At 70.0% G+C, this 55,695-nt stretch carries 52 protein-coding genes, 3 pseudogenes and 1 riboswitch (1 of these 56 only partly in view); of the genes and pseudogenes, 33 read left to right on the top strand and 22 right to left on the bottom strand.

Annotated features, from left to right (window positions below):
• From IE97_RS0105855 to IE97_RS0105835, 5 genes are all read left to right on the top strand, one after another.
• On the top strand, positions 1–558 hold the final stretch of the coding sequence (locus tag IE97_RS0105855; protein ID WP_030232300.1) for an HD-GYP domain-containing protein. It extends 690 nt beyond the left edge of the window; only the last 558 of its 1,248 coding nucleotides appear in the window; its start codon lies off the left edge, out of view; it ends in the stop codon at positions 556–558.
• Between the two features lie 116 nt (positions 559–674).
• Positions 675–1,655, top strand: coding sequence for a tetratricopeptide repeat protein (locus tag IE97_RS0105850; protein ID WP_030232297.1), 981 nt, complete (start codon positions 675–677; stop codon positions 1,653–1,655).
• 163 nt (positions 1,656–1,818) lie between these two features.
• Entirely contained in the window at positions 1,819–2,469 is a 651-nt protein-coding gene (def, locus tag IE97_RS0105845; RefSeq protein ID WP_030232294.1) for a peptide deformylase, read from the top strand.
• 293 nt (positions 2,470–2,762) lie between these two features.
• Positions 2,763–3,848: an epi-isozizaene synthase gene (cyc1, locus tag IE97_RS0105840; protein WP_030232293.1), complete on the top strand. Its 1,086-nt coding sequence runs from the start codon at positions 2,763–2,765 to the stop codon at positions 3,846–3,848.
• On the top strand, positions 3,845–5,212 hold the full coding sequence (locus IE97_RS0105835) for a cytochrome P450 (RefSeq protein ID WP_030232291.1): 1,368 nt from the start codon (positions 3,845–3,847) through the stop codon (positions 5,210–5,212). The genes cyc1 and IE97_RS0105835 overlap by 4 nt, the downstream gene beginning before the upstream one ends.
• A 12-nt stretch (positions 5,213–5,224) precedes the next feature.
• On the opposite strand, the gene IE97_RS0105830 is transcribed toward IE97_RS0105835, so the two are convergent.
• The 4 genes from IE97_RS0105830 to IE97_RS0105815 all read right to left on the bottom strand — a co-directional run bounded on the left by IE97_RS0105830 (position 5,225) and on the right by IE97_RS0105815 (position 10,616).
• Positions 5,225–6,187 (bottom strand): GlxA family transcriptional regulator, encoded by a 963-nt coding sequence (locus IE97_RS0105830; RefSeq protein WP_030232289.1) that lies wholly within the window; start codon positions 6,185–6,187, stop codon positions 5,225–5,227.
• A 248-nt stretch (positions 6,188–6,435) separates the two neighbouring features.
• A complete protein-coding gene (locus tag IE97_RS0105825; RefSeq protein ID WP_030232287.1) occupies positions 6,436–7,443 on the bottom strand; it encodes a ribonucleotide-diphosphate reductase subunit beta in 1,008 nt (335 codons plus the stop codon).
• Positions 7,443–9,794: a ribonucleoside-diphosphate reductase subunit alpha gene (locus IE97_RS0105820; protein WP_030232286.1), complete on the bottom strand. Its 2,352-nt coding sequence runs from the start codon at positions 9,792–9,794 to the stop codon at positions 7,443–7,445. The genes IE97_RS0105825 and IE97_RS0105820 overlap by 1 nt, the downstream gene beginning before the upstream one ends.
• Before the next feature lie 122 nt (positions 9,795–9,916).
• A riboswitch (cobalamin riboswitch) is annotated at positions 9,917–10,087 on the bottom strand.
• Positions 10,088–10,109: 22 nt separating this feature from the next.
• Complete coding sequence (locus IE97_RS0105815) at positions 10,110–10,616, bottom strand: GNAT family N-acetyltransferase (protein WP_030232282.1); 507 nt, start codon at positions 10,614–10,616, stop codon at positions 10,110–10,112.
• A 152-nt stretch (positions 10,617–10,768) separates the two neighbouring features.
• On the opposite strand from IE97_RS0105815, the gene IE97_RS0105810 reads away from it, so the two are divergent.
• Positions 10,769–14,371 carry an ATP-binding protein gene (locus IE97_RS0105810; RefSeq protein WP_030232272.1) on the top strand — a complete coding sequence of 1,201 codons (3,603 nt, stop codon included), beginning with the start codon at positions 10,769–10,771 and terminating at the stop codon, positions 14,369–14,371.
• 80 nt (positions 14,372–14,451) lie between these two features.
• On the opposite strand, the gene mctP is transcribed toward IE97_RS0105810, so the two are convergent.
• The 3 genes from mctP to IE97_RS0105795 form a co-directional block, all read right to left on the bottom strand.
• The gene (gene mctP, locus IE97_RS0105805) at positions 14,452–16,080 is read right to left on the bottom strand and encodes a monocarboxylate uptake permease MctP (RefSeq protein ID WP_030232269.1); all 1,629 of its coding nucleotides are present in this window, start codon (positions 16,078–16,080) and stop codon (positions 14,452–14,454) included.
• Complete coding sequence (locus IE97_RS0105800; protein WP_030232266.1) at positions 16,077–16,340, bottom strand: DUF3311 domain-containing protein; 264 nt, start codon at positions 16,338–16,340, stop codon at positions 16,077–16,079. The genes mctP and IE97_RS0105800 overlap by 4 nt, the downstream gene beginning before the upstream one ends.
• Positions 16,341–16,450: 110 nt before the next feature.
• The gene (locus tag IE97_RS0105795) at positions 16,451–17,215 is read right to left on the bottom strand and encodes a GntR family transcriptional regulator (RefSeq protein ID WP_030232263.1); all 765 of its coding nucleotides are present in this window, start codon (positions 17,213–17,215) and stop codon (positions 16,451–16,453) included.
• A 308-nt stretch (positions 17,216–17,523) separates the two neighbouring features.
• Between IE97_RS0105795 and IE97_RS0105790 the strand changes: the two genes are divergently transcribed.
• The 6 genes from IE97_RS0105790 to IE97_RS0105765 all read left to right on the top strand — a co-directional run bounded on the left by IE97_RS0105790 (position 17,524) and on the right by IE97_RS0105765 (position 23,092).
• A complete protein-coding gene (locus IE97_RS0105790) occupies positions 17,524–18,807 on the top strand; it encodes an extracellular solute-binding protein (protein WP_030232261.1) in 1,284 nt (427 codons plus the stop codon).
• A 72-nt stretch (positions 18,808–18,879) separates the two neighbouring features.
• On the top strand, positions 18,880–19,866 hold the full coding sequence (locus tag IE97_RS0105785) for a carbohydrate ABC transporter permease (RefSeq protein ID WP_030232258.1): 987 nt from the start codon (positions 18,880–18,882) through the stop codon (positions 19,864–19,866).
• Positions 19,863–20,702, top strand: a complete 840-nt coding sequence (locus tag IE97_RS0105780) for a carbohydrate ABC transporter permease (RefSeq protein WP_030232256.1) — start codon at positions 19,863–19,865, stop codon at positions 20,700–20,702. The genes IE97_RS0105785 and IE97_RS0105780 overlap by 4 nt, the downstream gene beginning before the upstream one ends.
• Before the next feature lie 9 nt (positions 20,703–20,711).
• Positions 20,712–22,250, top strand: coding sequence for a glycoside hydrolase family 3 protein (locus IE97_RS0105775; RefSeq protein WP_030232253.1), 1,539 nt, complete (start codon positions 20,712–20,714; stop codon positions 22,248–22,250).
• A 51-nt stretch (positions 22,251–22,301) separates the two neighbouring features.
• The gene (locus tag IE97_RS0105770) at positions 22,302–22,550 is read left to right on the top strand and encodes a helix-turn-helix transcriptional regulator (protein WP_003992865.1); all 249 of its coding nucleotides are present in this window, start codon (positions 22,302–22,304) and stop codon (positions 22,548–22,550) included.
• The gene (locus IE97_RS0105765) at positions 22,547–23,092 is read left to right on the top strand and encodes a hypothetical protein (protein WP_030232249.1); all 546 of its coding nucleotides are present in this window, start codon (positions 22,547–22,549) and stop codon (positions 23,090–23,092) included. Before IE97_RS0105770 ends, IE97_RS0105765 begins: the two co-directional genes overlap by 4 nt.
• Before the next feature lie 18 nt (positions 23,093–23,110).
• Here IE97_RS0105765 and nagB read toward each other — a convergent pair whose 3' ends face one another.
• Positions 23,111–23,896 (bottom strand): glucosamine-6-phosphate deaminase, encoded by a 786-nt coding sequence (nagB, locus tag IE97_RS0105760; protein WP_030232246.1) that lies wholly within the window; start codon positions 23,894–23,896, stop codon positions 23,111–23,113.
• Between the two features lie 289 nt (positions 23,897–24,185).
• Here nagB and IE97_RS0105755 point away from each other — a divergent pair, with 289 nt between their 5' ends.
• A complete protein-coding gene (locus tag IE97_RS0105755; protein WP_030232243.1) occupies positions 24,186–25,259 on the top strand; it encodes an SIS domain-containing protein in 1,074 nt (357 codons plus the stop codon).
• A 47-nt stretch (positions 25,260–25,306) separates the two neighbouring features.
• Here the strand turns inward: IE97_RS0105755 and IE97_RS0105750 are convergent, their stop codons facing one another.
• A complete protein-coding gene (locus IE97_RS0105750) occupies positions 25,307–26,059 on the bottom strand; it encodes an SDR family oxidoreductase (protein ID WP_030232242.1) in 753 nt (250 codons plus the stop codon).
• Positions 26,060–26,156: 97 nt separating this feature from the next.
• Between IE97_RS0105750 and IE97_RS0105745 the strand changes: the two genes are divergently transcribed.
• Positions 26,157–26,858: a TetR/AcrR family transcriptional regulator gene (locus IE97_RS0105745; protein WP_030232239.1), complete on the top strand. Its 702-nt coding sequence runs from the start codon at positions 26,157–26,159 to the stop codon at positions 26,856–26,858.
• Between the two features lie 373 nt (positions 26,859–27,231).
• Positions 27,232–28,707 (top strand): sensor histidine kinase, encoded by a 1,476-nt coding sequence (locus IE97_RS0105740; protein WP_030952418.1) that lies wholly within the window; start codon positions 27,232–27,234, stop codon positions 28,705–28,707.
• 202 nt (positions 28,708–28,909) lie between these two features.
• Here the strand turns inward: IE97_RS0105740 and IE97_RS0105735 are convergent, their stop codons facing one another.
• The gene (locus tag IE97_RS0105735) at positions 28,910–29,167 is read right to left on the bottom strand and encodes a WhiB family transcriptional regulator (protein WP_003992873.1); all 258 of its coding nucleotides are present in this window, start codon (positions 29,165–29,167) and stop codon (positions 28,910–28,912) included.
• Between the two features lie 317 nt (positions 29,168–29,484).
• The gene (locus IE97_RS0105730; protein ID WP_030232227.1) at positions 29,485–30,453 is read right to left on the bottom strand and encodes a diacylglycerol/lipid kinase family protein; all 969 of its coding nucleotides are present in this window, start codon (positions 30,451–30,453) and stop codon (positions 29,485–29,487) included.
• Between the two features lie 115 nt (positions 30,454–30,568).
• Here IE97_RS0105730 and IE97_RS0105725 point away from each other — a divergent pair, with 115 nt between their 5' ends.
• Positions 30,569–31,018, top strand: coding sequence for a hypothetical protein (locus tag IE97_RS0105725; protein WP_030232224.1), 450 nt, complete (start codon positions 30,569–30,571; stop codon positions 31,016–31,018).
• 3 nt (positions 31,019–31,021) lie between these two features.
• Here the strand turns inward: IE97_RS0105725 and IE97_RS38230 are convergent, their stop codons facing one another.
• The 3 genes from IE97_RS38230 to IE97_RS0105710 all read right to left on the bottom strand — a co-directional run bounded on the left by IE97_RS38230 (position 31,022) and on the right by IE97_RS0105710 (position 33,134).
• Positions 31,022–32,155 carry an RNA polymerase sigma factor SigF gene (locus IE97_RS38230; protein WP_078603144.1) on the bottom strand — a complete coding sequence of 378 codons (1,134 nt, stop codon included), beginning with the start codon at positions 32,153–32,155 and terminating at the stop codon, positions 31,022–31,024.
• A gap of 17 nt (positions 32,156–32,172) precedes the next feature.
• Positions 32,173–32,586, bottom strand: a complete 414-nt coding sequence (locus IE97_RS0105715; RefSeq protein WP_003992877.1) for a hypothetical protein — start codon at positions 32,584–32,586, stop codon at positions 32,173–32,175.
• A gap of 287 nt (positions 32,587–32,873) precedes the next feature.
• Complete coding sequence (locus IE97_RS0105710) at positions 32,874–33,134, bottom strand: UBP-type zinc finger domain-containing protein (RefSeq protein WP_030232218.1); 261 nt, start codon at positions 33,132–33,134, stop codon at positions 32,874–32,876.
• 61 nt (positions 33,135–33,195) lie between these two features.
• On the opposite strand from IE97_RS0105710, the gene IE97_RS0105705 reads away from it, so the two are divergent.
• Entirely contained in the window at positions 33,196–34,794 is a 1,599-nt protein-coding gene (locus IE97_RS0105705; protein ID WP_030232215.1) for a Na+/H+ antiporter, read from the top strand.
• 91 nt (positions 34,795–34,885) lie between these two features.
• Here the strand turns inward: IE97_RS0105705 and IE97_RS0105700 are convergent, their stop codons facing one another.
• Entirely contained in the window at positions 34,886–35,803 is a 918-nt protein-coding gene (locus IE97_RS0105700) for a 1-aminocyclopropane-1-carboxylate deaminase/D-cysteine desulfhydrase (RefSeq protein ID WP_030232212.1), read from the bottom strand.
• A gap of 344 nt (positions 35,804–36,147) precedes the next feature.
• Between IE97_RS0105700 and IE97_RS0105695 the strand changes: the two genes are divergently transcribed.
• The 8 genes and pseudogenes from IE97_RS0105695 (at position 36,148) to IE97_RS0105660 (ending at position 42,374) form a co-directional block, all read left to right on the top strand.
• On the top strand, positions 36,148–37,554 hold the full coding sequence (locus tag IE97_RS0105695) for a family 2B encapsulin nanocompartment shell protein (RefSeq protein ID WP_030232208.1): 1,407 nt from the start codon (positions 36,148–36,150) through the stop codon (positions 37,552–37,554).
• A gap of 111 nt (positions 37,555–37,665) precedes the next feature.
• Positions 37,666–38,835 carry a family 2 encapsulin nanocompartment cargo protein polyprenyl transferase gene (locus tag IE97_RS0105690; RefSeq protein WP_030232205.1) on the top strand — a complete coding sequence of 390 codons (1,170 nt, stop codon included), beginning with the start codon at positions 37,666–37,668 and terminating at the stop codon, positions 38,833–38,835.
• Positions 38,836–39,129: 294 nt separating this feature from the next.
• Positions 39,130–39,744 carry a GNAT family N-acetyltransferase gene (locus IE97_RS0105685; protein ID WP_030232202.1) on the top strand — a complete coding sequence of 205 codons (615 nt, stop codon included), beginning with the start codon at positions 39,130–39,132 and terminating at the stop codon, positions 39,742–39,744.
• 199 nt (positions 39,745–39,943) lie between these two features.
• A pseudogene (locus IE97_RS39890) lies at positions 39,944–40,084 on the top strand (dihydrofolate reductase); the annotation flags it as partial.
• 26 nt (positions 40,085–40,110) lie between these two features.
• Complete coding sequence (locus IE97_RS38225; protein WP_037834896.1) at positions 40,111–40,386, top strand: hypothetical protein; 276 nt, start codon at positions 40,111–40,113, stop codon at positions 40,384–40,386.
• 85 nt (positions 40,387–40,471) lie between these two features.
• Entirely contained in the window at positions 40,472–40,885 is a 414-nt protein-coding gene (locus tag IE97_RS0105670; protein ID WP_030232197.1) for a YciI family protein, read from the top strand.
• A 27-nt stretch (positions 40,886–40,912) separates the two neighbouring features.
• On the top strand, positions 40,913–42,133 hold the full coding sequence (locus IE97_RS0105665) for an RNA polymerase sigma factor (protein WP_030232183.1): 1,221 nt from the start codon (positions 40,913–40,915) through the stop codon (positions 42,131–42,133).
• A 10-nt stretch (positions 42,134–42,143) separates the two neighbouring features.
• On the top strand, positions 42,144–42,374 hold the full coding sequence (locus tag IE97_RS0105660) for a hypothetical protein (protein WP_037844023.1): 231 nt from the start codon (positions 42,144–42,146) through the stop codon (positions 42,372–42,374).
• On the opposite strand, the gene IE97_RS0105655 is transcribed toward IE97_RS0105660, so the two are convergent.
• Positions 42,371–43,105 (bottom strand): VOC family protein, encoded by a 735-nt coding sequence (locus IE97_RS0105655; protein ID WP_030232174.1) that lies wholly within the window; start codon positions 43,103–43,105, stop codon positions 42,371–42,373. The genes IE97_RS0105660 and IE97_RS0105655 overlap by 4 nt on opposite strands.
• Positions 43,106–43,209: 104 nt before the next feature.
• On the opposite strand from IE97_RS0105655, the gene IE97_RS0105650 reads away from it, so the two are divergent.
• From IE97_RS0105650 to IE97_RS0105630, 4 genes are all read left to right on the top strand, one after another.
• Positions 43,210–44,364: an inorganic phosphate transporter gene (locus IE97_RS0105650; RefSeq protein ID WP_030232168.1), complete on the top strand. Its 1,155-nt coding sequence runs from the start codon at positions 43,210–43,212 to the stop codon at positions 44,362–44,364.
• A gap of 438 nt (positions 44,365–44,802) precedes the next feature.
• Positions 44,803–46,167, top strand: coding sequence for an MBL fold metallo-hydrolase (locus IE97_RS0105640; protein WP_030232165.1), 1,365 nt, complete (start codon positions 44,803–44,805; stop codon positions 46,165–46,167).
• Between the two features lie 34 nt (positions 46,168–46,201).
• Positions 46,202–46,567, top strand: a complete 366-nt coding sequence (locus IE97_RS0105635; RefSeq protein WP_030232162.1) for a rhodanese-like domain-containing protein — start codon at positions 46,202–46,204, stop codon at positions 46,565–46,567.
• Positions 46,564–47,307, top strand: coding sequence for a sulfite exporter TauE/SafE family protein (locus IE97_RS0105630; protein WP_030232158.1), 744 nt, complete (start codon positions 46,564–46,566; stop codon positions 47,305–47,307). The genes IE97_RS0105635 and IE97_RS0105630 overlap by 4 nt, the downstream gene beginning before the upstream one ends.
• Positions 47,308–47,381: 74 nt before the next feature.
• Here IE97_RS0105630 and IE97_RS0105625 read toward each other — a convergent pair whose 3' ends face one another.
• Positions 47,382–47,663 (bottom strand): metal-sensitive transcriptional regulator, encoded by a 282-nt coding sequence (locus tag IE97_RS0105625; RefSeq protein ID WP_010358257.1) that lies wholly within the window; start codon positions 47,661–47,663, stop codon positions 47,382–47,384.
• A gap of 76 nt (positions 47,664–47,739) precedes the next feature.
• On the opposite strand from IE97_RS0105625, the gene IE97_RS0105620 reads away from it, so the two are divergent.
• Positions 47,740–48,303 (top strand): rhodanese-like domain-containing protein, encoded by a 564-nt coding sequence (locus tag IE97_RS0105620; protein ID WP_030232144.1) that lies wholly within the window; start codon positions 47,740–47,742, stop codon positions 48,301–48,303.
• 240 nt (positions 48,304–48,543) lie between these two features.
• On the opposite strand, the gene sodN is transcribed toward IE97_RS0105620, so the two are convergent.
• Positions 48,544–48,939: a superoxide dismutase, Ni gene (gene sodN / locus IE97_RS0105615; RefSeq protein WP_003992892.1), complete on the bottom strand. Its 396-nt coding sequence runs from the start codon at positions 48,937–48,939 to the stop codon at positions 48,544–48,546.
• Between sodN and sodX the strand changes: the two are divergent.
• A pseudogene (gene sodX, locus IE97_RS39875) lies at positions 48,938–49,333 on the top strand (nickel-type superoxide dismutase maturation protease); the annotation flags it as partial. The gene sodN and the pseudogene sodX overlap by 2 nt on opposite strands.
• A gap of 65 nt (positions 49,334–49,398) precedes the next feature.
• Here the strand turns inward: sodX and IE97_RS0105610 are convergent.
• A complete protein-coding gene (locus IE97_RS0105610) occupies positions 49,399–50,058 on the bottom strand; it encodes a CGNR zinc finger domain-containing protein (protein WP_030232140.1) in 660 nt (219 codons plus the stop codon).
• Between the two features lie 89 nt (positions 50,059–50,147).
• Here IE97_RS0105610 and IE97_RS38220 point away from each other — a divergent pair.
• Positions 50,148–50,950, top strand: a pseudogene (locus IE97_RS38220) (class I SAM-dependent methyltransferase).
• A 56-nt stretch (positions 50,951–51,006) separates the two neighbouring features.
• Here the strand turns inward: IE97_RS38220 and IE97_RS0105600 are convergent.
• The 3 genes from IE97_RS0105600 to IE97_RS0105590 are packed head-to-tail and all read right to left on the bottom strand — an operon-like array spanning position 51,007 to position 53,692.
• Positions 51,007–51,768 (bottom strand): amino acid ABC transporter ATP-binding protein, encoded by a 762-nt coding sequence (locus IE97_RS0105600; protein WP_030232137.1) that lies wholly within the window; start codon positions 51,766–51,768, stop codon positions 51,007–51,009.
• Complete coding sequence (locus IE97_RS0105595) at positions 51,765–52,706, bottom strand: amino acid ABC transporter permease (protein ID WP_030232133.1); 942 nt, start codon at positions 52,704–52,706, stop codon at positions 51,765–51,767. Before IE97_RS0105595 ends, IE97_RS0105600 begins: the two co-directional genes overlap by 4 nt.
• Before the next feature lie 32 nt (positions 52,707–52,738).
• Positions 52,739–53,692, bottom strand: a complete 954-nt coding sequence (locus tag IE97_RS0105590) for an ABC transporter substrate-binding protein (protein ID WP_030232129.1) — start codon at positions 53,690–53,692, stop codon at positions 52,739–52,741.
• Between the two features lie 595 nt (positions 53,693–54,287).
• On the opposite strand from IE97_RS0105590, the gene IE97_RS0105585 reads away from it, so the two are divergent.
• Positions 54,288–55,520 (top strand): NAD(P)-dependent malic enzyme, encoded by a 1,233-nt coding sequence (locus IE97_RS0105585; protein WP_030232125.1) that lies wholly within the window; start codon positions 54,288–54,290, stop codon positions 55,518–55,520.
• The last annotated feature ends 175 nt before the right edge of the window (positions 55,521–55,695 follow it).

Below are 55,695 nucleotides of genomic sequence, written 5' to 3'. Positions count from 1 at the left end.
TTCCGGCGGTACGCCGCCGTCCGGGCGACCTACCGGCAGACCATCGCCTCCCTCGCCCGGGCCACCGAGGTCGCCGGCTACACCCCCGCCGGGCACGCCCACCGCGTCGCCGCACTCAGCCAGGCCGTGGGGCGTGACATGGGCCTCACCGAGCCCGAGCTGACCGTGCTGGAGTACGCCGCGCTCATGCACGACATCGGCCAGCTGAGCCTCGTCGACCCGGTCCCGGCCGGCGCCACCGCCGGCCTGCCCGACGCGGAACAGCGGCGGATCGCGCTGCTCGGCGGGGCCGTCGTGCGGCACACGGGCGTCGACGAGGCGGTCGCCGTGGTCGTGGAGCGGCAGGCCGATCCCTCCGCGGAGCAGCCGCTCGCCGCCCGTATCGTCCGGGCCGTGAACGCGTACGAGGAGAAGTCCCGGGAAGGAGGTCCCGGCGGGCCGCTGACGGCGCTGGAGGAACTCCGGCTCGCCACCGCAGGGGAGTACGCCCCGGAGGTGGTGGAATCACTGGCCCGGGTACTGGCAAGGAGCAGTCTGACCCTGCCCATGACTGGGTAACCCATGGGTAATGAGCGCCCTCGAGGCCGCACGTGGTTGGATGCGAGGAGAAGGTGTCAGGGGGCTCGAAACACAGCTACGGCCAGCCCACCGCACGGAACTGGCAGGCGGGAATCGTGAGGATCTTCGGCAAGGGACGGAACCGGCCCTCCGCCTCCTGGCGGCAGGCCACGGACCGGGCGTTCACCCTCATCGGCGATGGCCGGTACGAGGACGCCGGCGCGCTGCTGACACGTGCCGCCGATCTGGAGCCCTGGCTCTCCGAGTCCTGGTTCAACCTGGCGCTGCTGCACAAGTTCCGGCACGACTGGGAGCAGGCGCGGGCGGCGGGTCTCAGGGCCGTGGCGCTGCTCGACCGGGACACCGGTGCGCCCGACTGGTGGAACGTCGGCATCGCGGCGACCGCGCTCCAGGACTGGCCGCTGGCCCGGCGGGCCTGGCAGGCCTACGGGCTGCGGGTGCCGGGGGCGGCGAACGACTCCGGCGAGCCGGTCGGCATGGACCTCGGCAGCGCCGCGGTACGGCTCTCCCCGGAGGGGGAGGCGGAGGTCGTGTGGGGACGACGGCTCGACCCCGCGCGGATCGAGGTGCTGTCCATCCCGCTGCCGTCGTCGGGGCGGCGCTGGGGTGAGGTCGTCCTGCACGACGGCGTGCCGCACGGGGAGCGGACCACGGCCGCCGGCCACACGTACCCGGTGTTCGACGAGATCGAACTGTGGGCGCCCTCGCCGGTGCCGACCTGGGTCGTCCTGCTGGAGGCGGCGACCGAGTCGGACCGGGACGCCCTGGAGCAGCTCGCGGCGGACGCCGGGTTCGCCGCGGAGGACTGGTCCTCCTCCGTGCGGTTGCTGTGCAGGATGTGTTCCGAGTCCCGGATGCCGTCGGACGAGGGTGACGGAGACCACCTCGACCCGCATGACCACAGTGAGCCGGGGCATCCCGGGCCGCTGGGGCATCGGACGGACGGGCAGCTGTGGGTGCCGGAGCGGGAGTGCGGGCTGGCTGCGCCGGCTTCGCTGGTTCGGGGGTTGTTGGACGGGTGGGTTGCGGATAGTCCGGATTCTCGGGATTGGCGGGATTTGGAAGAGGTCTGTTAGCGCCGTCGTCGGCTGCGGGTGTGTCGTGGCTGGTCGCGCCCACGCGGCGGAGCCGCGCATCGGGACAGCCCCGCGCCCCCAAGCAAAAGAATGGCGTGCTACACCGGCGTACCCTGTATCAGCATCTCAGCCCGGTCAGTTTCAGGAAGGCGTACGTAACGTCATGGCTCAGCAGGACACCGATCAGCAGGGCGCGGGCGTGCTCCCCGTCGATGACGAGGGGTACGTGATCGACACGGAGGACTGCGAGGAGCGCGAGGCGGCCTGGCGGGAGCGGGGGACCTCGCGGCCGATCACGGTGGTCGGGAACCCGGTGCTGCACAAGGAGTGCAAGGACGTCACCGACTTCGGCGACGACTTCCAGCAGCTCGTCGCGGACATGTTCGCCAGCCAGCGCACCGCCGAGGGCGTGGGACTGGCCGCCAACCAGATCGGTGTCGACGCGAAGGTCTTCGTCTACGACTGCCCGGACGACGAGGGCGTCCGGCACACCGGCGTGGTCTGCAACCCCAAGCTCGTCGAACTGCCCGCCGAGAAGCGCCGGCTGGACGACAGCAACGAGGGCTGTCTGTCGGTGCCCACCGCGTACGCGCCGCTCGCCCGGCCCGACTACGCCGAGGTGACCGGGCAGGACGAGAAGGGCAACCCGATCAAGGTGCGCGGCACCGGATACTTCGCTCGGTGTTTGCAGCACGAGACCGACCACCTCTACGGCTACCTGTACATCGACCGGCTGTCCAAGCGGGAACGCAAGGACGCGCTGCGTCAGATGGCCGAGAACGAGCCCCGCTATCCCGTGGTGGCCAACGACTGAGACCTCAGCCTCACCAGGCGTACGGCGCTTGCCCGGGTTTCCCAGCCCGGACAGGCGCCGTTCGTCTGTTCCGTTCGCCTGTCCGTCGCACGTTCGATCGCTTCTGCTCTCCTGGCGATCCGGTGCCCGCCGCACAACGCGACGATCCGGCGCTGTGGGGTAGTGAATGGAGCAAATACGTTCCCAGAGCGGTCAGTTGTGGTGCTGAATGGGATGAGCGGGGTATGCAACGGCGCACGCCCGGCACGAAGGGAGGGCGCTCGCGCCAACTGGCGGCTGAGAGGGGTTAGTTCGTGCATGCTTTGTCACACGGCACCACATCGACACCGACCACGATCGCAGTTCCACCGTCGCTCTCCCTACCCGTGATCGAGGCGGGGTTTCCACGGCAACTCCACGCGTATTGGCCGAAGTGCCAGGAGAAGACCCGGGCCTGGCTGCTCGAAAAGCGGCTCATGCCCGCGGACAAGGTGGAGGAATATGCCGATGGTCTTTGCTACACCGACCTCATGGCCGGGTACTACACAAGTGCCTCCGACGAGGTCCTCCAGGCGATCGCGGACTACAGCGCCTGGTTCTTCGTCTGGGACGACCGGCACGACCGCGACATCGTGCACGGGCGTCCGGCCGCCTGGCGGCGGCTCCGGGACCGGCTGCACGCGGCGCTCGACTCTCCGGGAGCGCATCTGCACCACGAGGACCCAGTGGTCGCCGGGTTCGCGGACAGCGTGCTGCGGCTGTACGCGTTCCTGCCCCAGACATGGAACCTCCGGTTCGCCCGGCACTTCCACGCGGTGATCGACGCGTACGACCGGGAGTTCCACAACCGCACCCATGGCATCGTGCCCACGGTCGAGGAATATCTCCGGTTACGCCGGCTCACCTTCGCCCACTGGATCTGGACGGACCTGCTGGAACCGGCCGCGGGCCGCGAACTCCCGGACCCTGTGCGGAAACACCCGGCATATCGGCGGGCGGCGCTGCTGAGCCAGGAGTTCGCCGCCTGGTACAACGACCTCTGCTCACTGCCGAAGGAAATAGCGGGCGACGAGGTGCACAATCTCGGAATCAGTCTCATCCTCCATGAGGGGCTCACTCTGGAACAGGCGGTCGTGGACGTCAGGAGCCGCGTCGAGAAATGCATATCGGATTTCCTCGACGTGGAACAGGAAGCGTTACGGTTCGCCGACGACCTCGCCGACGGCACTGTGCGGGGAAAGGAACTGAGCGCCGCCGTGCGGGCCTGCCTGGGCAATATGCGGAACTGGTTCAGTTCCGTCTACTGGTTCCATCACGAGTCCGGCCGGTACCGGGTCGACAGCTGGGACGACCGCTCCACACCCCCGTACGTCAACAACGAAGCGGCAGGTGAGAAATGACCGTCGAGTCCGTCACACCCGAAGCCCTGACCCCGGAGCTGCGCGAACCGCCCAGGGCGGGCGGCGGGGTCCCCTTCCTCGGGCACGGCTGGACGCTGGTGCGCGACCCGCTGTCCTTCATGTCCCGGCTGCGCGACCACGGCGACGTCGTCCGCCTGAAGCTCGGGCCGAAGACGGTGTACGCGGTCACCACCCCGGCGCTCACCGGCGCGCTCGCGCTGAGCAACGACTACATCATCGCCGGGCCGCTGTGGGAGTCCCTGGAGGGCCTGCTCGGCAAGGAGGGCGTGGCCACGGCCAACGGGCCGCTCCACCGGCGCCAGCGGCGCACCGTCCAGCCCGCCTTCCGGCTCGACGCCATCCCCGCCTACGGGCCGATCATGGAGGAGGAGGCGCATGCGCTGACCGAGCGCTGGAAGCCGGGGGAGACCATCGACTGCACCTCCGAGTCGTTCCGGGTGGCCGTGCGCATCGCGGCCCGCTGCCTGCTGCGCGGCAACTACATGGACGAGCGGGCGGAGCGGCTGTGCGTCGCGCTCGCCACCGTCTTCCGCGGGATGTACCGGCGAATGGTGGTGCCGCTCGGACCCCTCTACAGGCTGCCGCTGCCTGCCAACCGCGCATTCAACCGGGCATTGGCCGATTTGCATCTCCTGGTCGACGAGATCGTCGCCGAGCGCCGCGCATCCGGTCAAAAGCCGGACGATTTGCTGACGGCATTGCTGGAGGCGAAGGACGACAATGGCGACCCCATCGGGGAACAGGAGATCCACGATCAGGTCGTCGCGATCCTCACCCCCGGCAGCGAAACCGTCGCATCCACGATCATGTGGCTCCTGCACATGCTCGCGGAACATCCGGAACACGCGGACAAGGTGCGCGACGAAGTGCAAGCCGTCACCGGTGGGAGGCCGGTGGCATTCCAGGACGTCCGGAACCTCAGGCACACCAACAATGTCGTCGTCGAGGCCATGCGTTTGCACCCGGCCGTCTGGATTCTGACGCGGCGGGCGGTGCGGGACACGGAACTCGGTGGATACCGGATTCCGGCCGGTGCGGACCTCGTCTACAGCCCGTACGCGATTCAGCGCGATGCGAAGTCGTACGAGCGGAACCTGGAGTTCGACCCCGACCGCTGGCTCCCGGACCGGGTCAAGGACATTCCGAAGCACGCCATGAGCCCGTTCAGTACGGGCAACCGCAAGTGCCCGAGCGACCACTTCTCGATGGCGCAGCTGACGCTGATCACGGCGGCGCTGGCCACCAGGTACCGCTTCGAGCAGGTGGCCGGTTCGAACAGCGGCACCCGCGTCGGCATCACGCTCCGGCCGCACGACCTGCGGCTGCGGCCGGTGCCGAGGTGACGGCCCGGTGACTCAGGCCGCTTCGGGGCCCTTGAACGTCCGCCGGTAGGCGTTCGGCGTCGTTCCCAGCGACCGGACGAAGTGGTGGCGCAGCGTGGCCGCGTTGCCGAATCCCGTCCGGCCGGCGATCGCGTCCATCGTCTCGTCCGTCGCCTCCAGCAACCGCTGGGCCAGCAGGACGCGCTGGCGCAGGATCCAGCGGTAGGGAGTCGTCCCCGTCTCCTGCTGGAAGCGGCGGGCGAAGGTGCGCGGGGACATGTGGGCGTGGGCGGCGAGCTGCTCGACGGTGACCTCCTCGTCGAGATGGCGCTCCATCCACGCCAGCACCTCGCCGATCGTGTCGCCCTGGGGCTGGGGGAGCGGGCGCTCGATGTACTGGGCCTGGCCGCCGTCGCGGTGCGGTGGCACCACCATCCGCCGGGCGATCTTGTTGGCGACCTCCGTGCCCTGCTCCTTGCGCACCAGGTGGAGGCAGGCGTCGATACCGGCGGCCGTGCCGGCGGAGGTGATCACCGGGTCCTCGTCGACGTAGAGCACGTCCGGCTCGACGACCACGCGCGGGTACTGCCGGGCGAGGTCCTTCGCGTGCTTCCAGTGGGTGGCGCAGCGTCGGCCGTCCAGCAGCCCGGCCGCGGCCAGCACGAAGACGCCGGAGCAGACGCTCAGCACCCGGGCGCCGCGGTCGACCGCGCGACGCAGGGCGTCCAGCAGTTCCGGCGGGAAGTCCCGGGACGCGTAGCCGTGCCCGGCCGGCACGGCGATCAGGTCGGCCGTCTCCAGCCGCTCCAGGCCGTGCTCGGCCTGGAGCGAGAAGCCCGAGTTCATGCGCAGCAGCGGGCCCTCGGCCGAGGCGACGGCGAAGTCGTAGACCGGCAGGCCCTCGTCGCTTCGGTCGGTGCCGAAGACCTCGCACACCACACCCAGTTCGAAGGGGTTCACGCCGTCGAGGAGGGCGACGGCCACGTTCTGCAGCATGCCCCCAGTGTGCCTCGCCGGTGGCAGTAATTCGAGGGTCTACGGCAGTACTGCCACTGACGGTAAGGAGTCATCGGCGCGACAGTGGTGTCCATGGACACGAACCAGACACAGACACTCATCGCAATGATCTTCGCACTCGGGGTGCTGGTCCTCCTGGTCCTCCCGTCACTGATCGGCATCGCGCACGACAGGCGCGTCGACCGTCAGATCCGGGAGGCCCAGGAGGCCCGTGAAGGCGAGCCGGCTCAGAAGTCCTCGTCCAGGTCGACGGTGCCCTCCACCGCCACCTGGTACGCGGAGGGCCGCCGCTCGAAGAAGTTGGTCAGCTCCTGAACCCCCTGGAGCTCCATGAAGGAGAAGGGGTTCTCGGAACCGTACACCGGAGCGAAGCCGAGCCGGGTGAGCCGCTGGTCGGCGACGCACTCCAGGTACTGCCGCATCGACTCGGTGTTCATGCCCGGGAGGCCGTCACCGCACAGGTCGCGCGCGAACTGCAGCTCGGCCTCGACGGCCTCCCGCAGCATGTCCGTCACCTGCTGCTGGAGCTGGTCGTCGAAGAGCTCCGGCTCCTCCTTGCGGACGGTGTCGACCACGTCGAAGGCGAAGGACATGTGCATCGTCTCGTCGCGGAACACCCAGTTGGTGCCGGTGGCGAGGCCGTGCAGCAGGCCCCGGCTGCGGAACCAGTAGACGTAGGCGAAGGCACCGTAGAAGAACAGGCCCTCGATGCACGCGGCGAAGCAGATCAGGTTGAGCAGGAAGCGGCGGCGGTCCGCCTGCGTCCGAAGCCGGTCGAGCTTCTCCACCGAGTCCATCCACTTGAAGCAGAACGAGGCCTTCTCACGGATGGACGGGATGTTCTCCACGGCCGCGAAGGCCGCCGCCCGGTCCTCCGGGTCGGGGAGATAGGTGTCGAGCAGCGTCAGATAGAACTGGACGTGCACGGCCTCCTCGAAGAGCTGACGCGACAGATACAGGCGCGCCTCCGGGGAGTTGATGTGCTTGTACAGCGTCAGCACCAGGTTGTTCGCGACGATCGAGTCGCCCGTCGCGAAGAAGGCGACCAGGCGGCCGATGAGGTGCTGCTCCTCGGGGGAGAGCTTGGCCAGGTCGGCGACGTCCGAGTGGAGGTCGACCTCCTCCACGGTCCAGGTGTTCTTGATGGCGTCCCGGTAGCGCTCGTAGAAGTCGGGGTAGCGCATCGGGCGCAAGGTGAGCTCGAAGCCGGGGTCGAGAAGGTTCTGGGTGGTCATTACTGGCAGGCCTCGCAGGACTCGGGGTTTTCCAGGGAGCAGGCGACCGCGTCGGGGTCCGGGGTGGCCTGCACGGGGACAGTGGCCTGTGCGGCGCGGGCGATGCGGGTCGCCGGGCGCGAACGCAGGTAGTACGTCGTCTTGAGCCCGGACTTCCAGGCGTAGGCGTACATCGAGGAGAGCTTTCCGATGGTCGGCGTCTCCAGGAAGAGGTTCAGGGACTGCGACTGGTCAAGGAACGGGGTCCTGGCCGCCGCCATGTCGATCAGGCCGCGCTGCGGGATCTCCCACGCCGTGCGGTAGAGGGCGCGGACGTCCTCGGGGATCCAGGCGAAGTCCTGCACCGAGCCGTTGGCCTCGCGCAGGGCCTCGCGGCTGCGGGCGTCCCACACGCCGAGTCGCTTCAGCTCGTCCACCAGGTAGGAGTTGACCTGGAGGAACTCTCCGGACAGCGTCTCGCGCTTGAACAGGTTGGACACCTGCGGCTCGATGCACTCGTACACGCCCGCGATGGAGGCGATCGTCGCCGTGGGGGCGATGGCGAGGAGCAGGGAGTTGCGCAGGCCGGTCGTGGCGATGCGCTCCCGCAGGGCCGCCCAGCGCTCCGGCCAGGTCAGCTCCACGTTGTAATGGTCGGGGTGCAGCACGCCCTTGGCCGTACGGGTCTTCTCCCAGGCCGGCAGCGGGCCGTTGCGCTCGGCGAGGTCGGCGGACGCCTCGTACGCCGCGAGCATGATCCGCTCGGCGATACGGGTGGAGAGTGCCCTGGCCTCCGGCGAGTCGAAGGGCAGCCGCAGCTTGAAGAAGACGTCCTGGAGGCCCATGGCCCCGAGGCCGACGGGACGCCAGCGGGCGTTGGAGCGGCCCGCCTGCTCGGTCGGGTAGAAGTTGATGTCCACGACCCGGTCGAGGAACGTCACGGCCGTCCGGACGGTCTCGTCCAGCCGCTCCCAGTCGATACCGCCCTCTTTCACGAACGCGCCGAGGTTGACCGACCCCAGGTTGCAGACCGCCGTCTCCCCGTCGCTGGTGACCTCCAGGATCTCCGTGCAGAGGTTGGAGGAGTGCACGACATGGCCCGGCTCGGCCGTCTGGTTGGCGGTGCGGTTGGCGGCGTCCTTGAAGGTCATCCAGCCGTTGCCGGTCTGGGCGAGGGTGCGCATCATGCGGCCGTACAGCTCGCGGGCGGGCAGGGTCTTCTTCGCCAGACCCTTCGCCTCGGCGGCCCGGTAGGCGGCGTCGAACTCCTCGCCCCAGAGGTCGACCAGTTCGGGCACGTCCGAGGGCGAGAAGAGGGACCACTGCGCGTCGGCGTTCACGCGGCGCATGAACTCGTCCGGGATCCAGTGCGCGAGGTTCAGGTTGTGCGTACGGCGGGCGTCCTCGCCGGTGTTGTCGCGCAGCTCCAGGAACTCCTCGATGTCGGAGTGCCAGGTCTCCAGATAGACCGCGGCGGCGCCCTTGCGGCGGCCGCCCTGGTTCACGGCGGCGACCGAGGCGTCGAGGGTCTTCAGGAACGGGACGATGCCGTTGGAGTGGCCGTTCGTGCCGCGGATCAGCGAACCCCGGGCGCGGATGCGGGAGTAGGCGATACCGATGCCGCCGGCGTGCTTCGACAGCCGTGCCACCTGGTGGTAGCGGTCGTAGATGGAGTCCAGCTCGTCCTGGGGGGAGTCGAGGAGGTAGCAGGACGACATCTGGGGATGACGCGTGCCCGAGTTGAAGAGGGTGGGGGAGGACGGGAGGTAGTCGAGGCGGCTCATGAGGCCGTACAGCGCGGCGACTTCGTCCACCGCACGCGTGGTGTCGTCCTCGGCGAGGCCGCTCGCCACGCGCAGCATGAAGTGCTGGGGCGTCTCGATCACCTTGCGGGTGATCGGGTGCCGGAGCAGGTAGCGGCTGTGCAGCGTGCGCAGGCCGAAGTAGCCGAAGCGGTCGTCGGCGGCCGTGTCGATCAGGGCGTCGAGCCGGGCGGCGTGGAGCCGCACGAACTCGGCGGTACGGTCGGCGATGAGCCCCTCCCGGTGCCCGACCGCGACGGACTCGGTGAAACACGTGACGCCCTGGGAGGCGGCCTCCTCGCGGATGCCGATGGTCAGCAGCCGGGCGGCCAGCCGGGAGTACGCGGGGTCCTCGGAGATCAGACCGGCCGCGGCCTCCGTCGCCAGGTCGCGCAACTCCGCCTCGTCGGCTCGCGCGGACCGGCCGCGCAGCGCGGCGGCGGCGACCCGGCCGGGGTCGGCGTCGGGGAGGTCGGCGGTCAGCTCGGTCAGGGTCCGCAACAGCGCGGCACCGGGACCGTCGTGCTCTGTTTCGGCGGCTGAGACCGGATCGGCTGGCGCGATGGTCACGTGGGGCTCTCCCTCGCTCGGCACGGGGGCCTCGCGCAGGGCAGGGGGCGGCACACGAGCGCACGCGGCGTCGCGTCCACCGGCCCACTCCACGAGGCCCGGACGGCAGGCACACCGGCCGGGTGGCCGGGTGCGCTGTCGGCAGGTCCTCGGACTGACTCCTGCGCACGACGGTTCCAGGAACAGACATGCACAAGTACACCGTTGCGGGACAGTTCCGGATTCGCACCGGATTCCCCTGCGGCGACAGCGAGCATGAGCATACATCTTGTGCCGTGTGCCGGTGACACCCCCAGATGTTGTGTCGCGCTGGTGTCAGAGTGTCAACTGGTAGGTGAGGAGAGTGATGTCGTCGAGGTGCGGCATCGGGTTCCAGTCGCGCTCGGGCGTGCGAACGAAGCCCAGACGTTCGTAGATGCGGTGGGCGGAGTGCATGGTGCGCTGGGTCGACAGCACGATGCGGACGCAGCCCTCCACGGCCCGGGCGCGGTCCACACAGCCGCGGACGAGGGCCTCCCCGGCGCCCCGGCCGCGTGCCTCGTGGGCGACCGCCAGCATGCGGATCTCCGCCTCGCCGGGGCCGGCGATGTCGGCCATGGGGCCGCCGGACGGTACGAACGTGACGCCGCCGAGCACCCGGCCGTGCTCCACGGCGACCAGTACCTCGGCGGCGGCGGCCCGCGCCGCCACGTCCTTCAACGCGCCGAGGTACTCGTCATGCTCCCCGAAGTCGAGCAGGCCGTCCTGGAGGTAGGCCTGCGCGGTGATCTCACCGAGGGCTTCGTAGTCGCCGGCCTCCGCCTGCCGTATCACGATGTCCATGACGCCGAGTCTGCCGGAGGGGACGACGGCGATCCTCGGCATTTCGTCCACCGGTTGCGCGGTGTGCCGGGAGTGCTTCCATGGAAGTAGGTGCCGGCGCCCGTCAGATCCTCCGTACCGGGGAAGAGTTCGCTCTCGGAGGGAGAAGGACCATGACGAGGGTCGTCCGTCGCACCCCGGGCAAAGAGCGGCCACGCAACGCGCCCATGACGACGCTGGGTCTGCGACGGGCGGCGGAGTGGATCCGCCGGGTCTCCGTCGGCCACTGGCACCGCCTGACGATCCGTCTGGAGGCCCGTCGCGGCACCACGCGGCCCAAGAAGTGGCGCAGGTGGTTCTCCTACACCAACGTCGTCCGGATGGCCTGGGCGGTCGGCGCACTCGTGGTCTTCGGCTGGATCGGGGCCGGTGTGCACATGCTGGTCGCCGACGAGCAGACCCCGGTCGAGACCCTGCAAAAGGAGCCGGGATTCGACGCGCTGGTCCGGTTCTTCGGTCCGGTCCTCACCGCCTCGGTCGCCGCCGCGCTCTTCCTGTTCTGGTGGTACAGCTGGAACAAACGGCGATACCTCATCAAGGCGCGCAAGGACCCCCACAGGCTCGTGCTCACCGCCGGGCAGGACGCCACGCAGATCGTGGGCCGCGAGGAGCTCGCCCAGGTCATCGCCCAACGGCTGAGGGAGCGCAACACCCGTCGGCCCTATCTGCTCGTGGGCGGTGTCGGCACGGGGAAGACCGCCGTCCTGGTGCGGCTCACCGAGCTACTGGCCCGCGAGCGCGCCGTGCCCGTGCCGATCCGGCTGCGGGACGCCGACGGCGGGGAGGATCTGAACTTCGAGCGCATGGCCCAGCAGCGTTTCGCCGAGGAGGCGCCCCAGGGCATCCTGGCCCGCAGCAAGATCGAGCGGGTCTGGCAGCAACTGCTCGCCGACGACAAGCTGGTCGTCATCGCCGACGGCCTCGAAGAGGCCCTTCTCGACGGCAGCCTGCAGCAGAACCGGGACAACATCATCCGTCGTGCCATCGAGCGTGCTTACGAGGAGCGGCTGCCGGTGGTCATCGCCTCCCGGCCGCACAGTCCGCTGGACACCACGCCCGCCGCGATCGTGGAGCTGGAACCGCTGAGCGAGGAGGAGGCGCTGGACTTCGTCAAGGCCTCCGTACCGGGGACGGACGAGCGCCGCGTGGACTGGATCGTGGAGACGGCGGAGGTGACCGAATCGCCCGTCTATCTGCAGATCGCCCGTGAGCTGCACCGGCGCGGCGTCCTGGAACGCGACCGCCCGACCGACGACCCGAAGCGTCTGAACACCCGCAGCCGGGACCGGAGCACGCTCCGGTTGTGGCTGTTGGACACCTGGGGCCGTGCCCTGCAGGAGGGCAGGCTGCGCGAGGACGTCGCGCTGACCCCGCAGGAGCGCCACGACACCCTCGAGGTGGTCTCCGCTCTGGCCTGCGTGGGACTGCTGCAGGACAAGCTGGAAGTGGACTTCGCCGAGTTGCTCGGCCCGGACATCCACCCGAACCGAGCGCGGCACGCGAGAACCCGGGCAGGCCACATGTGGACCAGGGTGCGGGGCCCCGACCGGTACGGCAGGCACGGGGGCGCCTTCTCCGAGTGGCACCGGGAACAGATCTGGGCGGCGCTCTGCTCCGAGCTCAGCGACGAGGAGGGCAAACGGCTGCAGAGGGGGAACATGGCACAGTCCCACGCCGTGCTCGCCCGGCTGGTGGGCAACGCGGACAAGCTCGGGCTGTTGGAGGGCTTCGAGAAGAAGGCGCGCTTCCCGCACAGCATCCTCCAGGCCTACTTCGGCTTCCGCCTGCTGAGCCACCTCGAGGAGGCCGACGCCTGCGAGCTGATCGAGCAGGCGCTGCAACCGCCTGGCCCCGGACGTGAACTGCTTGTCGCGGTCGTCCTGCTGTCCCGTCGGCGGGTGCCGGGACGTCCGGGCCGGGGCGGTGGTGCCCGGGCCGGGTTGCAGAAGGGGAAGGAGGAGCTTACGCGGCGGTTTCCCGTGCTGGGGCGCGCCCCGTCCGAGCGGCTCTGTGCGGCCGCGCGGCAGCGACCGGAGGACCCCAAGACCCTCGATCTCTACGCGGCTGCCCTCGAAGTCGAGAGCGTGGAAGCGGACGCCAGACGGCTGAGCGACATCGTCGACCGGGTGGCGGCCGACTGGCCGGGCATCAAGGGCGATGAGCGCTCGCTCGTGGACGCGAAGCTGAGGCTGCTCAAGCAGCTGGGCGCGGCGTTGCGGTCGGCCTCCAGGAAGATCGACACCACGCTGATGTACGAGCGGCTCTTCCAGATGGGCATCGCGGAGCCCTCGTACTCCATACGCCTGGCCGCCGCCCAGGAATTCGGCAGCGGCGGCAACGAGGCGTTCGCAGTGATCCGCAAGCGGGTCGGTCTCAACAGCGACCCCATAGCCGAGTACAACAACAAGATCCGCGACTTGAAAGCCGAGAAGACGAAGGCCTTCGAGGCGTGGACCGTTCGCATGGGGCAGGCCAGATCCGGCCGTGCGCCCTCCCAGACCCTCGATCGGCTGCAAGGTGAGCGGGAGGAACTCAACCGGCGGTACGAGAAGGATCGGGTCGAACTGCTGCGGGAGTTCGTGATGCGGGCCTGGATGCTGCCCATGCTCCTGGGGTCGGTCGACGAGTCCCACCGCGGCGAGGCCGGGGAACGCCTCACCAAATGGCTGCTGCACCTCGACCCGGCCCACACAGGCGGCGCCCCCGACCTCCCGCTCGCCCTGGAGGCGGCACTGGCCCAGGGCTTCAAGTACGCGGCCAACCGGCGCCAGCGTCATCCGCACACGGACCCGGGCAGACGCGTCGACCTGATCCGGCAGGCGGAGACCGTGCTGCAGCAGTCGCGGTGCTGGTACACGCAGCTCAGCCTGCTCCAGGCGCTGTGCCTGTGGAATCTCCCGGACCGGGTCGGCCGCCATGAGCGGGGCGGCTCCCCCAGGGCACGGGCGTACGACGATCACGACGGGTCAGGCGAGCCGCTTCCGACGATCGGTGGTTCCAGCGCCGTGCAGACCGTGCAGCGCTGGCTGGCGATGGCCGGCACGGTGAACGCCCCGCCCGCCGCGCCCGGTGCCAAGGGCGACTCGCCGCGGCGGCTGCTGCATCCGTTCGTCGCCGAGGCGGGCGATCTGGTCGCCCTCGCCCTGGAGACGGGGCAGCCCGAGCGCTTCCTGTGGATCGACGAGAAGGGCGTCGCCGACAGCATCGGATCCCGCACGGACCACTCAGGCGAATACCGCAAGCACAACCTCTGGATCCCGCCCTCGGTCGGCTGGAGCACCCTCGACGGGCGGGCCCAACGTCTCGTCGCCGACGTGCTGGTGCTGCTGAACCTCATCGAACGGGACGGGCACCCCGACGAGGTCGAGGAGCGCATGGCCCGCGCCGAGCAGTCCGGCATGCCGCTCCCGCCGTGCCTGCGCACGAACCGCGAGCCGCTGCGGCCCGGTGCGCGGTTCGGTGCCGCGGCCCCGCCCGCACCCGGCACCACGTGTCTGCCGGACTGCAAGTTCCAGCTCTGCCCGTACCCGCCCCGAGGGGTGCCCCGCGGCGAGATCCGGGAGCCGTTCTGCCGCCAGCAGCAGGCTCTGCTGCCCGGACGCCTGCGCCGCTGGTTCCCCAGGACCCTGCGCCGGAAGACACCACCGTGGGTGAGCATGCGCGTCCATGAGCTGGACCGCTTCTGGCACGCGATGGCCGCGCGCACCCGCGACTAGGGGGTGTCGCCCCAGGGCACTCGGACGGATACGCCGACGGGCCGCCGGATGCTCTCCGACGGCCCGTCCTCGCGCTGCGCTCAGTGCGCGGAACCGGCGGTGGCAGGCGGGAGTTCCACCTGGACCCCGGGGTCGCCCGCGTCCGCCGTGTAGTCCTCCGGCTTGGTCTCGTCGATGCCGTCCGGAGCCTTGACGGCCCTCAGGACGAAGGTGAGGACCACCGTCACCACCACGTTCAGGACGAACGCCGTGAGGCCGATGTAGCCGATCTCGCCGATGCCCGGGATCTCCTTCGACGAGCCGCCGAAGTGCTTCTGCGTCGGGGAGGCGACGCCGTACGCGGCGACCGTGCCGTAGATCATGCCGACCGCCCAGCCCGCGAGCAGGGCCCAGCGGTGGAACCAGCGGGTGAACAGGCCGCCGACCAGGGCCGGGAAGGTCTGCAGGATCCAGATGCCGCCGAGGAGCTGGAAGTTGATGGCGACCGTCTTGTCCATGGTGAGGACGAAGGCCAGGGCGCCCACCTTCACCAGCAGTGAGACCAGCTTGGAGACCTTGGTCTCCTGCGCCGGTGTGGCGTCCGGCTTGATGAAGTCCTTGTAGATGTTGCGGGTGAAGAGGTTCGCGGCCGCGATGGACATGATGGCGGCGGGCACGAGCGCGCCGATGCCGATCGCCGCGAAGGCCACACCCGCGAACCAGTCCGGGAACATCGTCTCGAACAGCTGAGGGATCGCCAGCTGACCGTTCTGCACCTTGATGCCCGCCGCGATCGCCATGAAGCCGAGCAGCGCCAGCAGACCCAGCATCAGCGAGTACAGCGGCAGGATCGTGGTGTTGCGGCGGATCACCTCACGGCTCTTCGAGGACAGCGTCGCCGTGATCGAGTGCGGGTACATGAAGAGCGCCAGCGCGGAGCCCAGCGCCAGCGTGGCGTACGTCCACTGCCCGGTCTCCGGCGGCGTCAGCGCACCGCGCGGCGCGCCCGTCGCCGGGTTGGTCTGGCTGAACGCGTCTCCCGCCTTGGCGAAGATGTCGTCGAAGCCGCCCAGCTTGATCGGGATGTAGATGATCGCCACCGCGATGACGATGTAGATCAGCGTGTCCTTCACGAACGCGATCAGCGCGGGGGCACGCAGGCCCGAGGAGTACGTGTACGCGGCCAGCACGCCGAACGCGATCAGCAGCGGCAGGTCCTTGATGAACCAGTTGGTGTTCTCGCCGCCGCCGACGCCCATCACGTCCAGCACGGCCTGGATGCCGACCAGCTGGAGCGCGATGTACGGCATCGTCGCGAGGATGCCGGTGAGTGCCACGGCCAGCGACAGGCCCTTCGAGCCGAAGCGGCCGCGTACGAAGTCGGAGGTCGTGACGTACCCGTGCCGGTGGGACACCGACCACAGGCGGGGGAGGAACGTGAAGATCAGCGGGTAGACCAGGATCGTGTACGGCACCGCGAAGAAGCCGGCCGCGCCCGCCGCGTAGATCGCCGCCGGTACCGCGACGAAGGTGTACGCCGTGTACAGGTCGCCGCCGAGCAGGAACCAGGTGATCCAGGTGCCGAACGAGCGGCCGCCCAGGCCCCATTCGTCCAGGCTGTGCTCGTTCTCGGCCTTGCGCCAGCGCGCGGCCAGGAAGCCCATGACCGTCACGGCCAGGAAGAAGAAGATGAAGACGGCGAGCGCGACGCCGTTCACGCCGTCCTTCACTCCGACGCACCGCCCTTCGCGGCAGAGCGGGCGCGCTGGTCACGCTGCCACAGCTTGTAGGCGATCATCGTCAGGAGGGTGGAGATCAGCACCCAGGCCATCTGGTACCAGTAGAAGAACGGGATCCCGATGAAGACCGGGTCGGTCTTGGCGTACGAGCCGACCCACAGCATGGCCACGAAGGGCGCTACGAGACAGAGTCCGATGACGACGCGCATCGGCGTCACCACCGCTCTGCCGACTTCCGGGGCTTGCGACATCAGGCGGCTCCGTCCCCTCAGTGATCACCTGTGTAATGCGCAGGCAATCTAGGTCAGGGTGAGCCGCGTACGGAACCCCTCGTCCGCAATGCGGTACCCAAAATCGCGGATTACTCCTGAGGGCGCTTCAGTCGTGCCACGAACTTGTAGCGGTCCCCGCGGTACACCGACCTCACCCACTCCACGGGCCGGCCCTCGCGGTCCAGCGAGTGCCGGGAGAGCATCAGCATCGGCAGGCCGACGTCCGTGCCGAGCAGTCCGGCCTCGCGCGGGGTGGCCAGCGAGGTCTCGATGGTCTCCTCGGCCTCCGCGAGATGGATGTCGTAGACCTCGGCGAGCGCGGTGTAGAGGGACGTGTACTTGACCAGTGACCGGCGCAGGGCCGGGAAGCGCTTCGCGCTCAGATGGGTGGTCTCGATGGCCATCGGCTCGCCGTTGGCCATGCGCAGCCGCTCGATGCGCAGCACACGTCCGCCGGTGGTGATGTCGAGCAGGCCGGCCAGGCGGTCGTCGGCGGTGATGTAGCCGATGTCCAGCAGCTGCGAGGTGGGTTCGAGGCCCTGGGCGCGCATGTCCTCGGTGTACGAGGTCAGTTGTAGCGCCTGTGAGACCTTCGGCTTGGCGACGAAGGTGCCCTTGCCCTGGATGCGTTCCAGCCGGCCTTCGACGACGAGTTCCTGGAGCGCCTGGCGCACGGTCGTGCGCGAGGTGTCGAACTCCGCCGCCAAGGTGCGCTCGGGCGGGACCGGCGTACCGGGCGCCTGTGTCTCCGTCATGTCGAGCAGGTGCTTCTTCAGCCGGTAGTACTTGGGCACGCGTGCGGTACGGACGGGCGTCCCGTTCTCGTTCTCCGCACTGCTGACGTCGGTGCTCATGCTCCGCCTTCCCGGCCCCTCTGCCGACACGATCCCACTTGTATACCGTCGGCGCCCTTTTTGGTCTAGTCCACGACTCCAAGTGGTCTACCCCGAGTATGCCGCGACTTCCCCGGTTTCGCTGGCTTCTTACTTAAAGGTTCCTGCATATGTAGGTCGCATAACGGCTGGTCAGAGCCCATTCCGGACCCTTGACAGGCCTTCTGGTCTGGTCCAAGCTCCCCCTACTGGTCTACACCATTGGTCCAGGTCCTGGCTCCACGCTCACCGCGGGGGCAGGGGGGTTTGGCATCCCTGAGGAGGGTGGCGTGAAGCGCAAGCTGATATCCGCGATCGGTATCGCGGGCATGGTGGTCTCCGTCGCGGCGTGCGGGGGCGAGGGCGGCAGCGGGGGTTCGGACAAGGGCGCGGACGCCAAGGAGCTGACCGTCTGGCTCACCGTGGACGCCCAGAACAACTGGCCGGAACTGGTGAAGGCCGCCGACGCCGCGGTACAGAAGAAGCACCCCGGCCTCAAGATCAACCACGAGTACTACGGCTGGCCCGACAAGAACGCCAAGCTCGACGCCGTCCTCGCCACCGACAAGGCCCCCGACGTGGTCGAGATGGGCAACACCGAGATGCTCGGCTACATGGTCAAGGGCGCCTTCGCCCCCCTCGACACGGCCGACTTCGACAACTCGGACGCCTGGCTGGACGGCCTCAAGGCCTCGGTGACCTACGAGGGCAAGACCTACGGCGTCCCGTACTACGCCGGCGGCCGGGTCGCCAACTGGCGCAAGGACGTGGCGGCTTCGGTCGGAGTGAAGACATCCCCGAAGACGTACCAGGAGCTGACCGACGCCCTGGACAAGATCCAGAAGAAGCGGGGCGACAAGTTCAGCGCCTGGTACCAGCCGACCCGCGACTGGTACGCGGCGATGTCCTTCGTCTACGACGCCGGCGGCGCCATCGCCACCGAGTCGGGTGGCCAGTGGAAGGCCTCCCTCTCCTCGCCCGAGTCCCTCAAGGGCCTGAAGGAGTTCAAGAACGTCGTCGACACGTACATGCACGGCGACAAGACCAAGGACGAGTCCGACCGCTACATCGTCTACGGCCAGGGCAAGTCCGCCATGATCTTCGCCGCCGCCTGGGAGGGCGCGACCGCCGAGGACCCGAAGAACGACAAGACCGGCAAGCTCAAGGGCAACCTCGAGAACTTCGTGATGCCCGGCCCGTCCGGCAAGAACATGCCCGTCTTCCTCGGCGGTTCCGACCTCGCCGTGCCGGTGAAGTCCGACGCGCAGGCCCTGGCCGCGGAGTGGATCAACGCCTTCACCGGCCCGTCCGGCCAGAAGGGCCTGATGGCCAAGGGCAACCTGCCCAACAACAAGACCGACCTCGCCACCCTCAAGAACGACCCGAAAACGGCGGTCCCGGCCATCGCGGCCGAGTCCAACTGGTTCGTCCCGATGGCCCCCGGCTGGGGTCAGGTCGAGAAGGCGCAGATCCTGCAGACCATGCTGCAGAGCATCGGCACCGGCAAGAAGTCGGTCGAGGCAGCCGCCAAGGAGGCGGACGCCGCGATCGACAAGGTCATCAACACCAAGTGACCTTCGGGCGGGGCTCCTCATCGACGGAGCCCCGCCGTCTTTCAGACCTGAGGGACCGCCAAGGAGCACCCGATGAGTGCCGCAGACACCACCACCCCCGTCAAGGTGCCGCCGCCCCGGCAGGCACCGCCACCTCCTGCCGACCACCCGCCCCGCGTGCGCCGGCCGTCGGGCGGGGCCGCACTCCCCTGGCTGCTGCTCGCGCCCTGCCTGCTGGTCCTCGCGGCGGTCATGGGCTATCCGCTGGCCCGCCTGGTCACGCTGTCCTTCCAGAAGTTCGGGCAGTCCCAGCTCTGGGGCTTCCAGCCCGCCGAGACGGTCGGGTTCGACAACTTCGCCAAGGTGCTGGGCGACGGCGAGTTCTGGGCGGTCGTCCTGCGCACCATCGTCTTCGCGACCGGAGCCGTCGTCTTCACCATGGTGATCGGCATGGTGCTCGCCCTGCTGCTCCAGCGGGTCTCCGGCTGGCTGAAGGTGCTCATCAACATCGTGCTGGTGGCGAGCTGGGGCATGCCCGTGATCGTGGCGACCACCGTCTTCAAGTGGCTCTTCGACTCGGACTACGGCGTCTTCAACGCCCTGCTCAGCAAGCTGCCCGGCGTCGAGATGATCGGCCACAACTGGTTCGCGAGCGGGCCCGAGGGCCTGGCCGTGATCATGCTGCTGGTGGTGTGGGGCGCCGTGCCGTTCGTGGTCATCACGCTCAGCGCGGGGCTCACCCAGGTCCCGAAGGAACTGGAGGAGGCGGCCCGCCTGGACGGCGCCGGCTCCTGGGGCGTCTTCCGTTACGTCACGCTGCCCGTCCTCAAGCCGATCATCGTGATGCTCACGACCCTGTCGGTCATCTGGGACATGGGCGTCTTCCCCCAGGTGTTCGTCATGCGGAACGGCCACCCCGAGCCGGAGTTCCAGGTCCTCAACACCTACTCCTACGACCGGGCGTTCGTGGTCAACGACTACGCCCAGGGCTCGGCCATCGCGCTGATCACCGTCCTGCTGCTGCTCGGCGTGGTCGCCGTCTACATGCGGCAGATGCTGAAGATCGGAGAGGTCGAATGAGCAGCACCCTCACGGGCCGCCGGGCACCGAAGCTCTGGTGGAACGTCCTCGGCCTCCTGGTCTTCGTCACCGCGGGCTTTCCGCTCTACTGGATGCTCAACACCGCGTTCAAGCCCGCCAAGGACGCCATCGACCCCGACCCGAGCCTGCTGCCGACCGGCATCACCTTCGCCAACTTCGGCCGGGCCCTGGACATCGCCGACTTCTGGGGGCCGGTGGGCCGCAGCCTGGTGGTGTCGCTGGCGGTGGTCGTCATCGGTATGGCCGTCGGGCTGCTGGCCGCGCTCGCCATCTCCCGGTTCGCCTTCCGCGGCCGCAAGATCGTGATCGTCGGGATCCTGGCCGTCCAGATGGTCCCCCTGGTCGCCATGATCATCCCGGTGTTCCTGCTGCTCAACGACCTGGGTCAGTACGACCGGCTGACCGGCCTCGTCATCACGTACCTGACCTTCGTCCTGCCGTTCACGGTGTGGACGCTGAGGGGCTTCATCGTCAACATCCCGAAGGAACTGGAGGAGGCGGCCATGGTCGACGGCTGCTCCCGCACGGGCGCCTTCCTCCGGGTCGTCTTCCCGCTCCTGGCCCCCGGCATGGTCGCCACCTCGGTCTACGGTTTCATCCAGGCCTGGAACGAGTACCTGTACGCCCTGATGCTCCTCAGCCAGAAGAACCAGACCGCGACCGTCTGGCTCGGCAACTTCACCACCAAGCACGGCACCGAATACGCCCCGATGATGGCCGGTGCCACGATGATGGCGGTGCCCATCGTCGCCCTCTTCCTCCTCGTCCAGCGCAAGATGGCCGCGGGCCTGACCGCGGGCGCCGTGAAGGGATGACCCCGCCCCATGACGACACTCGCCAGCGGTACCGACACGCTCACGCGTGACGCCCTGACGGTTCTCCAGCCCGGCTTCACCGGCACCACCGCCCCCGACTGGCTGCTGCGCCGGCTCGGCGAGGGCCTCGCCTCCGTCGGCCTGTTCGGCCGCAACATCGCCTCGCCGGGTCAACTGGCCGCACTGACCGCCCGGCTACGGGCCGAGCGCGACGACGTCCTGGTCGCGGTCGACGAGGAAGGCGGCGACGTGACGCGCCTGGAGGTGCGCAGCGGCTCCTCCTTCCCGGGCAACCACGCGCTCGGCGCGGTCGACGACGTGGAGCTGACGCACCAGGTCGCCCACGAACTGGGCCGCCGGCTCGCGGCGTGCGGCGTGAACCTCAACTGGGCCCCCTCCGCCGACGTGAACTCCGACCCGCGCAACCCGGTGATCGGCGTCCGCTCCTTCGGCCCCGACACCGACCTGGCCGCCCGGCACACCGCGGCCTATGTGACGGGCCTGCAGTCCGCCGGTGTCGCCGCCTGCACCAAGCACTTCCCGGGCCACGGCGACACGGCCGTCGACTCCCACCACGCCCTCCCGCGCATCGACGTCTCCGCCGAGGTACTGGCAGAGCGCGAACTGACTCCGTTCCGCGCCGCCATCGCCGCCGGCACCCGGGCCGTCATGAGCGCCCACATCCTGGTCCCTGCCCTGGACCCCGAACGCCCGGCCACCCTGTCCCGCCGCATCCTCACCGGCCTGCTCCGCGGCGAACTCGGCTACGACGGCCTCATCGTCACCGACGGCATGGAGATGCGCGCCATCGCGGGCACCTACGGCATCGAACGCGGCAGCGTCCTCGCCCTCGCCGCCGGTGCCGACGCGATCTGCGTGGGAGGTGGCCTGGCCGACGACGCGACCGTACTCCGGCTGCGGGACGCCCTGGTCGCGGCGGTGCGCACGGGCGACCTGCCGGAGGAACGCCTGGCCGACGCCGCGGACCGGGTACGCGCGCTGGCCCGCTGGGCGAGCCCGGTGGCCCGCGTGCCCGAGGACACCCGCTTCAGCGAGATCGGCCTGCACGCCGCCCGCCGCGCCCTGACGGTCACCGTCGCTGAGGGCGTGGGAAGCCCGGAGACCTTCAAGCCGCTCACCGAACCGCCCTACGTCGCCGCCCTCACCCCCGTCGCCAACATCGCGGTCGGCGACGAGACCCCCTGGGGTGTCGCCGCCGAGCTGGTCCACCTCCTGCCCGGGACGGTGACGGGCAGTTTCTCCACCGATGACGGCACCAAGGGGGAGAGCGCCGGACGCGCAGCCCTCCAGGCGGCCGGCTCACGCCGCATCGTCGCCGTCGTCCGCGACGAACACCGCCACCCCTGGATGGCCTCGGCCCTCGATGTCGTGCTGGCCGCCCGCCCCGACACGATCGTCGTCGAGATGGGGGTACCCCAGGCCACTCCGCGCGGCGTCCTCCACATCGCCACCCACGGCGCGGCCCGCGTCTGTGGCCGGGCGGCGGCCGAGGTGATCGCCGGAGTCACTGGGATCGCGGGGGCGTAAGGCAGCGAATCTGGGTTGTAAGGCTACGGTCGAATGTAGTACTTCTTATACATGAGCGAGCAGGTGCACAACAGATTGGCCATGGTGCGCGCCGAACGCAAGGTGTCGCGCCAGAGCCTGGCCGAGGCAGTGGGAGCCCACTACCAGACCATCGGCTACATCGAGCGAGGGCAGTACAACCCCAGCCTCGACCTGGCGCTGAAGATCTCGAAGTTCTTCGGTCTGCCGGTCGAGGCACTGTTCTCCCTCGAACCGTTCCGCCCGCTCACGGACGAGGTCTACGGGAGGAACCAGCCATGACGACGACACGCCTGACCCGCTATGACCGCAGCATGCTGCGGCTGATGAACGACCGCCGCGGGGCGGCCTGGTACGCGACAGCAACGCGCCGCCGCACGGCGGTCGGCGCCCACGTCACTCTCACAGTGGCCCTCGGTGGACTGATGACCCACCTCTTTCTCGCCGAGGGCGAGCCACTGTGGACCGTCGCCGTGACGGCGGTGCTGCTCCTTCCCTGGATGGTCGCGACCGGCGTCATCAACATCGCTACCCGAGGCCTGCTGGAGCTGCGTGAACACGTACTGGACGAGCGGCAGTCAGCCGAACGCAGCCGGGTCCTGGCTCGCTCCCACCGCGCGACGACCCTGCTCCTGGCCGCGGCGGCGGTCGCCCTGCTGATCGCGGGCGGGCTCGACGGCGACGCCCCGAAGGCCTACGCCGCGCCCCTCCTCATCGCCGTCCTCGTTGTCCACTGGGTGATGCCGCTGTGGGTGGCCGGCCTGCGGGCCCAGGACGAGCCGGCCGAGGACGGCCTGCCGGAGGCAGAGGCCCTGGAGCGCTAGATCAGCGCTGGATCATCGCTAGATCCCCTGCCACTCCGGCTTGTTGGCGTAGGTGTGGCGGAAGTAGTCCGCCAGTTTCAGCTTCGACGCGGCGGCCTCGTCGACGACGACGGTCGCATGCGGGTGGAGCTGGAGCGCGGACGCCGGGCAGACCGCCGCGACCGGTCCTTCCACCGTCGCCGCGACCGCCTCCGCCTTGCCCTCGCCGGTGGCGAGCAGCACCAGGTGCCGGGCCTCCAGGATGGTGCCGATGCCCTGCGTGATCACGTGGTGCGGCACCTGGTCGATGTCACCGTCGAAGAAGCGGGCGTTGTCGGTCCGGGTCTGCTGGGTCAGCGTCTTGATCCGGGTCCGCGACGCCAGGGACGAGCACGGTTCGTTGAACCCTATGTGTCCGTCGGTCCCGATCCCGAGCAGTTGAAGGTCCACACCCCCGGCGTCCGCGAGAGCCTTGTCGTAGGCCTCGCACGCCCCCTGCACGTCCTCGGCCGTGCCCTCCGGTCCCATGAACTGGTCCATCCCGATCCCGAGCGGCTCCAGCACCTCACGCCGCAGTACCGAGCGGTACGACTCCGGATGGTCGGCGGGCAGTCCCACGTACTCGTCGAGCTGGGCGATCCGCGCCCGCGCGACGTCCACGGCACCGGAGCGCACCTTGGCCGCCAGCGCCTCGTACACGGGCAGCGGCGTCGAGCCGGTGGCCACGCCGAGCAGAGCATCGGGCTTGCGCCGGAGCAGCTGAGTCAGGGCCTCGGCTATGAGCTCGCCGCCCGCCTTGGCGTCCGGGACGATGACAACTTCCACGCTGGGCCTGCCGATCTGAGAGGAATGCTCACCTGTGACGGGACCTGGAGGGGTCGTGTGGTTTAGACCAATCTAACAGAGCGAGGGCGACACTCCCAGGGTGCTGACCGGCGCTCGTGCGAGGTGCCCGCACCGTGCCGACGAGGTCTCCAGTGGGCGAACAGTCCGGATCCCGCGCGGGCGCGGTCCGGCCCCGGAAAGCGACAGGGGGTATCCCGCGTGAGCGCTCCACGGGCCGGGGGAGTGGAATGGACCTGCAGCAGCCGCACCCCCCGGGAAGGAACCCGACATGACCGCCGCCACCACACCGGACCCCCGCAGCGGACTCCCGGGACGGACCATGGCCCGGGAGATGGCCGAGCAACCCGACGTCCTGCGTCGGATCCTGGCCGACGGCGCCCCCGCCATCCGGGACGTAGCACGGAAGATCGCCGCCCGCACTCCCCGCTTCGTCCTGCTGACCGCCCGCGGCACCTCCGACAACGCCGCCCTCTACGCCAAGTACCTCCTGGAGATCCGGCTCGGCCTGCCCTGTGGTCTGACCTCGATGTCCACCACCACGGCCTACGGCGCCCGGCCCGACCTCACCGACGTCCTCGTCGTCACCGTCAGCCAGTCCGGCGGCTCCCCGGACCTCGTCGCCTCGACCCGGGCCGCCCGCGAGGCCGGCGCGATCACGCTCGCCGTCACCAACAACCCGGACTCACCGCTCGCCGACGTCTCCGAGTACCACATCGACATCATGGCCGGACCGGAGAAGGCCCTTCCCGCGACCAAGACCTACACGGCCTCCCTCCTCGCGCTCTACCTGTTCGTCGAGGGCCTGCGCGGTGGTGACGGCGGGCCTGCGCACGCGTTGCCCGACCTCGCCGGGCAGTTGCTCGCCCGGCAGGACGAGGTGCGCACCCTCGCCGCCCGTTACCGCTTCGCCGAGCGCATGGTGATCACCTCACGCGGCTATGGCTACCCCACGGCCAAGGAGGCCGCTCTCAAGCTGATGGAGACGAGCTACATCCCCGCCCTCTCCTACTCGGGCGCCGATCTGCTGCACGGACCGCTCGCCATGGTCGACAACGTCTCCCCGGTCATCGCCGTGGTCACCGACGGCAAGGGCGGCGAAGCGCTCCAGCCCGTCCTCGACCGGCTGCGCGGTCGCGGCGCCGACCTGGTCGTCATCGGACCCAGGAGTCAGGTCGAACAGGCCTCGGCCGGTTTCGTCCTGCCGACGGACGGCGTGGCCGAGGAGGTCCAGCCCGTCCTGGAGATCATCCCCCTCCAGCTCCTGGCCTACGAGGTCACCATCGCCCGCGGCCAGGACCCGGACGCGCCCCGCGCGTTGGCGAAGGTGACGGAGACTCGCTGAGGAGCCGGGCCTCTCCGACCCGGGTCCGGTCCGTGAGACCGCTGTTCCTACGTGAGCGAACCCCCCGTCACATCCACCCAGCTCCCCGTGACCCACCGCCCCCCGTCGGACGCCAGGAAGGCCACCACGTCGGCGACGTCCGCCGCTTCGCCCACCCCGCCCAGCGCCGATATCGCCGCGGCCTTCGCCCACCCATCGGCGGTTCCGCGCAGCAACGTAGCCGTGTTGTCCGTGTCGATGATTCCCGGTGCCACCGAGTTCACCGTGATACCCCGGGGACCCAGGACCTTGGACAGATCCCGGGAGAGGATGTCCAGCGCGCCCTTCGTCATCGCGTAGGCCATGTTGTCCGGCATCACCGCGGTCCGGGCCAGCCCCGAGGAGACGTTGACGACCCGTCCTCCGTCCCGCAGTCGCGCCATGCCGTGCTTGAGGATGAAGAACGGCGCCTTCACGTTCACCGCGAAGACCTTGTCGTACTCCTGCTCGCCCAGCTCCTGGATGGGCCGCGTGTTGCCGATGCCCGCGTTGTTCACCAGGATGTCGAGCCCGTCCGCATACCGGTCGAACTCGGCCCACAGCGCCTCGGCGTCCCCCGGCACACCCAGCTCCACGCCCACCGCGAACGCCGAGCCGCCCGCCGCCTCGATGGCTGCGATCGTCTCCTTCGCCGCCGCCTCGTTCCTGCCGTAGTGCACCGCGACCCGCGCGCCGTCCCTTCCCAGCCGCTCGGCGATGCCTCGTCCGATGCCCCTGCTCGCCCCCGTGACGAGTGCCGTCCTGCCCGTGAGCACGCCCATGGCGGCGCCCCCTTCTTATTTCTCTAGCGGTCGCTACAAAAATGACCGTACATCAGCCCGCCGAGATTTCTCTAGTGGCCGCTATAAAATGCACTCCATGGTGAACGACGACGGAGCCGCCAGGGGGCGGGGGGCCGGGGCCACGCGTGCCCGGGCGGCAGAGAGCGAAGGCGGCGGCACGGTCGGCGGCAGGGGCAGGCCCCGCGGCCGCCCTCGCTCCTTCGATCGCGAAACCGCACTGGAGAAGGCGCTCCTGGCCTTCTGGGAACACGGCTACGAGGCCACGTCCGTCTCCGACCTCACCCGTGTCATGGACATCGGTGCCCCCAGTCTCTATGCGGCCTTCGGCGACAAGCGCTCCCTCTTCGAGGAGGTCGTACGCGTCTACGGCACGCGATACGGCTCGTTCACCGACCGGGCCCTCGCCGAGGAGTCCACCGCACACAACGCCGTCGAGCGCATACTGCGCGAGGCCGCCACCGCGTACACCGAACCCGGGCATCCGCACGGCTGCCTGGTCGTCCACGCCGCCGCGAACTGCTCAACACCCGAGGTCGAACAGTCCCTGCGGGACCGGCGCAACGCCAACATCGCCGCGTTCGAAAGCCGCATCAGAGCCGATGTCGCCGCCGGCGTACTGCCCCCGGAAACCGACGCCGCGGCCCTCGCCCGCCATACCGGAGCGATGATCCAGGGCATGTCCCAACAGGCACGTGACGGGGCGAGCCGGGAGGAACTGGAGGCGGTCGCGGAAATTGCCATGTCCATCTGGCCCCGCGCAGGAACCCACACGGGTTAGGCTGCCTGGTGGACGTCAGCGCGTCCGACCCGTCGCGGAAATAACAACAACGAACAGCCTCCAACGCATGGACACCCCGAGTGGTCTAGTCCACAATGCGTGATGAGAGCGCGTGTGCAGCGCGCACCAGCCTCCGTCTTCCCCGCACAGGAAGGCGGACAGAGGATCCGAGGCTCTCTGCCCTGACTGCCCCGGCTCCTCGCCCTTCGGCCGACCGGGACCGCACACCCCACGGCCGTTGCTGCTCCGGGCTGCGGTGCCGGGAGGGTTGAGGGTCCCTCTCAGGCGCCGCGGCCCGCGGGTGTTTCACGGCCCCATCCGTCAGGGCTCATACATTTCAGAGCCGTACAAACTGCCAGGTACGCTCGCACTCGTGCCCTCCATGAACGAACTCGTACGCCAGCACACCGCCCTCGACGACACCGATCTCGAGTGGCTGCACCTGCTGGTCTCGGAGTGGCAGCTGCTCTCCGACCTCTCCTTCGCCGATCTGGTCCTGTGGGTCCCCACCAGCGACGGCACCCGGTACGTCTCGGTCGCCCAGATGCGGCCCAACACCGGCCCGACGTCGTACCAGGACGACATGGTGGGCCACCTCGTCCCGCGTGGCCGCCGTCCGATGCTGGACGCCGCCCTCGACGAGGGCCGTATCGTGCGCGAGGGGGACCCGGAATGGCGTGAGGAAGTGCCTGTCCGGGTCGAGTCGATCCCCGTACGGCGGGAGGGGCGCGTCCTCGGGGTCATCGCGCGCAACACCAACCTCCTCACCGTGCGCACCCCGAGCCGCCTGGAACTCACCTATCTCCAGAGCGCCTCCGACCTCGCGCAGATGATCGCGGCCGGTGCCTTCCCGTTCGCGAACCAGCAGCTCGACATGGACGCCTCGCCCCGCGTGGGCGACGGCCTGATCCGGGTCGACGGCGACGGCATCGTCCAGTACGCATCCCCGAACGCCCTGTCCGCCTATCACCGGCTCGGCCTCGCCTCCGACCTCGTCGGCCAGCACCTGGGCAGGACCACGGCCGAACTCGCCCCCACCCGGGGCCCGGTGGACGAGGCGCTCGCCAAGGTCGCCAGCGGCTGGGCACCGCGCGAGACCGAGATCGAGGCCAACGACGGGGTCATCCAGTTCCGTGCGATCCCCCTCAAGCCCAAGGGCACCCGCATCGGCTCGCTGGTCCTGCTGCGGGACGTCACGGAACTCCGTCGCCGCGAGCGGGAGCTGATCACCAAGGACGCGACGATCCGCGAGATCCACCACCGCGTCAAGAACAACCTCCAGACGGTGGCGGCCCTGCTCCGTCTCCAGGCCCGGCGCATCGAGTCGGACCGTGGCCGGGAGGCTCTCGAAGAGGCGGTGCGGCGCGTCGGATCCATTGCGATCGTGCATGAGACGCTCTCCCAGAACCTGGACGAGCGCGTGGAGTTCGACGACATCGCCGACCGTGTTCTGGCGATGGTCGCGGAGATCTCCCCGGGAAAGGTCACAGGGCGTCGCACCGGCCGCTTCGGCATTCTCGATGCCGAGGTCGCCACCCCGCTGTCGATGGTGCTGACCGAGGTTCTGCAGAACGCGCTGGAGCACGGCTTCCGGGAGGGGGACACCGGCACGGTCGAGGTGTCGGCGGTCCGCGGCGGCACCACGAAGGAGGCCCGCCTGCTGGTCACCGTCCAGGACGACGGTGTCGGCCTGCCGGCGGGTTTCGATCCGCACACCGCCGGCAACCTGGGGCTGCAGATCGTACGGACCCTGGTGGAAGGCGAGTTGGGCGGCACCTTCGACATGGTCCCGGCACCGGAGCGCGGCACCCGGGTGATCCTCGACATTCCGGTGCGGACTCAGAAGTGAGCTGTGCCTCCGTGTGAGCCCGGCCTCTGGGGAAAGGGCCTCGAAAAGCATTGAGCCCCGGGCCGTCAATCGGCCCGGGGCTAAAGCTCGTTGCTGCTTAACAAAAGCGCATCGGGGGGAACTGCGCGCTGCGGCTCGGGGGCGGGAGATGCGCACTCGCTGTGCGCGCCGCCAAGCTCAGGCTGTCAGCAGGGGTGGGTTGTCAGGCGGAGGCCTGACGAGCCCGGTTGCGGGCGGCGCGGCGCTTCATGGCGCGGCGCTCGTCCTCGCTGAGACCACCCCAGACGCCGGAGTCCTGGCCGGACTCGAGCGCCCACTGCAGACACTGCTCGATAACCGGGCAGCGACGGCAGACGGCCTTGGCTTCCTCGATCTGCAGCAGCGCAGGACCGGTGTTGCCGATGGGGAAGAAGAGCTCGGGGTCTTCCTCGCGGCAAACGGCGTTGTGACGCCAGTCCATGGCTGCTACCTCTCCTTGGTATTACGTGCAAGTGCTTGTGAATGTGAACGCTTTCACGAATCCCTCAACAAGTGAAGGGCCGACCGCCAGTTCCCTGGCGAGGTCCTGTGAGTTGAAGAGGGGTTCCGGTGACCAGTGGAGGCCGGTGTTGCGGGCCGTCCCGATCGCCACGTAGAGACTCGCAAACCTCAGCCGGGGATACAACCCCTTCTGGAAAGTTTTTTTTGATTCTTCGGTGTCGACTAGGTCACAGCCGTACTTCCATGGGGTGGATCCTGGCCTAAACGTTCGAGTGAAAGGACTTTAGCCCCTTCTGCTCACACAATCACACGCAGTGCACGGCGTACGCCTGTGAACGTCACGCTGGTTCGCAGCCCCAGGTGGTCACCGTCCATCTGGAGGGGGAGCGGCACCTTCGAATGCAAGGTGAACTCTGTCAAGTCGTGCAGGGAGGTGGCGTGCTTGCCGTGGGGTCCGCGCTCGGGGGACGAAGTGAGCAACTGGGTGCCATACCGGGCAACCGCCGCGGTGGACAGGCGGCTGAGACCGAAGACATCGAGACCGGTATCGAACGAGGCCTTAGGCGCCGCGTAGATCGGGCGATTCCCCAGAAACGTCCACGGGGAGGTGTTCGAGACTATGGACAGCACCAGATCGGTGACCGGATCCTCGCCGGCCCGCTCCAGCGTTATGGTCCCGTGCCGGCGGTTCGGCTCGCCGAGGAGCTGGCGCACGACCTGGCGCACGTAAAGAGCGTGTGTGGACTTCCGGCCGCGCTCGCGATGCTGTTCCACCCGGCCGACCACACCGGCATCGAAGCCGAGCCCCGCGTTGAAGGTGAACCAGCGGGCCGGCACTCCCTCGTCCTCCGTGCCCGGCGTACCCGAGGTCAGCCCCAGGCCGACGGTCCGTTCGCTGCCGTCGCGCAGGGCGTCCAGCAGGGCGCCGGTCGCCTCGACGGCGTCGTTCGGCAGGCCCAGGGCGCGGGCGAAGACGTTGGTGGAGCCGCCCGGGACCACGGCGAGTCCGGGGAGGTGCCCCGGGGCCGGGCCGGCGTGCAGGAGACCGTTGACCACCTCGTTGACCGTGCCGTCGCCGCCGAGGGCCACCACCAGGTCTATGTCGTCGCTCTCCGCCGCGTGCCGGCCCAGGTCGCGCGCGTGGCCGCGGTACTCGGTGGTGACCGCCTCCAGCTTCATCTCACTGGCCAGCGCGTGGATCAGTACGTCGCGTGTGCGCGCACTTGTGGTGGTTGCCGCCGGATTGACCACGAGGAGTGCACGCATGACTGGCAGCGTACCTACTGGGTGGTACCTGGCCCAGACCGAGGTCGGGATCAGGTAAGAGAGCGGGGGCGAACCTCGCCACTGGGGTGTCGGCGACGACGGCTACTCTTCAGGTGTGAGCAGTGAGCAGACCTCCACCAGCCCGGAGAACACCGGCCCGCGCCCCCGGCGTCTGACGTACGCCGCGATGCTGGCCGCACTGGAAGGGCTCGCGCTGGTCGTCGGCGGGGTCTGGATCCTGGTCCTCGGTTTCACGGGGCATCCGGACGACCGGCAGCAGGCCGTCACCGGGGGCATCACGCTGGTCGTGCTCGCGCTGCTGCCGCTGCTCGCGGCCCGCGGGCTGCTCGCCCTCCGCAGCTGGAGCCGCGGCCCGGCCGTCATCACCCAGCTCATGGCGCTTCCGGTGGCCTACAACCTGCTCCAGGCCGACAGCATGGCCATTCCCGGTGGGATCGCCCTGGCCGTGGTGGCCGTCGCCTCGCTCGTCCTGCTGGTGAACCCCGAGACGACCCGGGCCCTCGGGATCCGCGGGCCCGGCAACCCCGGCGGTACGGAGAAGTAGCCGTCACTCCTCGACGAGGAGCTTCTCCCTGAGCTGCGCCAGCGTGCGCGCCAGCAGCCGGGAGACGTGCATCTGCGAGATGCCGACCTCCTGCGCGATCTGCGACTGGGTCATGTTGCCGAAGAAGCGCAGCAGCAGGATCCGCTTCTCACGCGGCGGAAGGTCCTCCAGCAGCGGCTTGAGGGACTCCCGGTACTCCACGCCCTCCAGCGCCTCGTCCTCCGCGCCGAGGGTGTCCGCGACCGCCGGGGACTCGTCGTCCGTGTCGGGGACGTCCAGGGACAGCGTGGAGTACGCGTTGGCGGACTCCAGGCCTTCCAGGACCTCCTCCTCCGAGATCGACAGCTTCTCGGCGAGCTCGTGGACCGTGGGGGAGCGGCCGTGCAGCTGGGAGAGCTCAGCCGTGGCCGTCGTCAGCGCCAGGCGCAGCTCCTGCAGCCGGCGCGGGACGCGCACCGCCCAGCCCTTGTCGCGGAAGTGCCGCTTGATCTCGCCGACGACCGTAGGGGTCGCGTACGTCGAGAACTCCACGCCGCGGTCCGGGTCGAAGCGGTCGACCGACTTGATCAGCCCGATCGTGGCGACCTGGGTGAGGTCGTCCAGCGGCTCGCCGCGGTTGCGGAAGCGGCGCGCGAGATGCTCGACGAGCGGCAGGTGCATGCGGACCAGCTGGTTGCGCAGGTCCGCGTACTCGGGACTGCCGCTGCTCAGGGTGCGCAGTTTGAGGAACATCTCCCGCGCCCCGCTGCGGTCCGGGGAGCCGTACTGTGCGCCCCGTGTGGGGTGTGCGCTCGGCGTCTCGTCCTCGGAGTGTCGCTCGTGCTCGCTCATCGTCCCGCCCGTCGCCCTTCCCCGAGCCCTCGCCTCCTCCGACACTCTCGACTTCGCGCGAGTGGGTGGACCCCCCTGGGCAGGAGATGCGGTGATCCCCCCGCCCGGAGGCGCGCTCCGCACGGCACCTTCCCGGTCCGCCCGCCCGTCGCCCGGGAGGACGACCCCCGCGGAGTCGTCCTCCGGATGCGGGCGGGCCTGCTCGGGGATGCCGTCGATGCCGGCCGCCATGCCCGAGGCTCCGCTCGGGCTGGCGCCCGTGCCCTCGGCCGGCAGCTCTCGTGTGCTGCGCTCTTCGTCCCGCACCGGCCCGTCCTCGTCCCTCACGCCGGCCCGGGTCCCGCGCCGCGCTGTTTGTAGAGGCTGATCGAAACGGTTTTGTCCTTGTCCACGGCAGAGGAGACCTTGCCCGCGAGAGCGGACAGGACGGTCCAGGCGAAGGTGTCCCGCGAGGGGGCATGACCATCCGTGGTCGGCGCCGAGACGGTGACCTCGAGTGAGTCGTCGACGAGGCGGAAGACACAGCTGAGCACCGAGCCGGGCACGGCCTGCTGGAGCAGGATCGCGCAGGCCTCGTCCACCGCGATGCGCAGGTCCTCGATCTCGTCGAGGGTGAAGTCCAAACGGGCCGCGAGACCGGCCGTGGCCGTACGCAGCACCGACAGGTAGGCACCCGCGGCCGGCAGCCGGACTTCCACGAAGTCCTGGGTCGCGGGCTCGCCTGCGATCTGGGACACCCTCACCTCCATGGTGGTACAAGCGTTTCAGGGCCGAGGGTCGCCCCCCGGGGGTAAACGCGATACGTGGTTCAGCGGTGACGCTATCGCGCTCTCGATGGTCCTGTCCCCGGGACCCCATCCCCGTGCCGTCACTCACAGTAAACCTGTGGATACGCTCCGTGTCTAGGGGTTGGGCGGGCCCAAATGGGAAGAGCGCGCGCCGGGTTGACGTACCCAGACGTCAGACGGTCGAACCGTCCTGGTCGAACCGTCCTTCGCCCGGGTCCTGTCGGGTTCTTGTCGAGTCACACCAGAACATGGTCGACGAAGCACCATCGCCAGGTCTCCCCGGGCTCGTGCGTCCGGATCACGGGATGACCGGACTTCTTGTGGTGTTCCGCCGCGTGCCGCCCCGGCGAGGAGTCGCAGCAGCCGACGTGACCGCAGCTGAGGCACAGCCGCAGTTGTACCGGGTCCATGCCCTCCGCCACGCACTCCGGACACGTCTCGCTGAGCGGGACGGGTTCGGGATGCGGCAGCGCGTCGGCGTGCGTGCACTGTTTCATGATTGCCAGGTTACGACGGTCGCGCGGAAGACCGCGGGGAAAATGAGGGCGGGCGAGAACGATGGACGTGATGCCACTGCTGCTGCTCGTGGCGGGCAGCGCGGCGATCGCCGCGGCCGCGCGGCGCACGCCGGTGCCGGCACCGCTGCTGCTGGTGGCGGCCGGGCTGGCGGTCAGTTACGTGCCAGGCGTACCGGACTACACCCTCGACCCGCACGTCGTCCTGCCGCTCATCCTTCCCCCGCTGCTGCACACGGCCGCGACCGACAGCTCCTATCTCGGCCTGCGGGCGCAGTTGCGGCCGGTCGCGCTGCTGTCCGTCGGGTACGTGCTCTTCGCGACCTTCGTCGTCGGCTGGGCCCTTTACCTGATCGTGCCGGACCTGCCGCTGACCGCTGCCCTGGTCTTCGGCGCGGTGGTGGCGCCGCCGGACGCGGTCGCGGCGACGGCGGTGGCACGGCGGGTCGGGCTGCCTTCGCGCATCACCACGATCCTCCAGGGCGAGTCGTTGCTGAACGACGCCACCGCGATCACCGCCTACCGCGTCGCCCTCGCGGCCGCCGTCGGGGAGGGCGCGAGCTGGGCCGGGGGCATCGGCGAGTTCCTGCTCGCGGCGGTCGGCGGCGTCGTGGTGGGGCTGGTGCTGATGGCCCCCATCCACTGGCTGCGCACGCACGTGAAGGAGGCGCTGCTCCAGAACACGCTCTCCCTGCTGATCCCGTTCGTCGCCTACGCCGTCGCCGAGCAGGTGCACGCCTCCGGTGTCCTCGCGGTCGTGGTCGTCGCGCTCTACCTGGGACACCGCGCCTGGGAGGTCGACTTCGCCACGCGTCTGCAGGAGGAGGCGGTGTGGAAAATGGTCGCCTTCGTCCTGGAGTCGGCGGTGTTCGCGCTGATCGGACTGCAGCTGCCGGTGGTGCTGAGAGGCCTCGGGCAGTACGAGGGTGCCGTGGCCGCCTGGTACGCCTGCGCGATCTTCCTGGTGGTCGTCGCGGCCCGGTTCGTGTGGGTGTACCCGGCGACCTTCCTGCCGCGGCTGCTGTCGGCCCGGATCCGGGAGCGGGAGCAGAGCCCGACCTGGAGGGGGCCGTTCGTCGTCGCGTGGGCCGGCATGCGGGGAGTGGTCTCGCTGGCGATCGCCTTCTCGATCCCGCTCACCCTGCACGACGGCGAGGAGCCCTTCCCGCACCGCAACCTCATCCTCTTCCTGACCTTCACGACGGTCATCGGGACACTGGTCGTCCAGGGCCTGACGCTTCCCCCGCTGATCCGGCTGCTGAAGTTCCCCGGGCGGGACGCGCAGGCCGAGACGCTCGCCGAGGCCAACGCCCAGGCACAGGCCTCCCGGGCCGCCGAGCGGCGCCTGGACGAACTCCTCCACGACGAGCGCAACGCCCTGCCGGCTCCGCTCGCCGACCGGCTGCGCATCGTCCTGGAACGCCGCCGCAACGCGGTCTGGGAACGGCTCGGGCAGGCCAACCCGGTCACGGGGGAGTCCGTCGACGACACCTACCGGCGGCTGTCGCGAGAGATGATCAGTGCCGAGCGCGATGTGTTCGTCAGGCTCCGGGACGCCCGCTACATCGACGACGAGATGCTGCGGACGCTGCTGCGCAGGCTGGACCTGGAGGAGGCGGCGGCCTTCCGGGAGGCGGTGTAAGCGCTGAGGCGGCACTCGCTGAGGCGGTCTTCGGGGGCTGCCGGGCGTCACGGGGAGGGGCTGCCGGGCGTCACGGAAGGGACTGCCGGCGTCACGGGAAGGGGCGGCCGGTGATCACGGCCGCCACAGTCGTCCCGCGCGGGAAGGCCCCTTCGCCGACCAGAGCCACGAGTGCGTACAGCAGCTTCGCGACATACAGGCGTTCGACGGGCAGATCGTGGCGGCGCTCGAAGTCCGCCGCGAAGGTGTCGAGCTCGGCGGGCACGCGCGCGTAGCCGCCGAAGTGGAAGCGGTCGTCGAGGTACCAGGTGCCGCGGGCACCACCGAACGCCTGGTGCTGCAGGTCCTCGATCTCGCCGGTCAGGAAGCCGCCCTTGAGGACCGGTACGCCCAGGGCGCGCTGCCCCGGAGCGAGACCGGCGGCCAGCCCCGCCAGCGTGCCGCCGGTGCCGCAGGCCACGGCTACGACGTCGGCCTGGTCGCACAGCTCGGTGCCGAGCGCCCGGCAGCCGCGGACCGCCTCGGCGTTGCTGCCGCCCTCGGGAACGACGTACGCGTCCTCGGCGTCCGTGGCACGCAGGACCGCGGCCAGGGCGCGCGGCTCGGATTTGCTGCGGTAGGTCGCCCTGTCCACGAAGTGCAGCCGCATGCCGTCGGCCGCACAGCGGGCCAGCGAGGGATTGAGAGGCCGGCCGGCCAGTTCGTCACCGCGCACGACACCCACCGTGGGGATGCCGAGCAGCCGGCCGGCCGCCGCTGTGGCTCGCAGGTGGTTGGAGTAGGCCCCGCCGAAGGTGACCACGGCACGGCCGCCCGCCGCCGTGAGATTCGGCGCCAGCTTGCGCCACTTGTTCCCGATCAGCTCCGGGTGGATCAGATCGTCCCGCTTCAGCAGGAGCCGGACGCCCCGGCGCTCGAACCGCGCGTCCACGACCTCCCGCACGGGTGAGGGCAACCGGGGGTTCAGGGCCGCGAGGCGGGGCGCGTCAGGGGTGTCGGGGCCGGTCACCCCGTCATTGTCGCCCGGGACGGAAACGGCCCGGGCTTCGGCCCGGTCCGGCTTCGGCTTCCCTCGGTCAGTGGGGGATTGCCGTGCGTGGGGGAACGCGGCTGTCTGTGGCCGGTCGCGCAGTACCCCGCGCCCCCTCCGGGGCGCTTGGCCTGCCGACGGCTGCGCACGTGCCCGGCGGGCGGCCGGCCCCGGAGGGCGGCGGCGCCTCTGCCCAGCGGTACGAAGATCCATTCCCGCTCTTTCGTGTAATAGCACCGCGACGCTGCGTGAGGAAGGCTTGGGCGTGCACATCGATGCCCGAGGCGTATGGGCGTCGGTCACAACCGGGAGGGCAGTTCTCTATGTCGGTAGGCGAAGAGGTCCGCACGGAGCAGACCAAGCCGCAGCAGAGTCTCGGCACGGCGGCCGCGCGGAACCTGGCCACCACGACCAAGTCCGTGCCGCAGATGCAGGAGATCAGCTCCCGCTGGCTGCTGCGCATGCTGCCCTGGGTCGACATCCAGGGGGGTACGTACCGGGTGAACCGGCGGCTGACGTTCGCCGTGGGCGACGGCCGGCTGACGTTCGTGAAGACCGGCGACCGCGTCGAGATCATCCCCGCTGAGCTGGGCGAGCTGCCGGCCCTGCGGTCCTACGAGGACGAGGAGGTCCTCTCCGAGATCGCCCGTCGCTGCGAGCAGCGGGAGATCCCGGCCGGCGAGGTGATCGCCTCGTTCGGCAGCCCGTCCGACGAGGTGTACCTGCTGGCGCACGGCAGGGTCGAGAAGGTCGGCACGGGCCCGTACGGCGACGACGAGTCCCTCGGAGTCCTCGCCGACGGTTCCTACTTCGGCGACGACGCGCTGCTGGACGAGGACGCGATCTGGGAGTACACGGCCCGCTCGCTCACCGCGTGCACCGTGCTGGTGCTGCCCCGGCAGGAGTTCGCGCGGATCGCCCAGCGCTCGGACTCGCTGCGGGACCACCTCCAGCAGCGCCGCTCGATTCCCTCGCAGCGCTCCAACAAGTACGGCGAGAAGGAGATCGACCTCTCCGCCGGCCACTCCGGTGAGCCGGACATTCCGCACACCTTCGTCGACTACGAGGCCAGGCCCCGCGAGTACGAACTGAGCGTCGCCCAGACCGTGCTGCGCATCCACACGCGCGTGGCCGACCTCTACAACCAGCCGATGAACCAGACCGAGCAGCAGATCCGGCTGACGGTCGAGGCGCTGAAGGAGCGCCAGGAGCACGAACTCATCAACAACCGCGACTTCGGTCTCCTGCACAACTGCGAGTACGACCAGCGGATCCAGCCCCACGACGGCGTGCCCAGCCCGGACGACATGGACGAACTGCTCAGCAGGCGCCGCGGCACCAAGCTGCTTCTCGCCCATCCGCGAGCCATCGCCGCGTTCGGCCGCGAGCTCAACAGGCGCGGCCTCGTCCCCGAGACCATCGACATGGCAGGCAACCGCATCCCCACCTGGCGCGGCGTGCCGATCTTCCCGTGCAACAAGATCCCGGTGACGGAAGCGCGTACCACGTCGATCATCGCGATGCGTACGGGCGAGAGCGACCAGGGCGTCATCGGTCTGCGCGCTTCCGGAATCCCGGACGAGATCGAGCCGAGCCTCTCGGTGCGCTTCATGGGCATCAACGAACAGGCCATCATCAAGTACCTGGTCACGGCCTACTACTCGGCCGCGGTCCTGGTACCGGACGCGCTCGGCGTCCTGGAGAACGTCGAGATCGGCCGCTGGCGGTGACCCTTCCGGTACGTCGGCCGTGTCCCCGCCCGCCCGGGCGGGTACACCCTCGTGGTACGCGCCCAGCGGTAGCGGAGGCGCCACCGTCCGCTCACTCTCCGAGGCGGTCCTATGGGTGATTCCCTCACGGAGTTCAGGACGGATCCAACGCTGCCCGCTCCCGGTGGGCAGCGCGGTAGCGAGCCCGGGCGTGCGGCCCGGGCGCAGGGAAGGCGGGGGCCCATCGGGGCACAGCGGGACGGCCGGCCGGGACCGGCCGAGGGGCACGAGGCGGTCATGCTCCTGGACCGGGCCCGCGCGGAGGTCGACCCGGTGCTGCGGGCCGCGCTCGGCTCGCTGCCCGGGCCGATGCGCCGGATCGCGCTCTACCACTTCGGCTGGGAGCAGGCGGACGGCACCCCGGCCGAGGGCGGCTCCGGCAAAGCGATCCGACCCGCTCTGGTCCTCGCCGCGGCGGCCGCCCTCGGCGGACCCGACGCACGGAAGGGAGCCGTCCGGGCGGCCGCCGCGGTGGAACTGGTCCACAACTTCACGTTGCTGCACGACGACGTGATGGACCGGGACACCACCCGCCGGCACCGGCCCACGGCGTGGACGGTGTTCGGGGACGCCGACGCGATCCTCGCCGGGGACGCCCTCCAGGCGCTGGCCCTGAGGCTGCTGGCACAGGACGCGCATCCGGCGGCGTCACGAGCTGCCGCGCTGCTCGCGGAGTGTGTGGTCGAACTGTGCGCGGGGCAGCACGCCGACACGGCGCTGGAGCGGCGCGGCGCGGACGAGGTCACCCTCGACGAGGTGCTCGCCATGGCGGAGGCCAAGACGGGTGCGCTGCTGGGCAGCGCCTGCGCGATCGGCGGGCTCTACGCGGGAGCCGGGGACGCGGACGTGGCGGCGCTCGACGCGTTCGGCCGGGAGGCCGGGCTGGCCTTCCAGCTCATCGACGACGTCATCGGCATATGGGGCGACCCGCGCCGCACCGGCAAGCCCGTCGGAGCGGACCTGGCCGCCCGCAAGAAGTCCCTGCCGGTCGTGGCGGCCTTCGCATCCGGTACGCCGGCGGCGGCCGAACTCGCCGAACTGTACGCACGATCCAGCGAGGAGGAGGACCTGGACCACATCGCCCTGACCGTGGAACGCGCGGGCGGCCGTGACTGGGCCCAGAGTCAGGCGGCCGACCGGATGGCTGTGGCGATGCAGCAACTGGCGCGCGCGGTACCGGACCCGGAGGCGGCGGGCGGGCTGCTGGCCCTCGCCGAGTTCGTGACCCGGCGCAGCAGTTGACGACCGGCACCCTTCGGGTGACCGGAGGGCAGGACCCCGGAGCGCGCGGGCCGTACGGTTCCTGACCCCGCACGGCCCGGGCCTCCGGCCAGGCGGGCCCCGCACTTCCCCACGGTGTGCGGGGCCCGCCCTACGGGCTTACCAGCTCCGCGAGTTCGTCCGTACCGGCCAGTGGACGACCGGCACTTTGGACAGTTGTTCGATGCATTCGCGCCAAGCTCCCGCCCTGCCCTCCGGCACGGCTCTCGACCGCCCTACGATCTACGCCCGTCGGGACCAGTGAAGGGGCGGGACATGGGTGTGGCGATCCGGACGGCGGACGAGGGAGACCGGGAGCTGGTCGTCCGGCTTCTGGACGAGGCGTTCCAGGACGACCCGGTCAGCGGCTGGGTGTTCCCCGGTGCCGAGGACCGCCGTGCCCGCCACCCCGGACTCATGGGCGCCTTCACCGACATCGTGCTCGAGGCCGGGCGCATAGACGTCACGGAGGACGGCTCGGCCTGTGCGCTGTGGATGTCCGTGCCGGCCGACGACCACGAGGGCGATGCCGAGGACGAAGGCCCGGCGCAGGTGCGGGAGGCCGTCGACCCGGACAACGAGCGCATCGAGCAGATCGGCCGGCTGACCGCGGCCATCCACCCCTCCGGGCGGGCCCACGAGTACCTGTGGATGATCGGCGTGGCACCCGGACGCCAGGGCGAGGGCCTGGGTACCGCGCTCATCGAGGCGGTCCTCGACCGGTGCGACCGCGAGGGGCTGCCCGCCTACCTGGAGGCGAGCAGCGCCCGCAGCCGCACGCTGTACGAGCGCCTCGGCTTCGAGCAGATCGGCCCGGTCCTCGACCTCCCGGAGGGCGGCCCGTCCATGTGGCCGATGTGGCGCGAGCCTCGCGCCCGCACCACCCCCTAGGTGTGCTGTCCCGGGACGCCTGGCACGCTCCCCCAAGCTCTTCGAGCAGGGGGGACCCCCACTCGCCGCACCGGAGGAAGCCCCGAGTACATCCAGTACGAGGGACTACGCCCGGCACGCCGAGAGCACGCACCGACCGCCGCGCCTGTACGCCCGTGAGCTGCGAGCCGCCGCACAGCAACCCGGGCGCCGGGCCGCGGTCATCAAGACCTATCCGCTCGTGTACGGCTCGGGCATGCCGATGTTCGGCTCCGGATTCGCGATCTCGGAGTTCTCCCCGGAGGCGGTGCGGACGTTCGGCAACGGGGTGCTGGTGCGTACGTACAGCAGGAAGCGCTGAGCCCCCGACCGTCCTACTCTGAGGACATGGGCAGCGAAGGACACGTCTGTCCGTCCTGCGGACAGCCAGTGGAAACAGTCGTCCGGCGCCACAAGACGCTGGGCACGTGGGTCCCGCGGTGGGTGGCGGGCCCCTGCCGTAATCCTGAGTGCGCGGCCTACGACGCGGAGGACGCCGAAGGTGGCCACGCCGGTGAGGTGACGCGGCCCGCGGCGCACACCCGGCCGACCGAGGACACCACCCCACCCGCGGCCGACCCGCCCGAGACGGCTCCCGGAGAATCCGTCGCGAAGAATTCCTGAGCCCGTGTCGAGAACTCCGGCCCGGCTCCGACGTCCCTTGTGAAGAGCCGCCCGCCCGGGCGGCGCGAGCCGAAGGAGCGGACCGATGAAGTACCTGGTCATGGTGCAGGGCACGCAGGCGGACTACGAAGCCATGCGCGGCAAGGCGTCGGCGACCTCCCCCGCCTGGAGCGAGGAGGAAGTGCAGACCATGTTCGCCTACATGGGCGCCCTCAACGACGACCTCTCCGAGAGCGGCGAGCTCGTGGACGGGCAGGGCCTGGCCGAGCCGGCGCAGACCCGGCACGTCACCCTGGGTGACGACGGCAAGGCCGTGATCACCGACGGCCCGTACGGCGAGACCAAGGAGCTGCTGGCCGGCTACTGGGTCCTGGAGTGCGAGAGCCTGGAACGGGTCACGGAGATCGCCGACCGCGTCGCCCGCTGCCCCCAGCCGGCCGGCGCCCCCGACTACCCGGTCGTGATCCGTCCGATCATGGAGGGCTCCGGGGAGATCTGAGGAGCGGCCGACGCCGAGGACGCGCCGGTGAGGAACTCACCCGAGGTCGAGGACCTGCTGCGCCGGAACGCGCCGCAGGTCCTCGGCGCGCTGGTCAGACGGTACGGCCACTTCGACGCCGCCGAGGACGCCGTGCAGGAGGCGCTCCTCGCGGCGGCCGGGCAGTGGCCCGAATCAGGCGTGCCGGACAACCCGCGCGGCTGGCTGATCAAGGTCGCCTCACGGCGGCTGACCGACGCCCTGCGCAGCGAGAAGGCCCGACGGCAGCGCGAGGAGCGGGCGGCGGCACTCACGCCCCGCGACGCCTTCACCGCCCCGCCGCCCGGGGACCGGGCACCCCGTGCGGACGACACCCTGTCGCTGCTCTTCCTGTGCTGCCATCCCGACCTGACGCCGCCCGCGCAGATCGCGCTCACCCTGCGTGCGGTCGGCGGATTGACCACGGCGGAGATCGCCCGCGCGTATCTGGTGCCGGAGGCGACGATGGCGCAGCGGATCAGCCGGGCCAAGCAGAAAGTACGGGGCGTGCGCTTCGGCCGCCCCGAGCACTGGGAACGGCGGCTGCCGTCCGTCCTGCAGACCCTCTACCTGATCTTCAACGAGGGGTACACGGCCACCTCCGGCGCCGCACTCCAGCGCCGCGACCTCGCGGGCGAGGCGGTCCGTCTGACCCGGGCCGTCCACGCGCTGCTCCCCGATGACGGCGAGGTGGCCGGACTGCTCGCGCTGATGCTGCTCACCGACGCCCGCCGCGACGCGCGCAGCGGGCCGCACGGCGAGCTGATCCCCCTCGACGAGCAGGACCGCGACCGCTGGGACAGGGCCGCGATCGACGAGGGCGTCGCGCTGGTCACCCGAGCCCTGTCCCGGGGCCGGCCCGGGCCGTACCAACTGCGGGCCGCGATCGCCGCCGTACACGACGAGGCACCCTCGCCCGAGGCGACGGACTGGGCCGAGATCCTGGGCCTGTACGACGTCCTCGTCGGCCTGGTCCCCGGCCCGGTCGAACGCCTCAACCGGGCGGTCGCCGTCGCCATGGTCCACGGCCCGCGCACAGGACTGAGAGAACTGGACGCCCTGGCCGATGAGTTGAAAGGCCATCGTCTGGACGCCGTACGAGGTCATCTCCTGGAACGCGCGGGCGAATTCCAAGCCGCATGCGCCGCCTACGAGTCGGCGGCCGCGCAGACCCTCAGCCTGCCAGAGCAGCGCTATCTCCACGCACGGGCGGCGCGGTTGAGGGACTAGCGTGTGAGGCATGGGCATGACGGGGGAGCAGCGGCGCAGGGTGTGGCGCCGGGCGGTGATCGTGTGGGCGCTGGTCGTGGTCGTCGCAAGCGGGCTGACCCTCTGGGTGCAGGACTCGATGGAGCCTCAGGGGCCGTACGTCGGTGAGCAGACGAAGCCCGACGAGACACCTGACCTGCCGCCCTGTCCGACGCCTGAGGAGGGCCTGGACGTCGCCTGCGCCTACGTCAAGGCGGACTAGTCGCGCAGCCCGCCCGTCTCCGGATCCCGGGTCGTCAGGCAGTACGCGCCGCCCGCCGGGTCCCGCATCACCGTCCAGCCCGAGAAGCCGGCCACGAACGTGGCCCCGAGCTCCTCGTGCCGTGCCCGGGTCGCCGTGACGTCCGCGCAGGCGAGATCGAGGTGGGCGGAGGCCGGGCGCTCCTCGTCGGGGCGCTGCAGGAGCAGGCGGACCGGCAGCCCGGGCGGCGGTTCGACCACGTGGAACTCCGGGAGCGCGCCGGGCCGCGAGTGCCAGCCGTCCAGCAGCCCGCCCCAGAAGGCGACTTCGGCGTCGTACGCCGACGGCGGGACGTCCACGCACACCTGGTCCAGCCGGCTGCCGCGCACCACACCCGGACGCGACGACTGTCCGCGCCAGGGGTCCGCGCACAACAGCTGCCCGCCGGGCGACCTCAGCACGACGAGCGATCCGAGGTCCTCCACCACGCTCGCGCCCAGCCGCACCGCCGAGTCGGCGAACTCCGCCACGTCGTCCACGCAGAAGTCGAGGTGCGCACCGCCGGCCCCGGACCGCACCGCCTGGGCCTTCACACAGGCGTCGGCACCCTCGGGGAGCAGGGTGACGAACTCGGAGTGCTCCCCGCGGAGTTCGGAGAGCCGGGTGCCCGTGACCGCCGTCCAGAAGTCACAGGCGGCACCGAAGGCCGCGCGCGGCCGGTCGACGAAGGCGTACGTCCAGCGGATTCTCATGAGGTGATCGTAGTAAGAACCCGTCACGGCCACCCGCGTGAACCTTGACCAGCCTTTGCCTCGCCGTTCCCCGCCTCCTGGCCTGCGCTTGTTTGCATTCAGGAATGGACCACATCACGTTCCTCGTCGCGGTCGTCATCGTCACGGCACTCGCCTTCGACTTCACCAACGGATTCCACGACACGGCGAACGCGATGGCCACGTCCATCGCCACCGGCGCACTCGCACCCCGTACGGCGGTCCTGATCAGCGGTGTCCTCAACGTCGTCGGTGCGTTCCTGTCCACGGAGGTGGCCAGGACCATCTCGGGCGGCATCGTGGACGACACCCTCGTCACCCCAGGGATGATCTTCGCGGGCCTGGTCGGGGCGATCCTGTGGAATTTGCTGACCTGGCTGTTCGGACTGCCGTCCAGTTCCTCGCACGCCCTGTTCGGCGGGCTGATCGGGGCCGTGTGGGTCGGCGCGGGCAGCGAAGGCGTCGACTTCGGCAAGGTCGTCGAGAAGGTGCTGGTGCCGGCGGTCGCCTCGCCGGTCGTGGCCGGTATCGCCGCGCTGCTCGCCACCTGCCTCGCCTACCGGCTCACCGACCGGGCCGGCAAGGACTCGGTCACCAAGGGCTTCCGCATCGGGCAGATCGCCTCCGCCTCGCTGGTCTCCCTCGCCCACGGCACGAACGACGCGCAGAAGACCATGGGCATCATCACCCTCACCCTCATCTCGGCCGGCGCCCTCGGCCATGACGCCGGACCGCCCCTGTGGGTCGTCGTGTCCGCCGGGCTCGCCATCGGCCTCGGCACCTACCTCGGTGGCTGGCGGATCATCCGCACGATGGGCAAGGGCCTCACCGAGATCCAGTCCCCGCAGGGCTTCGCCGCCGAGACCGCCTCCACCGCCGTCATCCTGACCTCCGCGCACCTCGGCTTCGCCCTCTCCACCACCCAGGTCGCCTCGGGCAGCATCCTCGGCGCGGGCCTCGGCCGCAGGCTCGCGGAGGTCCACTGGGGCGTAGCGGGCCGGATGGCGGCCGCCTGGCTGGTGACACTGCCCGCCGCCGCGCTGATCGGGGGCCTGGCCGCGAGCGTCGTGCGGAGCGGCGGCGACCTCGGTACGGCCGTCGTCGCCCTGGTCGGCGCCGCCCTCGCCGCCGGCATCGTGGCCGTCTCGCGCCGCAACCCGGTGCACGCGCACAACGTCAACGATGCGCAGAAGGTAACCATCCGCACCGAGGCGCCGGCCAAGGTCGGCGCGGCCGCCTGAGCTTCGGAGAGCCGACACGCATCCGGACTGGACCGCACTCGGTCGCGTCACCGCGGTGAGCATCGGCGTCACCGTCGCCGTGGTCGTCGTCTTCGCCCTCGGCGTCCTCGGCCTCGTCCGGGCCTCTCTGTGCTTCCTCGCCTACGCGGCCGTGGTGGCGTACGGGACATACCTGATCGTGCCTCGGTTCCACTGGCCGGGATTCACGAGGTCCAAGAACTGGTCTCCACGGCGGTGTCGAAGGCGGCGTCGAGGCGGACGGTGCGGTCGTAGGACACGGACACTGATTCCTCTATACCCCTCCGGGTACCCGCAAGGGAACAGGCGAATGTCTTGAGCGGGGTGCCTTCCCGCTCGTGGAATACCCCCCTGGGTATAGCTGTTAGGGTGGGAGTCAGATACCCCCCGGGGTACACCGTCCGAGAGGAGTCGTGAGTCGTGTTCTTCGTCGACACCCTGGAGTTCGAGGGCCTGGGTAACCGCAGCTACCTGGCCGGCGGGCCCTCTGCCGCGGTGGCCATCGACCCGCCGCGCGACATCGACCAGGTCATGGCCGCAGCCGCCCGCCGCCGGGTGCGCATCGCTTTCGTGGCCGAGACCCATGTGCACAACGACTACGTCAGCGGCGGCCTGGAGCTGGCCCGCGTGACCGGCGCCCAGTACCTGCTGCCGGCCGGGGCGCACGTGGCGTTCGCCCGCACCCCCGTCGCCGACGGTGACACCGTGAGGGTCGACGAGGGCCTGGTGCTGCGCGCTATCGCCACCCCAGGGCACACCCCCCACCACACCTCCTACGCCCTGACCGAGGACGGGCGCGGTGTGGCGGCGTTCACCGGCGGGTCGCTGCTGATCGGTGCCGTGGGCCGCCCGGACCTGGTCGAGCCGCGGCTGACCGAGCAGCTGGCCCGAGCTCAGCACGCCTCCGCCCACCGGCTGGCCGACGAGCTGGACGACGAGGTGCCGGTGCTGCCCACCCACGGGTTCGGCAGCTTCTGCTCCTCGTCCCAGGCCGAGCGAGACGCGACCACGATCGGCAAGGAGCGCAAGACCAACGACGCGCTGACCCTGGACGTGGACACCTTCGTGGCCCGGATGCTCGCCGGGCTCGACGACGTACCCGCCTACTACGCGCACATGGGCCCGGCCAACGCCGCAGGCCCCGCACCGGTCGACCTCACCCCTCCGGGGCGTGCGGACGCCGAGGAGATCGCCTCCCGGCTGGCCGCGGGTGAGTGGGTGGTGGACCTGCGCAACCGCACGGCCTTCGCCGCGGGACACGTGGCCGGGTCGTTCAACTTCGAGGGTGAGGGCAAGCTCGCCCCTTACCTGGCCTGGCTGATCCCGTGGGGCAAGCCCGTCACCCTGCTCGCCGACACTCCCGGGCAGATCGCCGAGGCGCAGCGGGAGCTGGCGCGGGTGGGCATCGACCGCCCGGCCGCCGCCGCCACCGGTGACCCGGCCGGCTGGCTCCGTGACGGCGAACAGCTCGCCTCCTTCCCCCGCGCCCACTTCGCCGACCTCGCCGATGTCCGGGAGCGCGGCGACGACGTGGTCGTCCTGGACGTGCGCCGGGACTCGGAGCGTGCGGGCGGCTACATCGAGGGCTCGGTCCACATCCCGATCCACGAGCTGCACGGCCGCATCGGCGAAGTGCCGGACGGGACGGTGTGGGTGCACTGTGCCGGCGGGATGCGCGCGGCGATCGCCGCCTCCCTGCTCGACGCCGCCGGCCGCGACGTGGTCGCCGTCGACGACGGCCTCGACGCCGCGACGGACGCCGGGCTGTCGCTGGCCTCCGGCTGACTCCGACCGTTTCCCGCAAGGAAGGAAGCTCGTGATGTTCCTCTTTCGCCGAAACGGCCTGCGAGTCACCGTCGACGAGGCGCGCAGCCGTACCGGCGGCGATCAGCCCGACGCGGTCCTGCTGGATGTCCGTGAGAAGCCCGAATGGACCGCGGGTCACGCCCCGGGCGCCGTCCACGCGCCGCTGTCGAAACTGGTCGTCGGCGGCATTCTGCCGGACGAGGCGGAGGGCCGGCCGCTGGTGGTGATCTGTCGCAGCGGACACCGCTCCCAGCGGGCGGCCAGGGTCCTCATCGAGCGCGGAGCGCAGGCGGTCGACGTCGAGGGCGGCATGAACGCGTGGGCCGCCGCCGGGCATCCGGTGGTCGACGCACGCGGGAACAGCGGCCGGATAGCGTGACCGTACTCGTTCTGGCCCTCATGGCCGGGGCCGTCATCGGTCTCGCCCTCGGAGCCCTCGGCGGCGGTGGCAGCGTCCTCGCCGTACCGGCACTGATCTACCTGCTCGGCTTCACTCCGGCCGCCGCCACCACGGCCAGCCTGATCATCGTCACCGTCACCTCCGTCACCGCCCTGTACGCCCACACCCGCGACGGGAACGTGGTCTGGAAGACAGGGGCGCTGTTCGCCGCGGCGGGCATCGTCCCCGCCTTTCTCGCCGGCGCTGTCACCGGGCGCCTGCCCGAAGCGGTGCTGACATCGGCGTTCGCGGTCATCGCCGCGCTGGCGGCCCTGCGCATGCTGCGACCGTCCGCGTCCGAGCCGCCGGACCGGATCCGTCCCGGCACGGCGGCCGGTGCCGGTGCCGGACTGGGTACCGTGACGGGTTTTCTGGGGGTCGGCGGGGGATTCCTCGCCGTGCCTGCCCTGGTGAGCGTCCTGGGGCTGGCCATGCGACGGGCGGTGGGCACCAGCCTGCTCGTCATCACGGTCAACTCGCTGGCCGCGCTCGCCGCTCGCACCGGCACCGGTGGTGGGCTCCACTGGGACATCATCGGCCCCTTCACCGGAGCCGCGATCCTCGGCGCCTGGGACGGCAAACGGCTCGCGACGAAGATCTCCGGCATCACCCTTCAGAAGATCTTCGCCGGCGTCCTGCTGGCGGTGGCGGCCCTCATGCTCGCTGACGTGATCATCTGAGCAAACCCGCTCTGTCCAGTGCGCCCGACGCCGCGGCCGGCCCGCTGACCGCTTCTTCGACGTCCCGGCCCCTCTCAGGCCAGGGACAGGAACAGCTTCTCCAGCCGGGTACGCATCTGTTCCCGGTCGCCGGAGGCGGCCATGTCCGCATCGGTCAGGCAGTGCTGCAGGCCCGTCGCGATGATCGCGAAACCGGCCTTGTCCAAAGCCCTGGACGCCGCCGCGAGCTGCGTGACCACGTCCTCGCAGTCCCGCCCCTCCTCGATCATCTTGATCACACCGGCGATCTGGCCCTGCGCCCGGCGCAGCCGGTTGACCACCGTCTTCAGTTCCTCAGCCGCCATCGCCAGTTCCACGACCCACACTCCTTCGATATACCCCTACGGGTATCCTACCGAAGGGGTAACCCCGACCGAGCGGAGGGAAAGCCCCGTGGCACCCACCACCCTCACCGCCGACCAGGCCAGCGCCCGCCTGCACGAGCTGACCATCATCGACGTGCGCACCCCCGGCGAATACGCCTCCGGACACCTGCCCGGCGCCCACAACATCCCTCTCGACCACCTTGATTCCGCCCTGCCCGCCCTGAAGACCGCCGCAGACCGTGGCAACCTCCTCGTCGTGTGCGCCTCCGGCGCCCGCTCCGCGACCGCCTGGCGGCGCCTGGCCGACCAGGGCATCACCGCCGCCACCCTCACCGGCGGCACCACCGCCTGGACCCAGCTCGGCCACGACATCCACCGGCTCTCCGGCACCCGCACTCCCTGGGCCATGGACCGCCAGGTCCGCCTCGCCGCCGGGTGCCTCGTCCTGACCGGCCTGATCGCCGGACGACGCCGGCACGCGGCCCGTTGGCTCTCCGCAGGCGTCGCCGGCGGCCTGGTCTTCTCCGCCCTCACCAACACCTGCGGCATGGCCAAGATCCTCGCCAGGCTCCCTCACAACCAGCCCAGGGCCGCGCACCTGGACGCCACCCTTGCCGACCTGACCGGCTGACGCCGCGCTCCTCGCGCACCTCGCCGAGCGCCCCTGCAGGGAGTAGCCGTCCACGGTGGCGGAGGGGGCCCTCCCGACTACCGGCGTGGAGGACCGGGTGGAACCGCGGCACCTGTGGGCCGGGCGAAGACGACCGCACCCGGACCGTCATGGACGCCGTACTCGGCGGCCTGCGGACCGGGTGCGGACCGGAAGACCATGCAGCCAAGGAAACTGCAGGTCAAACAGCATGATCGAAGATCAGGCCTTCTTGGTCTCCCAGAAGATCTTGTCGATCTGGGCGATGTAGTCCAGCGCCTTCTGGCCGGTCGCCGGGTCGGTCGAACCCTTGGCGGCCGAGAGGGCCTTCAGGGTGTCGTTGACGAGCTGGTGCAGCTCCGGGTACTTCTCGAAGTGCGGGGGCTTGAAGTAGTCGCTCCAGAGCACCGAGACGTGGTGCTTGGCGAGCTCGGCGCGCTGCTCCTTGATGACGGTGGCACGCGCCTGGAAGTGCGGGTCGTCGTTGCCGGCCATCTTCTCCTGGACAGCCTTGACCGACTCCGCCTCGATGCGGGCCTGAGCAGGGTCGTACACACCGCAGGGAAGGTCGCAGTGGGCGCTGACCTTCACCTTGGGGGCAAACAGGCGGGAAAGCATGGAGCATTCCTTCCTCGTGATCGTCTTCTCACAGGGGACATTACTCCGTGGGGGAGGGGTTTTCGCGAGTGCCCCCATGGGCTTAGGACAAAAGTCCGGGGTGAGACTGAGACTGGTGGAGCAAGAACCGGGGAGGTGCCGGGTGATGCCGGAGCTGTCGCAGGGGTCCGAGCGGGGGCGGCCGGCCCCCTTCGGGGTGGCCGAGGTCACCGGGCCGTCCATGGTGCCCACGCTGTATCACGGGGACCTGCTCCTGGTGCGCTACGGAGCCCGGGTCGGGCCCGGCGACGTCGTCGTGCTGCGGCATCCCTTCCAGCAGGACCTCCTGGTCGTCAAGCGGATCGCCGAGCGCCGCGAGGGCGGCTGGTGGGTGCTCGGGGACAACGTGTACGCCGGTGGCGACAGCACCGACTACGGCGTCGTGCCCGACGAGCTGGTGCTGGGGCGGGTCCGGTTCCGCTACCGGCCGCTCAGGCCCGGCCGGCGCTCGACCTGGGCGCTGCTGTGCTGGGTGTTCTCGGCTGCCAGGCCCGTTTTCTCGGGAAGGTCGGGCCGGGCCGCCTCCAGGCGTTTGCGGGCCCGGTAGGCCGCCACGTTGGCCCGGGTCGCGCAGCGGTCGGAGCAGTAGCGCCGGGAGCGGTTGGTGGAGGTGTCCAGGTAGGCGTTGCGGCAGGGCGCGGCCTCGCACAGGCCGAGGCGGTCCACCCCGTACTCGGTCAGGTGGAACGCCAGGCCCATCGCCGCGATCGCCGCGTAGCCCGCCGTCGCGTTGGACGGGTGGTCCGCCAGGTGCATGTGCCACAAGGGGCGGCCGTCGTCGTCACGGACGTCGTGCCCGGAGATCTGCGGGCTCACCGGGAACTCCAGCAGCAGTGAGTTCAGCAGGTCGACGGCGAGCGTCTCGTCGCCCGTGTCGGCCGCCTCGAAGACCGCGCGCAACCGGGCCCGGACCGAGCGGAAACGGGTGACATCCGCGTCGGTGGCGCGGCGGGCCGCCGACTGGATGACGCCGAACAGCTCGCGAACGGCCTCGACCGACGTCAGGGTGTCCTTGCCCCGGGCCGGTTCCTCGGTGTTGACGAGACGCACGGCGTAGTCCGAGTAATAGGCCAGTTCCACTTCTAGTCCTTACGGAGGGGCTTTATTGTCGTGAGGGCTCAGCTGTAACAGCTGATGTTGCTTCCAGGGTATTACGGGGGAGGGGCTCGATGACGGACGCGGACACCACTGCGGCCACCACTGACTGGCAGGCCTGGCAGAGAAGCCGGGACCGGCAGCAGGAGTGGTACCTGCCCGACCGCGAGGAGCGGTTCCGGATCATGCTCGATGGGGGTCCCCCCATGCCTTTCGGGCTATGGGGGAGGTGGAGGCCATGGTGGGCCGCGCCCCCAAGGTGCTCGACCTCGCCTGCGGCACCGGCAGCATCACCGCCCGGCTGCTCGCCCGGTTCCCGGACGCCGTGAGCACGGGCGTCGACCTGGACCCGGCACTCCTCGCCATCGCCGAGGGCACCTTCGCGGGCGACGAACGAGTCACCTTCGTCACCGCCGACCTCAAGGGCCCGGACTGGCCGGCGAAACTGCCGCACGACTCGTACGACGCCGTCCTGGCCGCGACGGCCCTGCACTGGCTGCAACCGGAACCCCTCGCGCGCCTCTACGGCCGGCTCGCGGGAGTCGTCCGCGACGGCGGTGTCTTCATGAACGCAGACCAGATGATCGACGAGACGACGCCGAGGATCAACGCCGCCGAGAGCGCGCTGCGGCACGCCCGTATGGATCAGGCCAAGCGGGACGGCGTCCTCGACTGGTCCGAGTGGTGGCAGCTCGCCGCCGAGGACCCCGTCCTCGCCGAGCCCACGGCGCGGCGCTTCGAGATCTACGGCGACCACGCGGACGGTGACATGCCCTCGGTGGCGTGGCACACGCGCGTGCTGCGCGAGAACGGGTTCGCGGAGGTCAGGCCGGTGTGGTGCTCGCCCTCGGACACCCTGCTGCTGGCTCTGAAGTAGGACAGCGGAAAGGGGCGGTACGGAGTGCCCGTACCGCCCCTTCGCCGTGTGCGCCGTCAGAGCACCTTGGACAGGAAGGACTTCGTCCGCTCGTGCTGCGGGTTCGTGAGCACCTCGCGCGGGTGACCGGATTCGACCACCACACCGCCGTCCATGAAGACCAGGCTGTCGCCCACTTCGCGGGCGAAGCCCATCTCGTGGGTGACGACGATCATCGTCATGCCGGACTCGGCGAGGTCGCGCATGACGTCCAGGACGTCACCGACCAGCTCCGGGTCGAGCGCCGAGGTCGGCTCGTCGAACAGCATCAGCTTCGGGTCCATGGCGAGGGCCCGGGCGATGGCGACGCGCTGCTGCTGGCCGCCGGAGAGCTGCGAGGGGTAGCTGCCCGCCTTGTCGGCCAGGCCCACCCGGTCCAGCAGCTCCAGGGCGCGCTGCCGGGCCTGGCCCTTGTTCGTGCCCTTGACCTGGACCGGCGCCTCCATGACGTTCTCGACGGCCGTCATGTGCGGGAACAGGTTGAAGCGCTGGAAGACCATGCCGATGTCCCGGCGCTTGACGGCGACCTCGCTGTCCTTCAGCTCGTAGAGCTTGTCGCCCTTCTGGCGGTAGCCCACCAGCTCGCCGTCCACGTACAGACGGCCGGCGTTGATCTTCTCCAGGTGGTTGATGCACCTGAGGAAGGTCGACTTGCCGGAGCCGGAGGGGCCGATGAGGCAGAACACCTCGCCGGACTTCACCTCCAGGTCGATGCCCTTGAGGACGTCTACCGGGCCGAAGGACTTGTGTACGCCCTCGGCCTTCACCATGGCGGTCATGCGGTGCCTCCCGTCGACGCCGAGCGGTTGGACAGGGACAGCAGGTTCGCCTTGATCTTCTGGAACGGCGTGGCCGGGAGCGACCGGCTCGAGCCACGCGCGTAGTACCGCTCCAGGTAGTACTGGCCGATGCTGAAGACCGAGGTCAGCAGCAGGTACCAGGCGGCCGCCAGGAACAGCATCTCGGCGGGGGCGCCGGAGGTCTGGCCGATGTCCTGGGCGGCGCGGAGCAGCTCGGGATACTGGACGACCGAGACCAGCGAGGTCGTCTTCAGCATGTTGATGACCTCGTTGCCCGTCGGCGGCACGATCACGCGCATCGCCTGCGGGATGACGATCCGGCGCAGCGTCCTGGCGTGGCTCATGCCGAGCGCGTGCGACGCCTCCGTCTGGCCCTCGTCGACCGAGAGCAGGCCGGCGCGGCAGATCTCCGCCATGTACGCGGCCTCGTTGAGGCCGAGGCCCAGCAGCGCCGTCAGGAACGGGGTCATGAAGTCCGACCACTCGTCCTTGTAGAACGGCCCGAGGTTGATGTACTCGAAGACCAGGCCCAGGTTGAACCAGACGATCAGCTGGACCAGGACCGGGGTGCCGCGGAAGAACCAGATGTAGAACCAGGCGATCGACGAGGTCACCGGGTTCTTCGACAGGCGCATCACGGCGAGCAGGACGCCGCCGACGATGCCGATCGCCATGGACAGCACGGTCAGCAGGAGCGTCTTGCCCACGCCGTCCAGGATGCGGTCGTCGAAGAAGTAGTCCGGGATCGCGTCCCAGTTGATCCTGCCCTGGGAGAACGCGTAGACGACGCCGCCCAGCAGCGCGAGGGCGACGACGGCGGAGACGTACCGTCCGTAGTGCCGGACCGGGATGGCCTTGATGGCTTCCGGCCCGGCCGGGGGCGTGTCGCCCGCCGTCTTGTCGATGTCAACAGTCACGGGTGTTGCCTTTCAGTGCCGCTGTGTCGCGGTCACTTGCCGCCGTTGATGGTGGCTTCGTCGATGGCGCCGTCGGTGACGCCCCACTTCTTCATGATCTTCTCGTACTCACCGTTCTCGATGATCGCGTCCAGCGCGGCCTTGAGGGCGTCCCGCAGCTGCGTCTGGTTCTTGGCGACCGCGATGCCGTACGGAGCGGCCTCGACCTGCTCGCCGACCAGCTGGAAGTCCTTGCCGCCGCCGGACGTCTTCACGGCGTACGCAGCGACCGGGAAGTCGGACGAGCCGGCGTCGGCGCCGCCCGCGCGCAGGCGGGTCTGGGCCTGCTGGTCGTTGTCGAAGGGCTCGATGGCGATCTTCTTGCCCTTCGGGCACTTCTTCGACTCGGCCTTGGCGAGGTCCTCGGAGACGGTGCCGCGCTGCAGCACGATCTTCTTGCCGCACAGGTCGGACCAGGTCTTGATGCCCTGGTCGTCGCCCTTCTTGGTGTAGATCGACACGCCGGCGGTGAAGTAGTCCACGAAGTCGACGCCCTCACCGACCTTCTTGCCGGTGTCGGAGTCGATGCCCTCCTGGCGGTCCTTGGTGTCGGTCATCGCCGACATCGCGATGTCGTACCGCTTGGAGCGCAGACCCGTGATCAGCGTGTCGAAGGTGCCGTTCTCGAACTGGAAGTCGACCCCGAGCTGCTTGCCCATGGCGGCGGCGAGGTCCGGGTCGATACCGACCGTCTTGCCCGCGTTGTCCTTGAACTCGACAGGGGCGTAGGCGATGTCGGAACCGACCTTGATGACGCCCTTGTCACGGATCGACTTGGGCAGCTTGTCGGCGAGCGGGGCCGAGGCCGTGGTGCCGCTCTCCGAGCCGTTGTCCTTGGTCTGGTCACCGCATCCGGTGAGCATCAGCGTGCCTGCGACCGCGATCGCACCGAGCGCTGCTAGCCGGGAGTGCGCGGCGGTGGTACGACGGGTGGAGCTTGCGGTCATGGTGGGTTCCTCCGGCGGATGGGTGGAGTTGCCGATGGGGCGGTGCGCTGCCGAGGGTCGGCAGTGCCGTAGGTCGACTGGGGCACACGTCTTCGAGTGTCGCGACCTTGTGTGATTACGGCATCTTGCCATTCGGACTGCGCCATTCTGGGGGCCAGCCATGTCAAAATCGGATAACGGGCGATCCCTGAACCGCACCACTCCGGTACATCACGGCCGGACCTTCTATGGGAATGATCCCTTCCGGCCGGAAGATCTTCGGTGAAAGCCGGGAATTCGATACGGGGGTCGTGGGCTTCGTGGACGCTTGAGCGGTTGCCGAGGGTTTGTCCAGGTCTTGTCCTGATATTGGACGAAGCGTCAGGGTGCTGCCATGTGACCTTGGCGTTATGGACTCGTCGTCGGCGTCGTTCGTCCGGTAAGAAGGGTCTTTACACCCCTCATCCGGGGCTCAGGGCGCGTGTGCGGCGCGCCCGTCGCGTATGTGCCCGTACGTACCCCGTACACAGCACCATCAGGGCCTTACGCGGTCCCGCCCACCCCTCACCAGGAGTGGCAACCCTCGAACCAATGAAGATTTAAGGGGTAAAACGAAGTGGCAGCGGAGATCGTCAATCCTCGCAGCGAGAGCAAGACCGGCGATACGGGCGGCGAGGGCGGTGCGGAGCCCCTCGACTCCTTCGATCCGGCGTTCGCGCTGCACCGCGGCGGCAAGATGGCCGTGCAGGCCACGGTGCCGGTCCGTGACAAGGACGACCTGTCCCTGGCGTACACGCCCGGCGTCGCGAAGGTGTGCAGCGCGATCGCGGAGCAGCCGGAGCTCGTGCACGACTACACGTGGAAGTCGTCGGTCGTGGCCGTCGTGACGGACGGTACGGCCGTGCTGGGGCTCGGTGACATCGGGCCCGAGGCCTCCCTCCCGGTGATGGAGGGCAAGGCGATTCTGTTCAAGCAGTTCGGTGGTGTGGACGCGGTTCCGATCGCGCTGAACTGCACGGACGTCGACGAGATCGTCGAGACGGTGGTGCGGCTCGCGCCCTCGTTCGGCGGAGTCAACCTGGAGGACATCTCGGCGCCGCGGTGCTTCGAGATCGAGCGGAAGCTGCAGGAGCGGCTGGACATCCCGGTCTTCCATGACGACCAGCACGGTACGGCGGTGGTGACGCTGGCCGCCCTGCGGAACGCCGCGCGGCTGAGCGGGCGGGCGCTGGGGGAGCTGCGGGCCGTCATCTCCGGCGCCGGAGCCGCCGGTGTCGCCATCGCGAAGATGCTGGTCGAGGCCGGTATCGGGGATGTCGCGGTGGCCGACCGCAAGGGTGTCGTGTCGGCGGAGCGGGGCGACCTCACGCCGGTGAAGCAGGAGCTGGCCGGGTTCACGAACAAGGCCGGCATCAACGGGTCGCTGGAGACGGCGCTGGCCGGGGCCGACGTGTTCATCGGGGTCTCCGGTGGCACGGTGTCGGAGGAGGCGGTCGCCTCCATGGCGAAGGGGGCGTTCGTCTTCGCCATGGCCAACCCGAATCCGGAGGTGCACCCCGAGGTCGCGCACAAGTACGCGGCCGTGGTGGCGACCGGGCGGTCGGACTTCCCGAACCAGATCAACAACGTGCTGGCGTTTCCGGGCATCTTCGCGGGCGCGCTGCAGGTGCGGGCGTCGCGGATCACGGAGGGGATGAAGCTGGCCGCAGCGGAGGCGCTGGCGTCCGTGGTCGGGGACGACCTCGCGGCCGACTACGTCATCCCGTCGCCGTTCGACGAGCGGGTCGCGCCGGCGGTGACGGCGGCTGTGGCGGCGGCGGCTCGGGCCGAGGGCGTGGCTCGGCGCTGATGCCGTAGGTGTGTGGGAGGTGGCCCTGCCCTGGGGGGTGGGGCCATTTCTTTGTCTGCGGGTGTGTGGGCTGTGCGGGTGGGGTGCCTGCGGCGGCCTGTGCGGCGGGTGTGGGGGTGCGCGTAGCGCCTTGCGCCGGGTGGTGGGTCGGGGCCGTGCCGGGGGGTGTCCGTCC

Source organism: Streptomyces sp. NRRL S-455, assembly GCF_000717875.1.
Lineage (GTDB): Bacteria > Actinomycetota > Actinomycetes > Streptomycetales > Streptomycetaceae > Streptomyces.
This window is presented reverse-complemented; position numbering and strand designations above follow the sequence as displayed.

What these genes read in the sequence shown, in the direction of transcription:
- IE97_RS0105835 (WP_030232291.1), top strand. Translation starts at nt 3,845, where the DNA reads ATGACCGTCGAGTCCGTCACACCCGAAGCCCTGACCCCGGAGCTGCGC.
- IE97_RS0105600 (WP_030232137.1), bottom strand. Translation starts at nt 51,768, where the DNA reads ATGACCGCCATGGTGAAGGCCGAGGGCGTACACAAGTCCTTCGGCCCG.
- IE97_RS0105660 (WP_037844023.1), top strand. Translation starts at nt 42,144, where the DNA reads ATGGGCATGACGGGGGAGCAGCGGCGCAGGGTGTGGCGCCGGGCGGTG.
- IE97_RS0105730 (WP_030232227.1), bottom strand. Translation starts at nt 30,453, where the DNA reads ATGCGTGCACTCCTCGTGGTCAATCCGGCGGCAACCACCACAAGTGCG.
- IE97_RS0105750 (WP_030232242.1), bottom strand. Translation starts at nt 26,059, where the DNA reads ATGGGCGTGCTCACGGGCAGGACGGCACTCGTCACGGGGGCGAGCAGG.
- IE97_RS0105780 (WP_030232256.1), top strand. Translation starts at nt 19,863, where the DNA reads ATGAGCAGCACCCTCACGGGCCGCCGGGCACCGAAGCTCTGGTGGAAC.
- IE97_RS0105815 (WP_030232282.1), bottom strand. Translation starts at nt 10,616, where the DNA reads ATGGACATCGTGATACGGCAGGCGGAGGCCGGCGACTACGAAGCCCTC.
- IE97_RS0105590 (WP_030232129.1), bottom strand. Translation starts at nt 53,692, where the DNA reads ATGACCGCAAGCTCCACCCGTCGTACCACCGCCGCGCACTCCCGGCTA.
- IE97_RS0105695 (WP_030232208.1), top strand. Translation starts at nt 36,148, where the DNA reads ATGTCGGTAGGCGAAGAGGTCCGCACGGAGCAGACCAAGCCGCAGCAG.
- IE97_RS0105765 (WP_030232249.1), top strand. Translation starts at nt 22,547, where the DNA reads ATGACGACGACACGCCTGACCCGCTATGACCGCAGCATGCTGCGGCTG.
- IE97_RS0105685 (WP_030232202.1), top strand. Translation starts at nt 39,130, where the DNA reads ATGGGTGTGGCGATCCGGACGGCGGACGAGGGAGACCGGGAGCTGGTC.
- IE97_RS0105785 (WP_030232258.1), top strand. Translation starts at nt 18,880, where the DNA reads ATGAGTGCCGCAGACACCACCACCCCCGTCAAGGTGCCGCCGCCCCGG.
- IE97_RS0105710 (WP_030232218.1), bottom strand. Translation starts at nt 33,134, where the DNA reads ATGAAACAGTGCACGCACGCCGACGCGCTGCCGCATCCCGAACCCGTC.
- IE97_RS0105705 (WP_030232215.1), top strand. Translation starts at nt 33,196, where the DNA reads ATGGACGTGATGCCACTGCTGCTGCTCGTGGCGGGCAGCGCGGCGATC.
- IE97_RS0105810 (WP_030232272.1), top strand. Translation starts at nt 10,769, where the DNA reads ATGACGAGGGTCGTCCGTCGCACCCCGGGCAAAGAGCGGCCACGCAAC.
- IE97_RS0105775 (WP_030232253.1), top strand. Translation starts at nt 20,712, where the DNA reads ATGACGACACTCGCCAGCGGTACCGACACGCTCACGCGTGACGCCCTG.
- sodN (WP_003992892.1), bottom strand. Translation starts at nt 48,939, where the DNA reads ATGCTTTCCCGCCTGTTTGCCCCCAAGGTGAAGGTCAGCGCCCACTGC.
- IE97_RS38225 (WP_037834896.1), top strand. Translation starts at nt 40,111, where the DNA reads ATGGGCAGCGAAGGACACGTCTGTCCGTCCTGCGGACAGCCAGTGGAA.
- IE97_RS0105690 (WP_030232205.1), top strand. Translation starts at nt 37,666, where the DNA reads ATGGGTGATTCCCTCACGGAGTTCAGGACGGATCCAACGCTGCCCGCT.
- IE97_RS0105735 (WP_003992873.1), bottom strand. Translation starts at nt 29,167, where the DNA reads ATGGACTGGCGTCACAACGCCGTTTGCCGCGAGGAAGACCCCGAGCTC.
- IE97_RS0105755 (WP_030232243.1), top strand. Translation starts at nt 24,186, where the DNA reads ATGACCGCCGCCACCACACCGGACCCCCGCAGCGGACTCCCGGGACGG.
- IE97_RS0105655 (WP_030232174.1), bottom strand. Translation starts at nt 43,105, where the DNA reads ATGAGAATCCGCTGGACGTACGCCTTCGTCGACCGGCCGCGCGCGGCC.
- IE97_RS0105795 (WP_030232263.1), bottom strand. Translation starts at nt 17,215, where the DNA reads ATGAGCACCGACGTCAGCAGTGCGGAGAACGAGAACGGGACGCCCGTC.
- IE97_RS0105800 (WP_030232266.1), bottom strand. Translation starts at nt 16,340, where the DNA reads ATGTCGCAAGCCCCGGAAGTCGGCAGAGCGGTGGTGACGCCGATGCGC.
- IE97_RS0105635 (WP_030232162.1), top strand. Translation starts at nt 46,202, where the DNA reads ATGTTCCTCTTTCGCCGAAACGGCCTGCGAGTCACCGTCGACGAGGCG.
- def (WP_030232294.1), top strand. Translation starts at nt 1,819, where the DNA reads ATGGCTCAGCAGGACACCGATCAGCAGGGCGCGGGCGTGCTCCCCGTC.
- IE97_RS0105745 (WP_030232239.1), top strand. Translation starts at nt 26,157, where the DNA reads ATGGTGAACGACGACGGAGCCGCCAGGGGGCGGGGGGCCGGGGCCACG.
- IE97_RS0105770 (WP_003992865.1), top strand. Translation starts at nt 22,302, where the DNA reads ATGAGCGAGCAGGTGCACAACAGATTGGCCATGGTGCGCGCCGAACGC.
- IE97_RS0105825 (WP_030232287.1), bottom strand. Translation starts at nt 7,443, where the DNA reads ATGACCACCCAGAACCTTCTCGACCCCGGCTTCGAGCTCACCTTGCGC.
- IE97_RS0105650 (WP_030232168.1), top strand. Translation starts at nt 43,210, where the DNA reads ATGGACCACATCACGTTCCTCGTCGCGGTCGTCATCGTCACGGCACTC.
- IE97_RS0105670 (WP_030232197.1), top strand. Translation starts at nt 40,472, where the DNA reads ATGAAGTACCTGGTCATGGTGCAGGGCACGCAGGCGGACTACGAAGCC.
- IE97_RS0105830 (WP_030232289.1), bottom strand. Translation starts at nt 6,187, where the DNA reads ATGCTGCAGAACGTGGCCGTCGCCCTCCTCGACGGCGTGAACCCCTTC.